This is a genomic window from Nonomuraea sp. SYSU D8015, from assembly GCF_008065375.1.
Taxonomy (GTDB): domain Bacteria; phylum Actinomycetota; class Actinomycetes; order Streptosporangiales; family Streptosporangiaceae; genus Nonomuraea.
Genome location: NZ_VJYI01000016.1, coordinates 1 through 57671, shown reverse-complemented (window position 1 = coordinate 57671; position 57671 = coordinate 1). Strand labels below are relative to the sequence as shown.

General features: G+C 71.7%; 48 protein-coding genes and 1 pseudogene (1 of these 49 running past the window's edge). 26 read left to right on the top strand and 23 right to left on the bottom strand.

Features of this window, described 5'->3' with window-relative positions; translation table 11 throughout:
- The 4 genes in view from hisB to hisD are tightly spaced (each overlapping or abutting the next) and all read right to left on the bottom strand, a layout consistent with a single transcriptional unit that may run on beyond the window.
- Window positions 1–292 carry the beginning of an imidazoleglycerol-phosphate dehydratase HisB gene (gene hisB / locus ID574_RS43730; protein ID WP_188194951.1) on the bottom strand. 302 nt of this gene lie to the left of the window's left edge, so 292 of the gene's 594 nt are visible here — the first part of the coding sequence; its start codon is at window positions 290–292; the stop codon falls past the left edge of the window.
- On the bottom strand, window positions 289–417 hold the full coding sequence (locus ID574_RS62015) for a hypothetical protein (protein WP_262496121.1): 129 nt from the start codon (window positions 415–417) through the stop codon (window positions 289–291). The genes hisB and ID574_RS62015 overlap by 4 nt, the downstream gene beginning before the upstream one ends.
- Window positions 414–1484: a histidinol-phosphate transaminase gene (locus tag ID574_RS43725; protein ID WP_188194950.1), complete on the bottom strand. Its 1071-nt coding sequence runs from the start codon at window positions 1482–1484 to the stop codon at window positions 414–416. The genes ID574_RS62015 and ID574_RS43725 overlap by 4 nt, the downstream gene beginning before the upstream one ends.
- Window positions 1481–2797 carry a histidinol dehydrogenase gene (gene hisD, locus ID574_RS43720; RefSeq protein ID WP_188194949.1) on the bottom strand — a complete coding sequence of 439 codons (1317 nt, stop codon included), beginning with the start codon at window positions 2795–2797 and terminating at the stop codon, window positions 1481–1483. The genes ID574_RS43725 and hisD overlap by 4 nt, the downstream gene beginning before the upstream one ends.
- Before the next feature lie 374 nt (window positions 2798–3171).
- Between hisD and ID574_RS43715 the strand changes: the two genes are divergently transcribed.
- The 3 genes from ID574_RS43715 (at window position 3172) to ID574_RS43705 (ending at window position 5962) form a co-directional block, all read left to right on the top strand.
- Window positions 3172–3366, top strand: a complete 195-nt coding sequence (locus tag ID574_RS43715) for a hypothetical protein (RefSeq protein WP_188194948.1) — start codon at window positions 3172–3174, stop codon at window positions 3364–3366.
- A gap of 48 nt (window positions 3367–3414) precedes the next feature.
- Window positions 3415–4425, top strand: coding sequence for a non-homologous end-joining DNA ligase (gene ligD / locus ID574_RS43710; RefSeq protein ID WP_188194947.1), 1011 nt, complete (start codon window positions 3415–3417; stop codon window positions 4423–4425).
- Window positions 4426–4534: 109 nt separating this feature from the next.
- Window positions 4535–5962, top strand: coding sequence for a trypsin-like serine peptidase (locus ID574_RS43705; RefSeq protein WP_188194946.1), 1428 nt, complete (start codon window positions 4535–4537; stop codon window positions 5960–5962).
- Between the two features lie 535 nt (window positions 5963–6497).
- Here the strand turns inward: ID574_RS43705 and ID574_RS43700 are convergent.
- Window positions 6498–7622, bottom strand: coding sequence for an MFS transporter (locus ID574_RS43700; RefSeq protein ID WP_223167689.1), 1125 nt, complete (start codon window positions 7620–7622; stop codon window positions 6498–6500).
- Between the two features lie 53 nt (window positions 7623–7675).
- Between ID574_RS43700 and ID574_RS43695 the strand changes: the two genes are divergently transcribed.
- Both ID574_RS43695 and ybaK read left to right on the top strand, forming a co-directional pair.
- Entirely contained in the window at window positions 7676–8425 is a 750-nt protein-coding gene (locus ID574_RS43695; RefSeq protein ID WP_188194945.1) for an AraC family transcriptional regulator, read from the top strand.
- Between the two features lie 81 nt (window positions 8426–8506).
- Window positions 8507–8962, top strand: a complete 456-nt coding sequence (gene ybaK / locus ID574_RS43690) for a Cys-tRNA(Pro) deacylase (RefSeq protein ID WP_188195124.1) — start codon at window positions 8507–8509, stop codon at window positions 8960–8962.
- Window positions 8963–9048: 86 nt separating this feature from the next.
- Here the strand turns inward: ybaK and ID574_RS43685 are convergent, their stop codons facing one another.
- On the bottom strand, window positions 9049–11280 hold the full coding sequence (locus ID574_RS43685; RefSeq protein WP_188194944.1) for a transglycosylase domain-containing protein: 2232 nt from the start codon (window positions 11278–11280) through the stop codon (window positions 9049–9051).
- Between the two features lie 52 nt (window positions 11281–11332).
- Complete coding sequence (gene murA / locus ID574_RS43680) at window positions 11333–12643, bottom strand: UDP-N-acetylglucosamine 1-carboxyvinyltransferase (protein WP_223167688.1); 1311 nt, start codon at window positions 12641–12643, stop codon at window positions 11333–11335.
- 63 nt (window positions 12644–12706) lie between these two features.
- Here murA and ID574_RS43675 point away from each other — a divergent pair, with 63 nt between their 5' ends.
- Window positions 12707–13219, top strand: coding sequence for a hypothetical protein (locus ID574_RS43675; RefSeq protein WP_223167687.1), 513 nt, complete (start codon window positions 12707–12709; stop codon window positions 13217–13219).
- Here the strand turns inward: ID574_RS43675 and ID574_RS43670 are convergent.
- Window positions 13216–14586, bottom strand: coding sequence for an amidase (locus ID574_RS43670; RefSeq protein WP_188194942.1), 1371 nt, complete (start codon window positions 14584–14586; stop codon window positions 13216–13218). The two genes, ID574_RS43675 and ID574_RS43670, sit on opposite strands and share 4 nt — an antisense overlap.
- A gap of 84 nt (window positions 14587–14670) precedes the next feature.
- Complete coding sequence (gene dnaE, locus ID574_RS43665; protein ID WP_188194941.1) at window positions 14671–18198, bottom strand: DNA polymerase III subunit alpha; 3528 nt, start codon at window positions 18196–18198, stop codon at window positions 14671–14673.
- Window positions 18199–18366: 168 nt separating this feature from the next.
- On the opposite strand from dnaE, the gene ID574_RS43660 reads away from it, so the two are divergent.
- Both ID574_RS43660 and ID574_RS43655 read left to right on the top strand, forming a co-directional pair.
- Window positions 18367–19728: an amino acid permease gene (locus tag ID574_RS43660; RefSeq protein ID WP_188194940.1), complete on the top strand. Its 1362-nt coding sequence runs from the start codon at window positions 18367–18369 to the stop codon at window positions 19726–19728.
- Between the two features lie 5 nt (window positions 19729–19733).
- Window positions 19734–20852 (top strand): SGNH/GDSL hydrolase family protein, encoded by a 1119-nt coding sequence (locus tag ID574_RS43655; protein WP_188194939.1) that lies wholly within the window; start codon window positions 19734–19736, stop codon window positions 20850–20852.
- A 276-nt stretch (window positions 20853–21128) separates the two neighbouring features.
- On the opposite strand, the gene ID574_RS62510 is transcribed toward ID574_RS43655, so the two are convergent.
- Window positions 21129–21980 carry a chorismate mutase gene (locus ID574_RS62510; RefSeq protein WP_188194938.1) on the bottom strand — a complete coding sequence of 284 codons (852 nt, stop codon included), beginning with the start codon at window positions 21978–21980 and terminating at the stop codon, window positions 21129–21131.
- A gap of 285 nt (window positions 21981–22265) precedes the next feature.
- On the opposite strand from ID574_RS62510, the gene ID574_RS43645 reads away from it, so the two are divergent.
- The 6 genes from ID574_RS43645 to ID574_RS43620 are packed head-to-tail and all read left to right on the top strand — an operon-like array spanning window position 22266 to window position 29040.
- Window positions 22266–24125 (top strand): serine/threonine-protein kinase, encoded by a 1860-nt coding sequence (locus tag ID574_RS43645; RefSeq protein WP_188194937.1) that lies wholly within the window; start codon window positions 22266–22268, stop codon window positions 24123–24125.
- Window positions 24126–24135: 10 nt separating this feature from the next.
- A complete protein-coding gene (locus ID574_RS43640) occupies window positions 24136–25806 on the top strand; it encodes a serine/threonine-protein kinase (protein ID WP_188194936.1) in 1671 nt (556 codons plus the stop codon).
- Window positions 25803–26657 (top strand): AraC family transcriptional regulator, encoded by an 855-nt coding sequence (locus tag ID574_RS43635; protein WP_223167686.1) that lies wholly within the window; start codon window positions 25803–25805, stop codon window positions 26655–26657. The genes ID574_RS43640 and ID574_RS43635 overlap by 4 nt, the downstream gene beginning before the upstream one ends.
- An 11-nt stretch (window positions 26658–26668) precedes the next feature.
- Complete coding sequence (locus ID574_RS43630) at window positions 26669–27331, top strand: AzlC family ABC transporter permease (RefSeq protein ID WP_188194935.1); 663 nt, start codon at window positions 26669–26671, stop codon at window positions 27329–27331.
- Complete coding sequence (locus ID574_RS43625) at window positions 27328–27639, top strand: AzlD domain-containing protein (RefSeq protein WP_188194934.1); 312 nt, start codon at window positions 27328–27330, stop codon at window positions 27637–27639. The genes ID574_RS43630 and ID574_RS43625 overlap by 4 nt, the downstream gene beginning before the upstream one ends.
- A 9-nt stretch (window positions 27640–27648) precedes the next feature.
- A complete protein-coding gene (locus ID574_RS43620) occupies window positions 27649–29040 on the top strand; it encodes a serine/threonine-protein kinase (protein WP_188194933.1) in 1392 nt (463 codons plus the stop codon).
- Between the two features lie 109 nt (window positions 29041–29149).
- On the opposite strand, the gene ID574_RS43615 is transcribed toward ID574_RS43620, so the two are convergent.
- The 3 genes from ID574_RS43615 to ID574_RS43605 are packed head-to-tail and all read right to left on the bottom strand — an operon-like array spanning window position 29150 to window position 31042.
- Window positions 29150–30079, bottom strand: a complete 930-nt coding sequence (locus tag ID574_RS43615) for an RluA family pseudouridine synthase (protein WP_188194932.1) — start codon at window positions 30077–30079, stop codon at window positions 29150–29152.
- Complete coding sequence (gene lspA / locus ID574_RS43610) at window positions 30072–30605, bottom strand: signal peptidase II (protein ID WP_188194931.1); 534 nt, start codon at window positions 30603–30605, stop codon at window positions 30072–30074. The genes ID574_RS43615 and lspA overlap by 8 nt, the downstream gene beginning before the upstream one ends.
- Before the next feature lie 47 nt (window positions 30606–30652).
- Window positions 30653–31042 (bottom strand): TraR/DksA family transcriptional regulator, encoded by a 390-nt coding sequence (locus tag ID574_RS43605; RefSeq protein WP_188194930.1) that lies wholly within the window; start codon window positions 31040–31042, stop codon window positions 30653–30655.
- Between the two features lie 546 nt (window positions 31043–31588).
- Here ID574_RS43605 and ileS point away from each other — a divergent pair.
- Window positions 31589–34735, top strand: coding sequence for an isoleucine--tRNA ligase (gene ileS, locus ID574_RS43600; RefSeq protein WP_188194929.1), 3147 nt, complete (start codon window positions 31589–31591; stop codon window positions 34733–34735).
- 169 nt (window positions 34736–34904) lie between these two features.
- On the opposite strand, the gene ID574_RS43595 is transcribed toward ileS, so the two are convergent.
- From ID574_RS43595 to ID574_RS43580, 4 genes are all read right to left on the bottom strand, one after another.
- The gene (locus ID574_RS43595) at window positions 34905–35852 is read right to left on the bottom strand and encodes a sensor histidine kinase (RefSeq protein ID WP_188194928.1); all 948 of its coding nucleotides are present in this window, start codon (window positions 35850–35852) and stop codon (window positions 34905–34907) included.
- Between the two features lie 122 nt (window positions 35853–35974).
- Complete coding sequence (locus ID574_RS43590) at window positions 35975–36640, bottom strand: slipin family protein (protein WP_188194927.1); 666 nt, start codon at window positions 36638–36640, stop codon at window positions 35975–35977.
- 315 nt (window positions 36641–36955) lie between these two features.
- A complete protein-coding gene (locus ID574_RS43585) occupies window positions 36956–38503 on the bottom strand; it encodes a serine/threonine-protein kinase (protein ID WP_223167685.1) in 1548 nt (515 codons plus the stop codon).
- Window positions 38504–38523: 20 nt separating this feature from the next.
- Window positions 38524–39000: an RDD family protein gene (locus tag ID574_RS43580; protein ID WP_188194925.1), complete on the bottom strand. Its 477-nt coding sequence runs from the start codon at window positions 38998–39000 to the stop codon at window positions 38524–38526.
- Window positions 39001–39222: 222 nt separating this feature from the next.
- Between ID574_RS43580 and ID574_RS43575 the strand changes: the two genes are divergently transcribed.
- The 4 genes from ID574_RS43575 to ID574_RS43560 all read left to right on the top strand — a co-directional run bounded on the left by ID574_RS43575 (window position 39223) and on the right by ID574_RS43560 (window position 43069).
- Window positions 39223–40623 (top strand): serine/threonine-protein kinase, encoded by a 1401-nt coding sequence (locus ID574_RS43575; protein ID WP_188194924.1) that lies wholly within the window; start codon window positions 39223–39225, stop codon window positions 40621–40623.
- Window positions 40623–41837, top strand: coding sequence for a sensor histidine kinase (locus tag ID574_RS43570; protein WP_188194923.1), 1215 nt, complete (start codon window positions 40623–40625; stop codon window positions 41835–41837). The genes ID574_RS43575 and ID574_RS43570 overlap by 1 nt, the downstream gene beginning before the upstream one ends.
- A gap of 9 nt (window positions 41838–41846) precedes the next feature.
- Window positions 41847–42527: a response regulator gene (locus tag ID574_RS43565; protein ID WP_188194922.1), complete on the top strand. Its 681-nt coding sequence runs from the start codon at window positions 41847–41849 to the stop codon at window positions 42525–42527.
- A gap of 200 nt (window positions 42528–42727) precedes the next feature.
- Entirely contained in the window at window positions 42728–43069 is a 342-nt protein-coding gene (locus ID574_RS43560) for a TetR family transcriptional regulator C-terminal domain-containing protein (protein ID WP_188194921.1), read from the top strand.
- Window positions 43070–43078: 9 nt separating this feature from the next.
- On the opposite strand, the gene ID574_RS43555 is transcribed toward ID574_RS43560, so the two are convergent.
- Window positions 43079–44788 (bottom strand): RNA polymerase sigma factor, encoded by a 1710-nt coding sequence (locus tag ID574_RS43555; protein ID WP_188194920.1) that lies wholly within the window; start codon window positions 44786–44788, stop codon window positions 43079–43081.
- A gap of 138 nt (window positions 44789–44926) precedes the next feature.
- Here ID574_RS43555 and ID574_RS43550 point away from each other — a divergent pair, with 138 nt between their 5' ends.
- Window positions 44927–46147 (top strand): ROK family protein, encoded by a 1221-nt coding sequence (locus ID574_RS43550; RefSeq protein ID WP_188194919.1) that lies wholly within the window; start codon window positions 44927–44929, stop codon window positions 46145–46147.
- 186 nt (window positions 46148–46333) lie between these two features.
- Window positions 46334–48037 carry a glycoside hydrolase family 36 protein gene (locus ID574_RS43545; protein ID WP_188194918.1) on the top strand — a complete coding sequence of 568 codons (1704 nt, stop codon included), beginning with the start codon at window positions 46334–46336 and terminating at the stop codon, window positions 48035–48037.
- Here the strand turns inward: ID574_RS43545 and ID574_RS43540 are convergent.
- From ID574_RS43540 to ID574_RS43520, 5 genes are all read right to left on the bottom strand, one after another.
- Window positions 48014–48226, bottom strand: a complete 213-nt coding sequence (locus ID574_RS43540) for a hypothetical protein (protein ID WP_188194917.1) — start codon at window positions 48224–48226, stop codon at window positions 48014–48016. The two genes, ID574_RS43545 and ID574_RS43540, sit on opposite strands and share 24 nt — an antisense overlap.
- 251 nt (window positions 48227–48477) lie before the next feature.
- A complete protein-coding gene (locus ID574_RS43535; RefSeq protein ID WP_188194916.1) occupies window positions 48478–49485 on the bottom strand; it encodes a hypothetical protein in 1008 nt (335 codons plus the stop codon).
- Entirely contained in the window at window positions 49482–50687 is a 1206-nt protein-coding gene (locus tag ID574_RS43530; protein ID WP_188194915.1) for a carbohydrate-binding protein, read from the bottom strand. Before ID574_RS43530 ends, ID574_RS43535 begins: the two co-directional genes overlap by 4 nt.
- Entirely contained in the window at window positions 50684–50899 is a 216-nt protein-coding gene (locus ID574_RS43525; protein ID WP_188194914.1) for a hypothetical protein, read from the bottom strand. The genes ID574_RS43530 and ID574_RS43525 overlap by 4 nt, the downstream gene beginning before the upstream one ends.
- A 188-nt stretch (window positions 50900–51087) precedes the next feature.
- On the bottom strand, window positions 51088–52833 hold the full coding sequence (locus ID574_RS43520; RefSeq protein WP_188194913.1) for a glycoside hydrolase family 97 protein: 1746 nt from the start codon (window positions 52831–52833) through the stop codon (window positions 51088–51090).
- Window positions 52834–53000: 167 nt separating this feature from the next.
- Here ID574_RS43520 and ID574_RS43515 point away from each other — a divergent pair, with 167 nt between their 5' ends.
- The 5 genes and pseudogenes from ID574_RS43515 to ID574_RS43495 form a co-directional block, all read left to right on the top strand.
- Window positions 53001–54293 (top strand): alpha-L-fucosidase, encoded by a 1293-nt coding sequence (locus ID574_RS43515; RefSeq protein WP_188194912.1) that lies wholly within the window; start codon window positions 53001–53003, stop codon window positions 54291–54293.
- Between the two features lie 19 nt (window positions 54294–54312).
- Window positions 54313–55725: an ABC transporter substrate-binding protein gene (locus tag ID574_RS43510; RefSeq protein WP_188194911.1), complete on the top strand. Its 1413-nt coding sequence runs from the start codon at window positions 54313–54315 to the stop codon at window positions 55723–55725.
- Window positions 55722–56621, top strand: coding sequence for a carbohydrate ABC transporter permease (locus ID574_RS43505; protein ID WP_188194910.1), 900 nt, complete (start codon window positions 55722–55724; stop codon window positions 56619–56621). Before ID574_RS43510 ends, ID574_RS43505 begins: the two co-directional genes overlap by 4 nt.
- Before the next feature lie 7 nt (window positions 56622–56628).
- Window positions 56629–57543 (top strand): carbohydrate ABC transporter permease, encoded by a 915-nt coding sequence (locus tag ID574_RS43500; RefSeq protein ID WP_188194909.1) that lies wholly within the window; start codon window positions 56629–56631, stop codon window positions 57541–57543.
- 3 nt (window positions 57544–57546) lie between these two features.
- Window positions 57547–57671: pseudogene (locus ID574_RS43495) on the top strand (L-glyceraldehyde 3-phosphate reductase); the annotation flags it as partial.

The window sequence follows — 57671 nt, the reverse complement described above, 5'->3', positions numbered from 1 at the left end:
GGCACGACGCACTGCCGAACCGCCTGATGCCCGACTTGTCGCCCAGCGCCTCGCGGAAGGCCGCGCCCAGCGCGAGCGCGGTGTCCTCGATCGTGTGGTGCGAGTCGATGTGCAGGTCGCCCTCGGTCTTGACGGTCAGGTCGAACAGCCCGTGCTTGCCCAGCTGGGCCAACATGTGGTCGAAGAAGCCGACCCCGGTCGCCACCTCGACCCGGCCGGTGCCGTCGAGGCCGATCTCCACCAGGACCGACGTCTCCTTCGTCACGCGCTCAATGCGCCCGACCCGACTCACAGCTTTCCTCCGAAGGCGAAGGTGGAGTCCCAGGGCATCGTGTTCTCCTCATAGTGTCGGTCGGGCGTCGTCACCTGATCGGCGTCGGCGGAAGCTTCGGCCCGCAAGGCCGGAGTGGAGGTCAAAGCACTCCTTCCATCGCGGCGCGGAAGGCCGCCATCTCCTCGCCCGTGCCGATCGACACGCGCAACCATTCGGGCGGGCCCACCTCGCGGATGAGCACGCCGCGCTCCAGCAGCCCCTCCCACACCTTGCGCCGGTCGGGGAAGCGCCCGAACAGCACGAAGTTGGCGTCGGAGTCGGCCACGGCCAGGCCCTTGGACCGCAGCCAGGTCACCGTCGCGTCCCGCTCGCGCCGCAGCGCGTCGACCGTGCCCAGCAGCTCGGCCCGGTGCCGCAGCGCCACCCGCGCCGCCGTCTGGGTGAGGGTCGACAGATGGTACGGCAACCGCACCAGCAGCAGCGCCTCCACCACGGCCGGGTGCGCGGCGAGGTAGCCCAGCCGCGTGCCGGCCATGGCGAACGCCTTGGACATCGTCCTGGTGACGATCAGCCTCGGGTGACCGGGCAGCAGCGTGAGCGCCGACGGCGTGCCCTCGCGGGCGAACTCGGCGTAGGCCTCGTCGACCACGACCATGCCGGGCGCGGCGGCCAGGATCGCCTCGATCGTGGCCAGCGGCTGCGCGGTGCCGGTCGGGTTGTTGGGCGAGGCGATGAACACGATGTCGGGCCGGTGCTCCTCGATCGCCGCCACGGCCTTGCCGGGGTCGAGCGAGAAGTCGTCCTCGCGGCTGGCCTGGATCCACTCGGTGTTGGTGCCGCTGGTGATGATCGGGTGCATCGAGTAGGACGGCTCGAACCCGATCGCGGTGCGGCCGTGGCCGCCGAACGCCTGCAGGATCTGCTGGAGCACCTCGTTGGAGCCGTTTGCGGCCCACACCTGCTCGGTGCGCAGCCCGTGCCCGAGGTAGCCCGCCAGGTCGGCACGCAGCTCGGTGGCGTCCCTGTCGGGGTAGCGGTTGAGCTCGCCCGCCTGCGCCCGCACCGCCTCGGCCAGGTCGGCGACCAGCTCCGGGGAGGGGGGGTAGGGGTTTTCGTTGGTGTTGAGCCGGACCGGGACGTCGATCTGGGGCGCGCCGTACGGCGTCTTGCCCCTCAGGTCGTCGCGGATGGGCAGATCGTCCAGGTTCACTCGGTCTCCGTGGGCACTCGCCAGTCGAATCGGGCGCGGATCGCGGCGCCGTGGGCGGGCAGGTCTTCGGCGTCGGCCAGGACCGACACGTGGGCGGCCGCCCCCGCGAGCGCCTCGCGGGTGTAGTCGACGACGTGGATGCCGCGCAGGAACGACTGCACCGACAGGCCGCTGGAGTGGCAGGCGCAGCCGCCCGTGGGCAGGACGTGGTTGGACCCGGCGAGGTAGTCGCCGAGCGAGACGGGCGCGTATGTGCCGACGAAGATCGCCCCGGCGTTGCGGACCCGCGCGGCCACGGAGGCGGCGTCGGCGGTGTGGATCTCCAGGTGCTCGGCGGCGTAGGCGTCGACGACCTTGAGCCCGTCGTCGAGGGAGCCGACCAGCACGATGCCGGACTGGCGGCCGCTCAGGGCCTCGGCGATGCGCGCGGAGTGCTTGGTGGCCGAGACCTGCCCCGGCAGCTCCTTCTCCACGGCGTCGGCCAGCTCGGGGCTGGTGGTGACGAGCACGGCGGCGGCGATCGTGTCGTGCTCGGCCTGGCTGATCAGGTCGGCGGCGACGTGGACGGGGTCGGCGCTCTCGTCGGCGAGGATCGCGATCTCGGTCGGGCCCGCCTCGGAGTCGATGCCGATGCGGCCCTTGAGCAGCCGCTTGGCCGCCGCCACGTAGATGTTGCCGGGCCCGGTGACCATGGTGGCCGGCCGGCACTCCTCGGTGCCGTAGGCGAACATGGCCACGGCCTGCGCCCCGCCGACGTTGTAGACCTCGTCGACGCCGAGCAGGGCGCACGCGGCCAGGATGGTGGGGTGCGGCAGCCCGCCGAACTCCTTCTGCGCCGGGCTGGTCACGGCCAGCGAGGCGACGCCGGCCTCCTGGGCCGGGACGACGTTCATGACCACGCTGGAGGGGTAGACCGCGCGGCCGCCGGGGACGTAGAGGCCCACGCGGTCGACCGGCATCCACCGCTCGGTGACGGTGCCGCCGGGCACGACCTGGGTGGTGACGTCGGCGCGCCGCTGGTCGCGGTGGACCAGCCGGGCCCGCCTGATCGACTCTTCGAGTGCCGCCCTGACCTTGGGATCGAGCTCGGCGAGCGCGCGCTCGATGGCCTCGGCGGGGACGCGGGTGGTGGCGATCTCGACGCCGTCGAATCTCGCGGTGAGCTCCCGTACGGCTGCCACGCCGCGATGGCGCACGTCGTCGCAGATGGGCCGCACCTTCTCGAGGGCGGCCTCGACGTCGAGCTCGGCGCGGGGCAGCACGTCGCGCAGGTTGTCCGGCAGGGAACCGCGCATGTCGATACGGGAAATCACCCTCACAGTTTACGGAGTCCGGCTCCCGAGTCTGGTTCTGTCCAAACTGCGGGACACGCGACGGCCGCGGGGGCGGCATTCGCCTCTTGCCGCGCCCGCGGCCGTCGTCGCCCCGGACCGGGCCTACCGGGGCGGGCGCCGTGGCCGCCACGGGGGCGCGGCCACGGCCGGTGAAGGCTTTGAGCCCTTCCCTCTGCCCATGACGCGCGCCGTCTAACGCAGGAACAAAAACTACTCTAAGCAAGACAAAGTTACGTCAGGTCATCTTTGCCATCAGAGACACCTTTTCGTGGCACATGCGGCGGCCACGGCCCCATGAAGGCCCTGTTTGATGCCTCTTGTCCTTTATGTCCTTATACGTACACTTGTCGCCCATGGGACAGTGGCGAGGCCCGGACGGCATCCTGGTAGAGGCGATCATTCTGGACGACCGTCCGCTGCTGCGCGTCACCCACCGCGTCAACGGCCGGACCTACCTGCGCGGCTACTGCGCCACCGTCGCCGAACTCGGCGATCACGGCGTCGACTTGGCCGACCTCGTGGAAGACAAACGGCTTGACCATCTGTAGACCCCGATACACCACTGTCGATCAAGCGGACGGGGTACGGCCTGCTCCATGGTGCGGCTGCCGGCGTACGCGCCGATGCTCGCCCAGCTCGGCACCCTGAGTTCCGTGCAGGGCCCGGACTGGGCCGTGGAGATGAAATGGGACGGCGTGCGCGCCCTCGCCTACCTCGAGAACGGCGCCGTCCGCCTGATGTCGCGCAACGGCAAGAACATCACCCCCGCCTACCCCGAACTCCAGCTCATGGCCGGCGCCACCGGAGGCCGCCCCGCCGTCGTCGACGGGGAGATCGTGGCCTTCGACGAGGCCGGGCGGCCCAGCTTCGAGGCCCTGCAGCCCCGCATGCACCAGCGCAACCCGGCCGCCGTGGCCGCGCTGGCGCGGGCGGTGCCGGTGACGTTCATGGCGTTCGACATCCTGCACCTCGAGGAGGCCAGCTCGGTCACCCTGCCCTACGTCCAGCGCCGCGACCTGCTGGAGGGCACGTTCACGCCCGGCTACCGGTGGGAGGTGCCCGTCTGGTTCCCCGACGACGCCCGGCGTGCCCTCCGCTCCTCCCGGGAGCTCGGGCTCGAAGGGGTCGTGTGCAAGCGGATGCGGTCGCCGTACCGGCCGGGCAAGCGCACGGGCGAGTGGACCAAGGTCAAGAACGTCAGCGCCGTCGAGGTCGTCATCGGCGGCTGGAGTCCCGGCGGCGGGCGGCGCTCGGGGATGATCGGGTCGCTGCTGCTGGGCGCGTACGAGCGGCCGGGGCGGCTGCTGTTCGTCGGGCACGTCGGCACCGGGTTCACCCAGGCCATGCTGCGCGACCTGCAGGACCGGCTGGCGCCGCTGGAGCGGCCCGACCCGCCGTTCGCCGAGCCGGTGCCGCGCGAGCACGCCAGGCACGCGCACTGGGTGGAGCCGCGGATGGTCGGCGAGGTGCAGTACGCCGAGGTCACCGGTGACGGCATGCTGCGCCATCCGTCATGGCGCGGGCTGCGTCCGGATCGCGAGCCGGCCGACGTCGGCACCGCCGAGATCCTCCAGCAGCGCACCGGCGGCGACGCGGCGGCCGGCTGACCGCCCATCACCCCCGATCACGACACGAACCCCATCACTACGCTTCGCCGTTCTCAAGTGACTTAAAGTGATCATGGGTTGGCCGATCTGATCTGTTCGGGGGGACACTGTGCCGAGAACTCTGGTCACGACGCTCACCGCGCTGGCCGGCGTCGCGTTCGCGCTGCCCGCCGCGGCCGACCGGCCACCGCCCGCCACCCCGGGGCGACAGCCCGCAGGCGCCGGAGACGACCAGGTCTGGGGCGCCGAGTCCTCCCCGCTCATGCGACCCCGCCAGGCCGTGCGGTACTGGACCCGGGGCAAGCAGGCCAAGGCCGACGCCGCCGACCTGCCCGCGACCCTGCCGAGCCGGCCGCCCTCCGCCCAGCGGCGCACCGTGCCCACGGCCGAGCGGCTGACCCCGGGCGGGGACGCCAACGGATACGCCCCCGTGCGCCGCCCGTACGCGGACGCCGCGCACAGCAGGATCACCGGCCGGCTGTTCTTCGTCAACGCGGCCGGCAGCGGCGACTCCTGCAGCGCCTCCGTCGTCCGATCAGCCGCCGGGCTGCTCGTCGTCACCGCCGCCCACTGCGTCTACAGCGTCCCCCAGGGCGCCGCGAGCGGCCACTGGCACAGCAACTTCGCGTTCGTGCCCGCCTACGACGGGCAGGCCTCCGCCGAACGGCAGCGGGAGCCGTACGGGCGGTGGGGCGGGCGGCGCGCCTGGAAGCCCGACGGCTACACCGGGCTCGGCGGCGGCGACTGGAATTCGATCTACGACATCGCCCTCATCGAAGTGGGCAAGAGGAACGGCACCCTCCAGGACGCCGTCGGCGCGTTCACCCCGATGCGCAGCCACAGCGGCAGGCACACCATCGTCACCATGGGCTACCCGGGAGTGCTGGGCAGGAAGCCGTACGACGGCAAGGACCAGCTCTCGTGCGTGGCCAGGACCCAGCCGGCCCGCGTGGCCGCGACGGCCGGGGCTTGGAAGCTGGAGACGTACAACTGCCACCTGTTCAAGGGGCACAGCGGCGGCCCGTGGGTGCTCGAGGGCACCCAGGACCTCGTGGGTGTGCTGTCGGCCGGCACGGACGACGACCACTCCATCGGCTACTCCGTCGCCAACGCCCTCGACGCCGAGAGCTACGGCGCGATCGTCAGGCAGGCCGACCCGCACGGCGTGTACGACGCCCTGTCCGTCGAGGCCTCGGGGCCGGCGAAGCCCGTCAGGCGCGGCGGCGCCGCCACCGTCACCGCCACTGTCGCCATGCGAGGGCTGATGGCGGCCGCCAAGGTGCCCCTCACGCTCCGGATTCCGGACGGGGCGAGCCTGGGTGAGGTTCGCGGGGCGGCGTGCGAGCGGGCCGAGCGGGAGGCGACATGCGTGATCGGCGCCGTCCGCCCCGGCCGGCCGGAGCGGGTCTCGGCCCGCGTGCACGTCGCCCGGGGCGCCGGGCGGTCGCTCCCGGTCACCGCGCAGGTGACCTCCAGTGCGCTCGACCCGTCCCAGCAGGACAACACGTCCGTCGCCCGCGTCCTCACCCGGCGATGACTTTTCCCGGGCGCGCGGGCTGAGGTCCTTCGGGGGTTGTCGTGGCGGGCGGGGGGCGACGCGGCGCCCCCCTCGGCCCGCCCACGGCGCTCTGCCGCACGCGGCGCTCTGCCGCGACCGCCCGGGGCACAGCCATGCACGCCGCGGCTTTCGGGCGCGCAGGGGCAGAGCGGCGCCAAGGCACTCGCATGCGCGCGGCCACAGCGATCAGCCGCACTTTCGCCAGGGCCATGACCACCGTGGGCGCAGGCACGCGCCACGGCGCTCAGGCGCACCTGCCCCGGCCACAGCGCTCAGGCGCACCTGCCCGGGCCACGGCGCTCCGGCACCCCCCGGAGCATGGCGCTCGGCCGCATCCGCGCATGGATCCGTGGGGTGCGCGTCCACGGCGCACCGCGCGCTTGGTGGGCGCGGACCCCCGCCAACGCGACCGTGAGCCCGCCGCCGGCCCGGGCCGCGCTTTCGGGTGCGCGGAGGTAGGGCGGCGCCATGGCAGTCGCGCAGGCCGCGGCTTCCGTGGGTGCGAGGGCGGGGGTTACGGGGTGGGCTGGAGGGTGGGTTCCTTGATGGTGCGGGACAGGAGCCAGGCCAGGAGCGGGAACGCGATCAGGCAGGCCAGCGCCGTCCGGAGCGAGGCGGCCTCCGCGATCGCGCCCACCAGCGGGCTGGCCAGGCCGCCCACGCTCACCGCCAGCCCCAGCGTCACCCCGCCGGCCGTGCCCACCCGGCGCGGCAGGAAGTCCTGGCCCAGCGTGACGTGCAGGGAGAACGGGGCGTACAGGGCGATCGAGGAGGCGGCGACGAAGGCGTACGCGAGCGGGCCGGGCGCCAGTGCCACGCCCGCCACCGCGGGGATCGCCACCGCGTAGGCCAGACGCATCGTCCGCACCCGCCCCCAGCGGGCGGCCATCCTGCCGCCCAGCACGGTCCCGGCGGCCCCGCCGGCGAACAGCACGAACAGCGCCACCGCACCGGCCGCCCCGCCGCCCATGTACAGGGCCACGAACGCGCTCAGGCCGACGTACACGACCGAACGGAAGACGATCACCAGCGTCAGCCGGGCGAACGACGGCCAGTCGTCCCGCCCCTGCACCGGCGCCGCGGCCCTGGCCTCCTGGCCGCCCCCCGCCAGCGCGCGGATCGCCGGAAGCGTGACCACCGCCCCCAGCACGGCCGGCACCACCAGGAGCGGCGAGGCCCCCAGCCCCCACACCGCCAGCAAAGGCGTCACCAGCACGGGCGCCGAGGCGAAACCCAGCGTCCCGCCCAGCGAGAACCAGCTCATCCGGACATGGCTGCCCTCGCTGGCGATCCTCGCCAGCCGCGCCGACTCCGGGTGGTAGGCGGCCACACCGAGCCCGGACAGCGCCACGGCCAGCCAGGTCAGCGCGTACGAGTCCGTCACCCCGCCGACCGCCACCCCCGCCCCGGCCACCACCATGCTCACCGGGATCAGCCACGGCATCCGCCACCTGTCGGTCAGCACGCCGAACACCGGTTGCACGATCGACGACAGCAGCGTCGCGGCCAGCACGATGCCCGAGACGGCCACGTAGCCGTACCCGCGTTCGGCCACCAGGAACGGTACGAGCGCCGGCACCGCCCCCTGGTAGAGATCGACGGCGGCGTGACCGGCGGCGAGCATGGGGATCCTGTTCACCCTCCGATCTTTCCCGGCCGCCACCTGGCTCGCTTCCGATAAAATGCCAATTCATGCCGCAAATCCGCCACATGCCGGAGGCGCCCACCGGGCGGCGGCCGCTCGCGCCCGGCGCCGGCATCGACGCGCACCGGCACGACACCCACCAGATCGTGTACGCCTGCCGCGGCGTCCTCTCCGTCACCACGAACGCCGGCACCTGGGTGGCCCCGGCCAACCGGGCGATCTGGGTGCCCGCGGGCACCGTTCACGAGCACCGCGCCCACGGCGACACCGACCTGCGCCTGGTCGGCCTCACCGGCAACCCCCTCGCCCTCGACCGGCCCGCCGTCCTCGCCGTCGGCCCGCTGCTGCGCGAGCTGATCATCGCCTACACGGACGACACGGCCGGCGGGGCCACCCCCGACGACGGCGGCGAGCGCGCTCGGCTGCTCGCCGTGCTGCTCGACCGGCTCAGGCGCGCCCCCGAACAGCCCTTCCACCTGCCCGCCCCGGAAGATCCCAGGCTGGCGGCCGTCTGCGCGATCCTGCACCGCGACCCCGCCGACGGCAGGACCCTGGCCCGGCTGGCCGCCGCGGCCGGCACCAGCGAGCGGACGCTGGCCCGCCTCTGCCGCCGCGAGCTCGGCATGAGCTTCCCGCAGTGGCGCACGCAACTCCGCCTGCACCACGCGTTGCTGCTGCTGGCCGACGGCGTCCCGGTGACCGCGGTGGCGCACCGGTGCGGGTGGGCGTCGGCGAGCGCGTTCATCGACGTGTTCCGGCGGGCCTTCGGGTACACCCCGGGCCGGGCCTTCACCTGAGCCCTTTACATTGTAGATTCGCTACAATCGTTGGCCGTGAGCAAATCGAAAGGCAAAGCGGGCGGCGGCACCCCGGCCACGATGGCCCTGACCAAGGCCAAGGCCGAGTTCACGCTCCACCCCTACGATCACGACGCCTCCGCCCAGGCCTATGGCGAGGAGGCCGCGGACGCGCTCGGCGTCCCGTACGAGCGGATCTTCAAGACGCTGGTGGCGGAGGTCGAGAGCGGGCTCGCGGTGGCGGTCGTGCCGGTGGCGGGCAAGCTCGACCTCAAGGCGCTGGCGAGCGCGCTCGGCAGCAAGCGGGCCGCGATGGCCGACGCGGCCAAGGTGGAGCGGGTGACCGGATACGTCGTGGGCGGCATCAGCCCGCTGGGCCAGCGCAAGCAGCTCCCCACCGTGGTCGACTCCTCGGCGCTCGACTTCGAGACGATCTACTTCTCGGCCGGCAAACGCGGGCTGCAGATCGAGACCGCGCCCGACAACCTCATCACCCTGACCAGGGCCGTCACCGCCCCCATCGGCAAGGCGGGCTGAGGCCCTTCCGGCAAGCCGCGCCTCGGTGCCAGTCCGTCGTGGTACGGGCGAGAGGCGGTGCCCAGCGGTGGGGACGGGAACCGCGGCTACGGGCGCCGCCGCCGCTCGTACGGCACCGGCCACTCCAGTGGCGGCTCCATCGCGCGCTCGCCGAGCAGCCACTCGAAGATCATGCGGTGCCGCCTGGCGAAGGCCCGGTCGCCGCGCCGCTTCTTGCGCCGCTCCTCCTCGGCCAGGGCCTCCTCCAGCCCAGGTGTGTGGCCGCCGCCGAAGCGGCTCATGTCCGGCCCGTGGAACCCCTTTGGCTCGACGTCCCGCAGCGCGAGCCGCATCGACTCCACCCAGATCGGGCCGGGCAGCGACGCGCCCTGCACCGAGCCGTAGTACTGGTCCCCGATCTGGACGCCCTGCAGCGGGAAGCGGTACGAGCCGCGGATGTCGCCCACGCTGACCGCGGCCGCCAGGTTCGGGGTGTATCCGGCGAACCAGGCCGAGGTGTAGCCGTTGTTGGTGCCGGTCTTGCCCGCGGCGGGCCGGCCGAGCCCCTGGCCCTTCATGGTGCCCTTGTCGAACACGCCCTCCAGCACGTGGTTGACCGCGTCCGCGACCTCCCGCTCGATGCCCTGCACGCAGGACGGCGGCACGTGCGTGCGCCGCCCGTCCCTGCCGACGATCTCCACGATGGCCAGCGGACGGCAGTAGCGGCCCCGCGCCGCGAAGGCCGCGAACGACGCCGCCACCGTCACCGGGTCCATCTCGTTGACGCCCAGCGTGAACGTCGGCACCTCGTGCAGCGGCCTCCCGTCGGCCCTGACGACGCCGAGCGCCCTGGCGGTCTTCACCACGTTGCAGAGCCCCACCTTGCGCTCCAGCATCATGTAGAAGATGTTCACCGACTTCCAGGTGCCGGTCTCGATGCTGTGCGGGCCGCCCTCGCCCTCGCCGCTGGCGTTGAGTATGCGGGTGCCCGGGGCGTTCACCGGCCGGCCCGAGCAGTCGCGGTAGCCCTGGCCGGGCACCAGCGCCCCCGGCGTCTCGAAGCCGTCGCCGAACCTCCACCCCTGCTTCAACGCCGTGGCCAGGGTGAACACCTTGAACGTCGATCCGGCCTGGAAGCCCTGCCCGCCGCCGTGCGCCACGTCGGCGGCCAGGTTGAAGGTCGTCCTGGGGCCGTTCTTCCTGTTGCCGGGGTTGCGGCCGAACCGCTTGCTCGCCGCCATCGCCCTGATCCGGCCCGTCCCGGGCTCGACCATGGCCTCGGCGGCCACCTCGGTGTCCTCGGGGTGCACGTGGCGGCGGATGGCCTGCTCGGCGGCCTCCTGCGCGATCGGGTCGAGGCTGGTCCTGATCGTCAGCCCGCCCCTGGCCATCCTGGACTGCCGCGCGGCCGCCGTGTTGCCGAACACCGGATTGGACAGGAGCTCGCGCTGGACGTACAGACAGTAGAACGGGTAGGAACTCTGCGCGCACCCGCCCGGCTCGGGCCTGAGCCTGAGGGCGAGAGGCGCGCGCTTGGCGCTCGCCGCCTGATGCTGCGTGATCAGCTTGAGCCCGGCCATGCGGTCCAGCACGAGGTCCCGCCGCTCCTTCAGCCGCACCCGGTGCGCCTGCCCGAGCGAGGGGTCGGTCGCGTACGGTATCCGCACCGCGCCCGCCAGCGTGGCCGCCTGCGTCAGGGTCAGCCGGGCGGCAGAGGTGGAGAAGAAGCGCCGGGCCGCGGCCTCCACGCCGTACGCGCCGGCGCCGAAGTAGGCGATGTTGAGGTAGCGCTCCAGGATCTCGTCCTTGCGGTACTTGCGTTCGAGCGCCAGCGCGTACCTCAGCTCGGTGATCTTGCGGGCGAGGTTCGGCGCGCGGGCGCGGTCGCGTTCGACGTCGGTGCGGGCGCTCTCCACCAGGATGTTCTTGACGAGCTGCTGCGTCAGCGACGAGCCGCCCTGCCTGATCCCGCCCGCCTGGGTGTTGGCGAGCAGCGCCCGGAAGGTGCCCCTGACGTCGAGGCCGCCGTGCTCGTAGAAGCGGGCGTCCTCGATGGCCACGATCGCCCTGCGCATCACCGGCGCCACCGCGCCGAGCGGCACGGCCGTCCTGTTGGCCTCGTAGAACTGCGCGAACGGCCGGCCGTCCTTGTCCAGCAGCCTGGTCACCTGCGCGAGCGGCTCCTCGCGCGGGGCGGGCGGCAGGTCGACGAAGGTGTTCGCGACGTTCTTGACCGCGAGGCCGCCCCCGCTCACCACGGGCACGGCCACCGCGGCCACCAGCACTCCGCCGATCGCCCCCGCCAGCCCGAGCGCGCCGACGGATCTCAGTACGGTCACTCAGGAGGTCTGCAACCGGACGATCACCGGCAAACGCCCGCTTCCTACCTTTTTACTGGTGCCTGCGGATGTTCAGACCCAACGACGCGAACTGCTCGAACGGCTGGTGGTATCCGCGCTCGATGTGGTGCACCCCGCGCAGCGTGGACGGCCCGTCGGCCACCGCCGCCGCCAGCACGGCCGAGAACCCGGCCCTGATGTCGGGCAGCGTCACGTCGGCGCCCTTGAGCCTGGACACGCCGCGCACGACCGCCGAGTGCCGGGCGTTGGTGTCGTGGTAGCGGCAGGCGGGGCCGCCGAGGCACTGGTCGAACACCTCGATCTCGCAGCCCATCTTCTGCAGCGCGGGCACGTACACCAGACGGTTCTCGAAGACCGTCTCGTGCAGGACGGACATGCCCTGGCTCTGCGTGAACAGCACCATCAGCGGCGTCTGCCAGTCCGTCATGAACCCGGGGTGGGTGTCGGTCTGCACGGCCGCCGCGCGCAGCCCCTCGGGGGGCGCGGTGGCGCACAGGTACTCGTCGTTGATGTCGAACTGGGCGCCCATCCTGGCCAGCGTGGTGATGGCGGTGACCAGGCGGTCCTGCGGGCAGCCGTGCACCCGCACCTCTCCCCCGGTGACCAGGCCCGCCGCCAGGTACGAGAACGCCTCGATGCGGTCGCCGTTCAGCCAGGTGGAGGCGCCGCGCAGCCGGTCGACGCCCTCGATGACGATCCTGCGGTCGGGGGACAGCTCGATCCTGGCGCCCATCCGCTGCAGGAACAGCGCCAGTTCCACGACCTCGGGCTCCATCGCGGCGTTCTTCAGCACGGTCTTGCCCTCGGCCAGCACCGCCGACATCAGGATCGTCTCGGTGGCGCCCACGCTGGGGTACGGCAGCTCGATCCTGGTGCCGTGCAGGCGGCCGGCCTTGGCGAAGATGCCGGTGTCGCCCACCTCCACCTCGGCCCCCATCGCGCGCAGGGCCTCCACGTGGAAGTTCACCGGCCGCCGCCCGATGGGGTCGCCGCCGACCAGCGGGACGAACGCCTCTCCCGCCAGGTGCAGCAACGGGCCGAGCATGAGGATCGGGATGCGGTTGAGCCCGGTGAACGCGTCGGGCACCCGCGGCTCGATCTCCGGCCCGCGCTCGATCGTGATCTCCGAGCCGGAGATCCGCACGTGGATGCCGAGCGCCTCCAGCATGGCCGCCGTGATGCCGACCTCGCCCACCTCGGGCGCGTTGTGGATGCTGCTCTCGCCGTTGCCGAGCATGGCGGCCACCATGTGCTTGGAAACGCCGTTCTTGGAACCGCGTACCTGGACGTCTCCCCGGAGCGGACCGGAGGGTTCAATCAGCCAGACCTCTTCTGCAATCACGAGGCGAGCCTAACCGGGGGATACCATCGAGCTGATTCGGACGTAGATATGAGGGGGAGTGGCGTGACGAGGGAAGTACGCCCTTTTGCGGTAACTGTCCTCGCACTCGCCACTCTCGGGATCGCGGCCGGGCTGCTCTGGTCCGGGGTGTCGCCGCGTGCTCCGTACCAGGTCACGGAGCAGGGGACGGTGCTGGCCGACCCGTCGACGCAGGCGCTGATCGCGGCCGACGGCTGGTTCGCGGTGATCACGGGCGGGCTGGGGCTGGTCTGCGGCGGGGTCGCGTGGTTCGCCGGCCGGCGGTGGATGCTGGCGGTGCTGCTCGGGTTGTGCGCGGGCGGGATCGCGGGCGCGCTGCTGACGTTGTGGGTGGGCTCGACGTTCACGATCGGGGCGGTCACGGTGGAGGCCGCGGCGGCGCCCGGGGTGAAGATCGTCCCCGGGGCGCTGAAGCTGACCGCCTCCGGCGTGCTGGTGTCCTGGCCGCTGGTCGCCGTGGGCTTCTTCGGCCTGCTCGAAGGCATGCACGGCTACCGGGAGTCGCCGCTGCGGCACCCGTACGGTGAGCCGCTCTAGAGGGGCGGGCGGCGCAGGCCGTGCTGGGTCGCCTGCTCGAACGCGCGGGCCACGCGCAGGACCCTGGCGTCCTCGAAGGGCCTGCCCACGATCTGCACCCCGACCGGCAGCCCGTCCGGCGTGAACCCGGCCGGGACGGAGGCGGCCGGGGCGTGCAGCACGCTGATCCAGTAGGCCGAGCGCATCCACGCCAGATAATCCGGTAGCTCCTGCCCGTTGATCTCCTTGACGTGGGGATGCTCGACCGGGAACGGCGGCACCTGGCTCACCACCGTGATCAGCACGTCGTAGGTGTCGAAGAACGCGGCCATCCGCTGGTAGAGGCGGCTGCGGGCCTGCTCGGCCCGGGCCAGGTCGGCCCCGGTGACCTTGCGGCCCTGCTCGACGTTCCAGGCGGTGTTGGGGCCGAGGCGGTCGAGGTCGCCGAAGGACAACGCGTAGTTCCACGCCCGGTAGGTCCGGAACGCGTCCTCCGCGTCGGACAGGTCCAGCTCGACCTGCTCGACGCGCGCGCCGAGGCGCTCGAACACCGCGGGCGCGGTGGCGGTGACCGCGGCCGTCCGCGGGTCCACCGGCAGCCCGCCCAGGTCCGGGCTCCACGCCACCCGCATGCCCGCCACGCCCTCCTCGGGCTCGGGCGCGAAGACCTCCTTGATCGCGTACGGGGAGCGGCGGTCGAACCCGGCGATGACCCCGAACATCAGCGTGACGTCCTCGACCGTCCGCGCCATCGGCCCCAGGACGGACAGCGTGTACCAGGCGTTGACGTCGGACACGACCGGCACCCGGCCGGGGGTGGGGCGCAGGCCCACGACGTTGCAGAACGAGGCCGGGTTGCGCAGCGAGCCGCCCATGTCGGAGCCGTCGGCCAGCGGCACCATGCCGGTGGCCAGCGCCGCGGCCGCTCCCCCGCTGCTGCCGCCCGCCGACCTGGACAGGTCGTAGGGGTTCCTGGTGGCGCCGAACACCTCGTTGACGGTGTGGGAGCCGGTGCCGAACTCGGGCGTGTTGGTCTTGCCCACGGTGATCGCGCCCGCCGCCCGGAGCCGCCGCACGATCAGGTCGTCCTGGTCCGGGACGTTGCCGGCGAAGAGCGGCGAGCCGTAGGTGGTGCGGATGCCGGCGGTGTCCACGAGGTCCTTGTGCGCGACGGGCAGGCCGTGCAGCGGCCCGTCCGGCTCCCGCGCGTCCGCGGCCTCGGCCGCCTCCAGGGCCTGCTCGGCGACCAGCGTCACGATGGCGTTGACGCGCGGGTTGACCTCCTCGACCCTGTCGAGGTGCGCCTGGACGACCTCGACGGCGCTCACCTGCCCCGTCCTGATCAGGTGCGCCAGCTCGGTCGCGCTGAGGTAGTGCAGTTCGCTCACCCTTGCGATCCTGCCCCACGGCTCGTGGGCGGGCGACGGCGAGGGTTGCCGAGGCCGCCGCACCGCCCCTGGTGAGGGTCGCCGTCAGGCGCCCAGGCAGGCCGGGCCCAGGAGCTCCTTGAGGTCGCCCATCAGCGCCGGGGACGGGGTCACCCGGAGGCGGTCGTCCACGCGCATGACGGTCGTCTTGGGGCCGTTGTGGACCTGGAGGTGGACCTCCGAGGTGCCCGGGTGGGTGGTGAGGATCTCCTTGAGCCGGCTCACCACCGGGGGTGTGCAGCGGGTCAGCGGCAGGCTCACCAGCAGCGGGCCGCCGGCCTCCTGGGTCAGGTCGGGCGCCGTCACCTCCATGGCGATGATCTTGGCGACGTCCTCCCGCTTGTCGATCCGGCCCTTGACGAACACGATCGCGTCCTCGGCCAGGATCGTCGCGCACAACTGGTACGCCGACGGGAAGATCATCACCTCGATCGAGCCTTCGAGGTCTTCCAGCTGGGTCAGCACCCAGGTGTCGCCCTTCTTGGTGACCTTGCGCTGCACCCCGCTCAGGATGCCGCCCACGGTCACGATCTGCCCGTCGGGCCGGCTGTCGTCCTGGAGGGCGGCGATCGAGCAGTCGGCCCCGGCCGCCAGGATGTGCTCGACGCCGAACAGCGGATGGTCGGAGACGTAGAGACCCAGCATCTCCCGCTCGAACTGCAGCAGGGTCGTCTTGTCCCACTCCCCCGGAGGGACCTGCACGTCGAACGTCTGGTCCTCGCCGCCCTCGATCGCCCCGAACAGCGAGTCCTGGCCGATGGCCTCGTTCTTCTTGATGTCGATGATCGCGTCGACGGCCTGCTCGTGCACCATGACCAGGCCCTTGCGCACGTGGCCGAGCGAGTCGAAGGCGCCCGCCTTGATCAGCGACTCGATCACGCGCTTGTTGCAGACGAGCGCCGGCACCTTGCGCAGGAAGTCCTTGAAGTCGGCGAAGCGGCCCTTCTCCTTGCGGGCGGCGATGATGCCGTCGACGACGTTGGCGCCGACGTTGCGGATGGCCGACAGGCCGAAGCGGATGTCGGTGCCGCGCGGGGTGAAGTCGAAGTCGGAGTCGTTGACGTCCGGCGGGAAGACCTTGATGCCCATGCGCCGGCACTCGTTGAGGTAGAGGGCCGACTTGTCCTTGTCGTCCTTGACCGAGGACAGCAGCGCGGCCATGTAGGCGGCCGGGTGGTTGGCCTTGAGGTAGGCCGTCCAGTAGGACACCAGGCCGTAGCCGGCGGTGTGGGCCTTGTTGAAGGCGTAGTCGGAGAACGGCAGCAGGATGTCCCACAGCGCCTTGACGGCCGCGTCGGAGTAGCCGTTGTCCTTCATGCCCTGCTCGAAGGTCACGAACTGTTTGTCCAGCTCGGCCTTCTTCTTCTTGCCCATCGCGCGCCGCAGCAGGTCGGCGCCGCCCAGCGAGTAGTTGGCGACCTTCTGCGCGATGGCCATGACCTGCTCCTGATAGACGATCAGGCCGTGGGTCGTGGACAGGATCTCCTTCAGCGGCTCTTCGAGCTCGGGGTGGATCGGGGTGATCTCCTGCTGGCCGTTCTTGCGCAGCGCGTAGTTGGTGTGCGAGTTGGCGCCCATCGGGCCGGGCCGGTAGAGCGCGAGGGCGGCGGAGATGTCCTCGAAGTTGTCGGGGCGCATGAGGCGCAGCAGCGAGCGCATGCCGCCGCCGTCGAGCTGGAAGATGCCGAGCGTGTCGCCCCTGGCCAGCAGCTCGTAGGACTTGCGGTCGTCCAGCGGCAGCTTCAGCAGGTCGATCTTCTCGCCGGTGGTGGCCTCGATCATCTTGAGGCAGTCGTCGATGATCGTGAGGTTGCGCAGGCCCAGGAAGTCCATCTTCAGCAGGCCGAGCGTCTCGCAGGTCGGGTAGTCGAACTGCGTGATGATCGCGCCGTCGGAGTCGCGGCGCATGATCGGGATGTGGTCGGTCAGCACCTCGGCCGACATGATGACGCCGGCGGCGTGCACGCCGGTCTGCCTGATCAGGCCCTCCAGGCCCTTGCCGAGGTCGATCGTCGCCTTGACGTCGACGTCTTCCTCGTAGAGCTTGCGCAGCTCGCCGGCCTCGGCGTAACGCGGGTGGTCCTTGTCGAAGATGCCCGACAGCGGGATGTCCTTGCCCATGACGGCGGGCGGGAAGGCCTTGGAGACCTTGTCGCCCAGCGCGTACGGGTAGCCCAGGACGCGACCGGCGTCCTTGATGGCGGCCTTCGCCTTGATGGTGCCGAACGTGGCGATCATGGCGACCTTGTCGGCGCCCCACTTCTCGGTCACGTAGCGGATCACGTCGCCGCGCCGGCGCTCGTCGAAGTCGATGTCGACGTCGGGCATGGACACGCGCTCGGGGTTGAGGAAGCGCTCGAAGATCAGGCCGTGCGGGATGGGGTCGAGGTCGGTGATGCCCAGCGCGTACGCCACCAGTGAGCCGGCCGCCGAGCCACGGCCCGGGCCGACGCGGATGCCGTTGCTCTTGGCCCACATGATGAAGTCGGCGACCACGAGGAAGTAGCTCGGGAAGCCCATCTGGATGATGACGCCGAGCTCGTTCTCCGCCCAGGCGCGGTGCTCCTCGTCCACGCCCTCGGGGAAGCGGCGCTCGAGGCCCTTCCAGACCTCCTGCCGGAAGTATTGCTCTTCCGTCATCCCGTCGGGGATGGGGAAGGTCGGCATCAGGTTCTTGTACTCGAAGAAGCCGGCGGGATCGACCTTCTCGGCGACCAGCAGCGTGTTGCGGCAGCCCTCGGCCCACAGGTCGGAGGAGTCGACGGCGCGCATCTCGTCGGCGGTCTTGATGTAGTAGCCCGTGCCGTCGAAGCGGAACCGGTCGGGATCGGACAGCTGCTTGCCGGTCTGGATGCACAGGAGGGCGTCGTGGGAGGCGGCGTCGGACTCGTAGGTGTAGTGGGAGTCGTTGGTGACCAGCGGCGGGATGCCCAGCTCCTTGCTGATGCGGGTCAGCCCGTCGCGGACGCGGCGCTCGATGTCGAGGCCGTGGTCCATGATCTCCAGGTAGAAGTTGTCCTTGCCGAAGATCTCCTGGAATTTCGCCGCGGCCTTGAGCGCCTCGTCGTACTGGCCGAGCCGCAGCCGCGTCTGCACCTCGCCGGACGGGCAGCCGGTCGTGGCCATCAGGCCGTCGGCGTGCTCGGCCAGGATCTCGGCGTCCATGCGCGCCCACTTGCGCACGAACCCCTCGGTGTAGGCGCGTGAGCTGAGCTTCATCAGGTTGTGCAGGCCGGTCTTGTTGCGCGCCCAGATGGTCATGTGGGTGTAGTAACCACCCGCCGAGACGTCGTCCTTCTTCTGGTGCGGCTCGCCCCACAGCACCGGCTTCTTGTTGTGGCGGTTTTCCGGCGCCACGTAGGCCTCGATGCCGATGATCGGCTTGATGCCGGCGCCGGTGGCCTGCCGGTAGAAGTCGTAGGCGCCGTGCATGTTGCCGTGGTCGGTGATCGCGATCGCCGGCATGCCCAGGTCGCCGACCTGTTTGAACATCTGCTTGAGCCGGGCGGCCCCGTCGAGCATGGAGTACTCCGTATGCACATGCAGATGCACGAACGAGTCGCTGGACGACATGGAGCGGCGCCTCCCGGTCTGATGGTGAAGATGTGCTCCGACTCTAGTGCTCCCGACCGACATTCCGGGGCCGCACCGCGCGATCATCCGGACCGGCGCGCCGGGGACACTCGCGGCCAGCAGCGCCGATATCGTCGATGTCACACAAAGTAGTGAAGGGGACACTCGGTGCGCACGCAGACCGACGAAGGATACGCCCACGCGCTGGGCAACCGGCAGGTCCAGATGATCGCGATCGGCGGGGCGATCGGCGTGGGCCTGTTCCTGGGCGCCGGGGGCCGGCTGGCCGCCACGGGCCCCGCCCTGGTGCTCTCGTACGCCGCCGCCGGGCTCGCCGCGTTCTTCGTCATGCGGGCGCTCGGCGAGCTGGTGCTCTACCGGCCGGTGTCGGGGTCGTTCGTGGAGTACGCGGGCGAGTTCATCGGGCCGTGGGCGGCGTTCGCCAGCGGGTGGATGTACTGGGTCAACTGGGCGTTCACCGGCATCGCCGAGCTGACCGCGATCGCCGCGTACATCCACTACTGGGCGCCCGCGTTCCCCCAGTGGACGACGGCGCTGATCGCGCTGGGCTTCGTGCTGACCGTCAACCTGCTGTCGGTCAGGCTGTTCGGCGAGCTGGAGTTCTGGTTCGCCATGCTCAAGGTCCTCGCGATCACGGTCTTCCTGGCGGTGGGCCTGGTGCTGGTGGTCTTCTCCGTGGGCGGGGCGGGGCCGCACAACCTGGTCTCGCACGGCGGCTTCGCCCCCACCGGCCTGCCGCTGGTGCTGATGAGCCTGCAGTCGGTGGTGTTCGCGTACGCGTCGATCGAGCTGGTCGGGATCACGGCGGGCGAGACGGCGCGGCCGCACGAGGTCATGCCGAAGGCGATCAACGGGGTGGTGTGGCGCATCGCGATCTTCTACGTGGGGTCGGTGGCGCTGCTCGCCATGGTGCTGCCGTGGACCGCCTACCGCGCGGGCGTCTCCCCCTTCGTGACCGTCTTCTCCGGCCTCGGCGTCCCCTGGGCGGCCGACGCCATGAACCTCGTCGTGATCACGGCGGCGCTCTCGTCCTGCAACTCGGGCCTGTACGCCACGGGCCGCATCCTGCGCTCGATGGCCTTGAAGCACGAGGCGCCGCGCTTCGCCGGGGCACTCAGCGGCCGCCACGTCCCGGTCGGCGGCATCCTGTTCACCGCGGTCACCTTCCTGGCGGGGGTGGCGCTGTTCTACTTCCTGCCCGAGCGGGCGTTCAACATCGCCACGGCGGTCGCCTCGCTCGGTGTGATCACCACCTGGGGCGTGCTGGTCCACTGCCAGCTGCGGCTGCGGCGGTCGGGGCACCGCTCGGAGTTCCCGATGCCCGGCTCGCCGTACACGAACTGGCTCACGCTCGGCTTCCTGGCGCTGGTGGTGCTGCTGATGCCGTTCGCCGACCGCGATCAGCGGGTCGCTTTCTTCCTGGTCCCGGTCCTGGTGGCGGGCATCGCCCTGGGCTGGCTGGCGGTCAGGCGCCGCAGAGTCTCGAGCGACGCCCAGATCGCGGGTTAACCTCGATGAGGCAGGAGTCGCCGTACCGGGGGGAGGCCGCGCTGGACACGTCGAGACCGGAGACCGTCCGGCCGCCGGCGGCCCGCCCCAGGTGGCTCGTGATCGCCCGCATCGCGGCGGCCGCCGCCGTCGGCGCCTCGCTCGCCCTCGCCTGCCTGCCTCTCGGCGTCCTCCCCAAGCTGACCTGCGCCGTGTTCGACGCGGGCTGTCCCGCGCCCGAGCGGGCGCCGAGCGGGCGGTTACCCCAGCTGGTCCGCCTGACGCCGGTGCAGGTGGCGCAGAGCGGCGCGTACGTCGCGCTCGGCGACTCCTACTCCTCCGGCGAGGGCGTCTACGATCTCGATCAGCGGCCGCTCAACGACGGCGCCGACCGCTGCCACCGCTCGACCGGCTCCTACGTGCCGCTCGTCGCCCAGGCCTACCGCTTCGGCGGCGGCACCGCCTTCTACGCCTGCGCCGGCGCCACCACCGCCCAGCTCTTCTCCGGCCAATACGGCCAGCGGCCCCAGATCACCCGCGTGGGGCCGGCCACGAGCCTGGTGACGCTCAGCATCGGGGGCAACGACGCCGGCTTCACGAAGGTGCTGACCGCCTGCATCGCCAAGCTGCCGTGGTCGTCGGCGTGCGTCGACCAGGAGGCCGCCGTCACCCGCCGCATCGAGCGGTTGCGGACCGACATGCGCAAGGTGCTGCGCGAGCTGCGGGTGCGCGCGCCCGCTGCCCGCATCATCGTGCTCGGCTATCCCCGGCCGTTCCCCGAGGACCCCGTGGCGGGCGTCGACAACCTCGGCGTCGAGGACCAGCGGTGGCTCAACGGCATGACGCGGCGGCTCAACGACACGGTGGGGGCGGTGGCGGCCGAGTTCGACCGGGGGATCGCGGCGTTCGGGGGGACGGGGAGCGTCGAGTACGTGGACGCGTACGAGGCGTTCTCGGGGCATGAGGTGGGGCGGCCGGAGCCGTACCTGAACGGGTTGCACGTGGACATGGAGGAGCTCAGGGTCAACGCCCGCAGCTACCACCCGACGGGTGAGGGCTACCGCCGCTTCGCCGATCTGATCAGCAAGCAGATCGCCGCCGGCCCCGGCCGTCCCATGAACAACTTCCAACTGGCCAACCCCTGACCGGCCCCGGCGAGGCGACGAACGGCGCGTCCGGCACGCCTGGGTCCCGAAAGTGGGTCACGGCACCGAACCCGCACCGCGGGCCGGCCTCGGCGGCGACGTCGGCGTGAGGACGGCCGGGCGTGGGTGCAGGGCGGCGTGGCCCGGCACGACGCGCATCGGCGCAACCGGCACGGCGGCGCGGGCCCGGACGACCGGCACGGCGGCGCGGGGCCGGACGACCGGCACGGCGGCGCGGGGCCGTATCGCGGGCGCGGTGGGCGGCCGGGTGGGGCGTTACTGGGCGGCGCGTTCCTCCGCCAGGTGGAGGCCCGCCTCGATGACGGCGTTCATGATGGGGGCGAGCCGGGCCTCTCCCAGGGATGGCGCGCGCAGGGCCATTCTGGCGACCAGGGCGCGTTCCCGGGCCATGTCCCGCCCGGCGAAGCCGCCGACCGGCTTCAGGCGCTGCACGATGCCCGCCAGGGCGGCGCGGCGTTCGAGGAGGGTGGCCAGCGCGGCGTCCACGCGGTCGATCGCCTCCCGGCACTCCGGCAGCGTCGCGGGCGACTCGGGCCGCAGCAGCGCCCCGACGAGCGTCACGGCCTCCTCCGCCGGCCCGCGGCCCGGGCCGGTGACGATCAGGCCGTCGGCGCCGGCGGCCACGGCGGCCGCGGACAGGCCGGTGTCCTCGGAGACGTCGGCCAGGACCGGGCGGTCCGAGGTCAGGCGGGCCGTGCGCATCAGGCCGAGGTCCAGGCGGCCGCTCCGAGCTCCGTCGCAGAGGATCACCCGGCCGTCGCCCTCGGCGGCGCAGTAGTCGGCGAGCCCCAGCCACTCCTCCAGCGACGCGCCGGCGCGCCGTTCGACCACCACGGGCAGGCCGAGGCCGGCGGCCGCCCGCACCAGCGGGATGTCGCGCGTCCACGACGCCCCCACCACCACGGCGTCGGCCAGCTCGGCGATCGCCGGCAGGTCCGCCGCCGAGTGCGGCTCGGCCAGCGTGGCCCCATCCCGCAGCAGTTCGTACGCGTCCGCCCGCCCGCCGTGCGCCCGCAGGCTCACCCGGCCGCTGATCACCACGGCGGGCCCGTCGCCCACGAGCAGGTCCCCGACGGCCACCGCGTGCCGTTCCAAGGTCGATGACATTTCTCGACTCCCCATCCGGCCGGCTCCTGGAACCGGCAGAAAACCAAAAAGGCAGAGACAGGCGTCTCTGCCTTGTGCCGACTCCAGGTGGTCGCTAGCCGCCGACCGGCCCTCCCGGAGCCGGCTCGGTAAACGCGTAGCGACAAGTCATAGGTGGAACCCTACCCGAACCAACTCAGCTGCTGGACAGTCATTCTCAGATGGCGGACTGTCCTTCCGGCGAGTCGCCGTTGATCCCGGCCTATGGGAGTATTTCTTGGCCTAGAGGAGGGTTTGAGGCCGTTGATGTCGGATCGGAAGCAGGACGGACGTCGCATCGCCGGCCGCTACCAGCTGCAGGAACCCATCGGCAGGGGCGGGATGGGCATCGTCTGGCGTGCCTATGACGAGCTCCTCGACCGCACGGTCGCGGTCAAGGAGGTCAGGTACGCGGCCGCCTTGGGCGAGGAAGTGCAGCTCCTGAACCGGCGCACCATGCGCGAGGCGAGGGCGGCGGCCAGATTCGAGCATCCGAACGTGATCGTCGTGCACGACGTGATCGAGGAGGACGATCGTCCCTGGATCGTCATGCAGCTCGTGCAGTCGCGCTCGCTGGGCGCCGTCATCAAGCAGGAGGGCCCGCTGCCGCCCAAGAGGGTGGCCGAGATCGGCCTGGCCGTGCTGGACGCGCTGCACCGCGCCCACGAGGCCGGCGTGCTGCACCGCGACGTCAAGCCCGAGAACGTGCTGCTGGCCGACGACGGCAGGGTCGTGCTCACCGACTTCGGCATCGCCACGCTCGAGACCGAGACGCAGCTGACCGTGACGGGGCTGGCGGGCACGCCGGCGTTCATCGCGCCCGAGCGGCTCAAGGGCCTGCCCGCGCGGCGCGAGTCGGACCTGTGGTCGCTGGGCGCCACGCTGTACACGGCGGTGGAGGGCCGCTCGCCGCACGAGCGCGGCATGGCCCTGGCGACGATGCACGCCGTGCTGACCGACGAGCCGGACCCGGCGCGGAACGCCGGCCCGCTCACCGACGTGATCAGCGGGCTGCTGCGGAAGGAGCCGGTCCAGCGGCTGACGTACGAGGAGACCGAGCGGCTGCTGCGCCGGGCGATCGCGCAGACGAGCCCGGCGCCGACGGCGCAGTTCCCCGCGGCGCAAGAGCTCGAGGCGACGACGCCCAAGGCGCGCACCACGCCGGAGCCCCGCAAGGCGGCGCCCAAGCCGCGTAAACCGCCGTACCAGCCCACGCCGCGTCCGGTGCCGGTCGAGGACGACACGCCGACCGACCCGAACCTCGTCCCCGCCCCGGCCGTGCCGGAGACCGGCGCGCGCCTCACCCCGGCGACCGTGGACCCGCCGCCGCCGGCCGAGTCCACCATGGACGCGGGCCGGGCCGACCAGCGCCGGCCCGGCCCGGTCATCGCGGCGGCCGTGGCGGTCGTGCTGGTCGCGGGCATGGGCGGCTACCTCGGCCTGCGCTCGGCCCCCGACGACGGCACGCCGGACCCCGGCACCTCGCAGCAGGCCGCCGCCGTGCCGGAGACGCCGTCGCCGTCCCCTCCGAGCAGCCCGCCGAGCAGCTCGCCGAGCGCCTCCCCGCCACCGTCGGCCTCCCCGTCGGCGTCGCCGAGCACCAGCCCGAGCCCGACCGTGACCACCAGCCCCAGCCCGAGCCCCACGAAGGAGGCCGACCCGCTGCCGAAGGGCTGGAAGATGTACAAGGACAAGAAACTGGGCTTCTCCATCGGCCTGCCCAAGGGCTGGGACGTGTGGGAACGCGGCGGCACCTGGGTGAGGTTCAAGGGCCCGGGGGCGGCCTCGAACGCGTACGTCATGATCGACAAGGCCAAGAAGCCCGGCACGGACCCGTACAAGGACTGGAAGAAGCAGGAGCCCAGCCTCAAGCACAACTTCGGCGGCTACGAGAAGCTCGACATCAAGAAGCTCGACGACGACGAGCTCATGGGCTACATGAAGGCCGCCGCGGACTGGGACTTCACGTGGAAGACGAACACGGGCCTGACCCGCGTGCGCAACCGGGGCTTCACCACCACCGGCGGGGAGGCGTACGCGATCTACTGGCACACGCTGAACAGCCACTGGAAGGACGACTACGACTTCTTCGAGGGGTTCAACGCGACCTTCAAACCGGCCAAGTAGGCTGCTCTGCGTGGAAAGGCAGGTCAGTAACCGCTATCGCCTCATTGAGCCGCTCGGCGAGGGCGGCATGGGCGTGGTGTGGCGGGCCTATGACGAACTGCTCGACCGCACGGTGGCGATCAAGGAGGTGCGGTACACGGGCGTCGGCGACGCCAAGCGGGCCGAACTCGTCAAGAGGACCATCAGGGAGGCCAGGGCGGCGGGCCGCCTCGACCACCCCTCGGTGATCGTCGTGCACGACGTCGTCGAGGAGGACGGCCGCCCCTGGATCGTCATGCAGCTCATCCGGTCCCGCTCACTGGCCCAGGCGGTCGAGGAGCAGGGGCCGCTGCCGGTCGGGCAGGTCGCGATGATCGGCGGCATGGTGCTGGACGCGCTGCGGGCCGCGCACGCCGCCGGCGTGCTGCACCGCGACGTCAAGCCCGAGAACGTGCTGCTCGCCCACGACGGCAGGGTCGTGCTCACCGACTTCGGCATCGCCTCGATGGAGGCCGAGGCGGGGCTCACGGCGACCGGCGGGCTGGTGGGCACGCCCGCGTACATGCCGCCCGAGCGGCTCAACGGCGAGCCGGCCAGGCCGGAGTCGGACCTGTGGGCGCTGGGCGCGACGCTGTACGCGGCCGTCGAAGGGCAGCCGCCGTTCCGGCGCGACTCGTGGGCGGCGACGGTGGCGGCGGTGCTGCGCGACCGGCCCGAGCCGCCGTCGCGGGCCGGCGCGCTGACGCCGGTCATCACGGGGCTGCTGCGCCGGGACCCGGGCGCGCGGATGCCCGCCGAGGAGGCCGCCCGGCTGCTGTACGAGGTCGCGGCCGCCGCCCGGCACCCGATGCCGGCTCCTCAGCACGCCATGCCGTTCGCCCACGGCCTGGCCCCCGCGCCCGCCCCGGCGCCCGCCCCGGCGCCCGCCCCCGCGGCCCACCCGGCGGCCACCGGAGCGCGCCCCATGCATCCCACGGCGGGTGGAGCCCACCAGGCCCACCCCACAACCGATTCACCGCACGACGCGCGGCCTCCGGCCGGCCGGCCGCGTCCGACCGTGCCGGAAGGTCCGCGGCGGTCCCGCAAGGCGCTGTGGATCGGGCTGCCCGTCGCATTGGCCACGCTGGCGGTCCTGGGCACGGGCGGGATGATGCTCTACAACAGCTGGTCCGCGCAGTCCCCCACCTCCTCGCCCACCGCCTCGCCCACCGCCGGGAAGAGCTCGGCGACGACGCCCGCCCGGACGGTGCCCGCCGGCTGGCGGACGTTCACGAGCGAGGTGGGCCGGTTCTCGATCGCCGTGCCCAAGGAGTGGCAGGCCAAGAAGAACCCCAAGAGGGACAGCATCTCCATCTCCGGCCCCGGCACCCCCGGGACGCTGATCGTGGAGTGGACCGTGCCCGAGATGGTCTGGGTCGACCCGGCCAAGCAGTGGGCCGCCCTGGAACGGGAGATCCAGCAGAAGGGCGAGTTCCGCGAGTACACCAAGATCGGCATCACCTCCACGAAATACCTCGGCCGCGCGGCCGCCGACTGGGAGTTCACGAGGGTCCGCGACGGAAAGCTGATCCACGTGATCAACCGCGGCTTCCGCACCGCCGACGGCCGCCCCTACGCCCTCTACTGGGAGACCCTCGACTCCCGGTGGGCCCAGGACCGGCGCTATTTCACGACGTTCGCGAAGACCTTCAAACCGCTGTGAGACCCGAGGCGAAAGAGCAGGCGCATTTCTGGCGGCACCCGGCGGTGCCGGAGACGGACCTGCTCAGGGCCCGGTACGTCACGCACCGCTTCTCCCGGCACGTCCACGACGGCTACGCCATCGGCCTCATCGTCTCCGGCGTCGAGGAGTTCGACTACCGGGGCACCACCCACCGGGCGGCCGCGGGAGAGCTGGTGCTGGTCAACCCCGAGGCCGTGCACACCGGTCAGGCGGGCACGCCGGGCGGGTGGTCGTACCGCATGCTCTACCCGTCGATCGACGCCCTGGCGGGGATCGCGGCCGAGCTGGGCGCGCCGTTCGGGACGCCGCACTTCCCCGAGCAGGTCGTGCGCGACGATCCGGTGGCGGCGCTGCTGGCCGGCGCGCACCGGGCGGCCGAGCGGGGCGACGCGCTGGCCGCCTCGACGCTGAGCCGCACGCTGTTCGCCCGGCTGCTGGCCCGGCACGCCACGCCCCGGCCGGACACGGCACCGCCCCGGGAGGGCCGCCGGGCCGTCCGGGAGGCGCTCGACCTGCTGAACGCGAGCCTGCTGGACCCGCCGACGCTGGAGGACCTGGCGGACGCGGTGGGGGCGAGGCCGTTCCCGCTGCTGCGGGCGTTCAAGGAGGCGACGGGTCTGCCACCGCACGCGTACCTGACGTCGTTGCGGGTCGGCCGGGCGCGCCGGCTGCTCGAGTCCGGGATGCGGCCGGCGCTGGTGGCCGCCGAAGTGGGCTTCACCGACCAGGCCCACCTCACCCGGCATTTCCGCCGCATCGTGGGCGTGCCGCCCGCCGCCTACCAGCGTGCCGCAGGAACGTACAAGACCGGCGGTTCCCTCACCACCTAGCCTCTCGCCCCATGGATCAGACAACACATCGTTCCGCCGCCGTGCGGGACGGTCTCGGCATGGGCCTGGCCGTGGGGCTGTCCGGGGTCGCCTTCGGGGCCGCCGCGGTCACCGCGGGCCTGAGCGTGCCGCAGGCCTGCGTGCTGAGCCTGCTGGCGTTCACGGGGGCCTCGCAGTTCGCGCTGACGGGCGCGGTCGGCGCCGGCGGGGACCTGGTGGCCGCCACCGCGGGCGCGCTGCTGCTCGGCAGCCGCAACACGCTGTACGGCCTGCGCCTGGCCGACCTGCTGCGGGTGCGCGGCGTGCGCCGGCTGGTGGCCGCGCAGGGCGTGATCGACGAGACCACGGCCGTCTCCCTGGCCCAGCCGGACCCCGCGGCGGCCCGCGCCGGATTCGTCGCCACGTTCGCCAGCCTGTACGTCACCTGGAACCTCACCACGCTGGCGGGCGCGTTCGGCACGTCGTTCCTGGGCGACCCGGGTGTGCTGGGCCTGGACGCGGTGGGCCCGGCCGCGTTCCTGGCCATCCTGTGGCCGCGGCTGGCGTCCGGCCCGGAGCTGCGCCGGCTGGCCGCGGTCGCCGTCGCGGTCGCGCTGTGCGCCACCCCGTTCCTGCCGCCCGGCGTGCCGGTGCTGCTGTCCGCCGCTGCGGTCCTGGTGGTGATGGCGCGATGACGTTGTGGTGGGCCATCGCCGCGCTCTGCGCGGGCTGCTACGCGCTGAAGCTGGCCGGGCTGGCGGCGCCCCGGAGGGTGCTGGACCATCCGGGCGTGCGCAGGTTCGCGGAACTGGTGCCGGTGGCGCTGCTGGCGGCGCTGATCGCGGTGCAGGTGTTCACGGAGGAGGGCGGGCTGCACGTCGATCCGGCCCGCACGGCCGGGCTCGGGGCGGCGGCCGTGGCGCTGCTGCTCAGGGCGCCGTTCCTCGTCGTCCTGGCGGCCGCGGCGGTCGTCACCGCGCTTGCCCGGATACTTCTGGGGTAGCCGTCATGCATGTCCGATTCAGCGGGGATGATCGGCGGGAGATATCGCCTGCTCAAGATGATCGGCAAGGGCGGCATGGGCAAGGTGTGGCAGGCGCACGACGAGGTGCTCGGCCGCGACGTCGCCGTGAAAGAGGTGCTGCCGCCGCCTGATCTGAACGAGCCCGAGCGCGAGGTGTTCTCGGTGCGCACGTTCCGGGAGGCCAGAGCGGCCGGCCGGGTGGCGCACCCCGGCGTGGCGACCGTTTATGACGTGCTGGAGGAGCGCGGCCACCCGTGGATCGTCATGCAGCTCGTCCAGTCCCGCACGCTGGGCGACGTGATCCGCGAGGACGGCCCGATGTCCCCGGCCGAGGCCGCGAGCATCGGGCTGCAGCTGCTGGAGGCGCTGCGCGCGGCGCACGCGGCCGGGGTGCTGCACCGGGACGTCAAACCGGACAACGTGCTGCTCGCCGAGGACGGCCGGGCGGTGCTCACCGACTTCGGCATCGCCACCACCGAGGACGAGGCGCCGGTCACCAGGACGGGCATCCTGATCGGCACCCCCGCCTTCATGGCGCCCGAGCGCGCGGCGGGCGGCTCGGCCAGGCCCGCGTCGGACCTGTGGTCGCTGGGCGTGACGCTGTACATGGCCGTCGAGGGCCACTCGCCGTTCCAGCGGGACAACGCGCTGGCCACGCTCGGCGCGGTCATGCACGCCGAGCCGGAGCCGCTGGCCCGAGCCGGCGTGCTGGGCCCCGTGCTGCTGGGCCTGCTGCGCAAGAACCCGGCCGAGCGCATGACGCTGGAGGAGGCCGAGCGGCGGCTGACCGCGATCCTGGCGGGCAGCGTGCCCGAGCGGACCGGGCCGGTCCAGGTCCCGGCCACGGCGGTCCAGGGACGGCGGCGCCGGCTGCCGCTGGCCGCGATCGGCGGCGGCGCGCTGCTGGTGGCCGTGGTCACGGGCGGCGCCGCCTGGTGGTCCAGCCGTCCCTCCGGCCCGGTGCACTCCCCCAAGCCCGTGCCCGCCGTGGTCACCACGCCCTCCGTCCCGTCGCCGTCCGAGGAGCCGTCCTCGGCGCCCACGGAGAACGACACCCAGACGGCGCCCGCCGTGCCCGCGTCGCCCGAGTCCACGTACGAGCCGCCGGCGCCGCGCAGCAGCCCGCCGCCCACCAGGGGGCAGCCGAGGACCCCGTCGGACGAGCGGAAGACCCCCACCGAGGAGCCGACGCCGGAGAAGTCCAAGAAGGACAAGCAGGAGTCGCCCACCCAGAAGCCCGGCGAGGTCGACGGGTCGGACGAGGGCACCGGCGAGGGCTCCGGCGAGGGCTCGGACGACTCCGACGACTCCGGCGGCTCCGGCAACGGCCGGGCGACGGACGCGCAGAAGAAGAAGCAGAAGGGCGGCCGGGCCGGCTGACCGTGCGCCCCCGGCGGTCCCCGCCCCTGTCTCCGGGGCATGAGCGAGATCGACCTGCCGGTGGTGATCCCCGCCGGCATGCCCGCCGTGCGGGAGGCGCGGCGGGGGCTCAGGACTCGGCGCGGACGATGTCCAGGGCCTTCTGCAGGTCCTGCGGATAGTCGGTGCTGAACGACATCCACTCCCCCGTGGACGGGTGCTCGAACCCGAGCGCCACGGCGTGCAGCCACTGCCGGGTGACCCCCAGCCGGGCCGCGAGCGTGGGGTCGGCGCCGTAGAGCAGGTCGCCGACGCACGGGTGGCGCAGCGCCGCCATGTGCACGCGGATCTGGTGGGTGCGCCCGGTCTCCAGCTTGATGTCCAGCAGCGAGGCCGCGCGGAACGCCTCGACGGTGTCGTAGTGGGTGACGGAGGGCTTGCCGCCGGCCACGACCGCGAACCTGCCGTCACCCGACGGGTGCCGGTCGATGGGCGCGTCGACCGTGCCTCTGAACGGGTCGGGATGCCCCTGCACCAGCGCGTGGTAGCGCTTGTCGACCGTACGCTCCTTGAAGGCGCGCTTGAGCCGCGAGTAGGCGTGCTCGCTCTTGGCCACCACCATGGCGCCCGTGGTGTTGGCGTCCAGGCGGTGGACGATGCCCTGGCGCTCGGCGGCTCCGCTGGTGGCGATCGTGTGGCCGGCCCCGAGCAGGCCGCCGATCACGGTGGGGCCCGTCCAGCCGACGGTCGGGTGGGCGGCCACCCCGATGGGCTTGTTGACCACGACGATGTCGTCGTCCTCGTACACGACAGTCATGCCGGGCACCGGCTCGGCCACCGGCATGGGCGTGGTGACGGGCGGCGGCAGGGTCACGTCCAGCCACGCGCCCGCGTGGACGCGGTCGGACTTGGCCGGCTGGCGGCCGTCGACCAGCACCTCGCCGGCGCCGATGAGCTCGGCGGCGCGGGTGCGGGAGAAGCCGAACAGCCGCGAGAGTGCGGCGTCGAGCCGCTCACCCTCCAGCCCGTCGGGGACGGGCAGGCTCCGTTGCTCAGCCACTCTTCTCGCCCCCCTCGCCGTCCGTCTCCTTGGTCTCCTTGGTGCCGTCGATCTGCACGTTGCGCCAGGCCAGGAACACCGCCAGGATGCCGCCGCAGACGATCGCGGAGTCGGCGATGTTGAAGATGGGGAAGTAGTCGATGATCGGGAAGTGCCCCGGGAGCACCTCGATGAAGTCGACGACGTGCCCCTGCAGCTGCGTGGAGCGGCCGAACCCCGACGGGTAGCGCAGCAACCGGTCGGTGAGGTTGCCGAGCGCCCCGCCGAGGAGCAGGCCGAGCGTGACCGCCCAGGCGCGGCTGCCGAGCTTGCGCGCCGTGCGCACGATGGCCACCACGACCGCAGCCGCGATCAGCGTGAAGACGAAGGTCATGCCGGTGCCGATGCTGAAGGCGGCGCCGGAGTTGAAGATCACCCGGAACTGCAGGACCTCCGGGATCACGACCAGCGGCGCCTTGCCCTCCAGCGTCTCCAGCACCACCGTCTTGGTGATGAGGTCGGCCGCGTAGATCACGGCCGCCAGCACGACGAGGACCGCGAACAGGCGGCCGCGGGGCCTACCCGTCGGCGCTGCTACCGGCGCTCCTCCTTCTGCTTGCAGGCCACGCACAGCGTCGCCCTCGGGAACGCCTGAAGGCGTTCCTTGCCGATCGGCTTGTGGCACGATTCGCACACTCCATAGGTCCCTGCGTCGATCCTGGCGATCGCACGTTCGTTCTGCGCGACCAGATCGCGCGCATTCAGGGTAAGGGCGATCTCGCGTTCGCGCTCGTACGTCTTGGCACCTGCGTCCGCCGGATCGTCGCCGGCGCCCTGGGTGACGTCTCCAGAGGCTATCTCCGTCTCGTGGCGGAGGATGTCGGCCTCCAGCTCGTCGATCTCGGCCTGGAGCGTGCTGCGAACCTCGGCCAGCTCCTCGTCCGACCACATCGACGGGGTAGCGGTCTGCGTGACTGCCGCCATGGTGTGCCTCCATTGCTGATCAAGGCCGTTAAGGGTGCGGGCAGCTTAGGATCCTGATAACGGAACGGCAAACGACCCGCCGGACGGTTTACCTCCCCCGTACTATCCCGCCTCGCCGATTCAACTCCTCCTCAGCGACGTCCATTCCCACAACTTTGTTGCCGTTTACGCCTTCCGTACCGACGGCGTTACCGACGGCGTGGCCGGCGCGGGGCGGGAGCAGGAAAACCTGGAAGCCTCAGCCTCCACTCTGCGTTATGGTTTGAGACTGCAAGGCGTTGATGGGGCCCGACTGTGAGGGATATCACCCCGGAGCCGCCGGAAGAACGGCTCTCAGGAGCTCATTAGAACCGGCAGCAGACCAAATGAAGAGGGCCCACAAGCCCGCAGGGGTTGTGGGGGAAGAGGCCCTTCCACGCCCTTCCGGGGCGTGCGGGGGGCGGAGCCCCCGCAGGTGGGTCAAGAAGGGTGGTACCGCGGAGCCGCGTGGCTTCGTCCCTTCGCGCTTGCCCAACCGGACGATCAAGCGTGGAGGTCACGCCCGAAATGTCTTCCCCAACCTTCCGCCCTCTTCCCGCGCAGGTCGACCTGCCCGCGCTCGAGCGCGAAGTCCTCGACCGCTGGCGGGACGGGAAGATCTTCGAGCGTTCCGTGGAGCAGAACTCCGGCAATCCCGCCTGGGTCTTCTACGAGGGCCCGCCCACCGCCAACGGCCTGCCGGGCGTGCACCACGTCGAGGCGCGCGTGTTCAAGGACCTCTTCCCGCGTTACAAGTCCATGCGCGGATTCAGCGTTCCGCGCAAGGCCGGATGGGACTGCCACGGCCTGCCCGTCGAGGTGGGCGTCGAGCGCGAGCTGGGCCTGTCCGGCAAGAAGGACATCGAGACGTACGGCATCGCCGAGTTCAACGCCAAGTGCCGCGAGTCGGTGCTGCGGCACGTGGACGCGTTCGAGCAGATGACCGAGCGGATGGGTTACTGGATCGACCTGTCCCAGGCCTACCGGACCATGGACCCGTCCTACATCGAGTCGGTCTGGTGGTCCCTGAAGGTCATCTTCGACAAGGGGCTGCTGTTCCGCGACTTCCGGATCACGCCGTACTGCCCGCGCTGCGGCACCGGTCTGTCCGACCACGAGCTGGGCCAGCCCGGCGGCTACGAGAACGTCTCCAGCCCGTCGGTCTACGTCCGCATGCCGGTGACCTCCGGGCCGCTCGCCGAGCTGAACGCCGCCCTGCTGGTGTGGACGACCACGCCGTGGACGCTGGTGTCCAACACGGCGGTGGCCGTGCACCCCGACGTGACCTACGTCGCGGCCCGCACCACGGACGGCGAGGTGCTGGTCGTGGCCGAGCCGCTGCTGTCCGTGCTCGGCGAGGGCGTCACCGAGGTGGCCCGCTACACCGGCCGCGACCTGGAGCGCACGACGTACTCGCGCCCGTTCGAGCTGGTCGACATCCCCGGCGCGCACTACGTCGTGCTCGGCGAGTACGTCACCGTCGAGGACGGCACCGGCCTGGTCCACCAGGCGCCGGCCTTCGGCGCCGACGACATGGCCGTGATCAGGCGGTACGACATGCCGGTCGTCAACCCGATCGGCCCCGACGGCCGCTTCCTCGACGACGTGCCCATGGTCGGCGGGACGTTCTTCAAGGACGCCGACGAGGAGCTGACCGACGACCTGCGCGCCCGCGGCCTGCTGTTCCGCGGCGGCCACTACGAGCACGCCTACCCGCACTGCTGGCGCTGCCACACGCCCCTGCTCTACTACGCGCTCCCGTCGTGGTACATCCGCACCACCGCGGTCAAGGACCAGATGCTGGCCGAGAACGCCGGCACCAACTGGTATCCCGACAGCATCAAGTGGGGCCGGTTCGGCGACTGGCTGCGCAACAACGTGGACTGGTCGCTGTCGCGCTCGCGTTACTGGGGCACGCCGCTGCCGCTGTGGGTGTGCACGGCCGACGAGTCCCACGTGACCTGCGTCGGGTCGCTGGAGGAGCTGGGCGGCCTGGCGGGCCAGGACGTCTCGGCGCTCGACCCGCACCGCCCGTACGTCGACGACGTCACCTTCGACTGCCCGGCCTGCGGCGCTCTCGCGCGGCGCGTCCCCGACGTCATCGACGCCTGGTACGACTCGGGCTCGATGCCGTTCGCGCAGTGGGGCGAGCGCGGCAAGCCCGAGGGCGTCTACCCGGCGCAGTTCATCTGCGAGGCCACCGACCAGACCCGCGGCTGGTTCTACTCGCTCATGGCCGTCGGCACGCTGGTCTTCGGCCAGTCCTCCTACGAGAACGTGCTCTGCCTGGGCCTCATCCTGGCCGAGGACGGCCGCAAGATGAGCAAGCACCTGGGCAACGTCCTGGAGCCGATCCCCCTGATGGACCAGCACGGGGCCGACGCGCTGCGCTGGTTCATGGCCTGCTCGGGCTCACCGTGGGCGGCCCGCCGCGTGGGGCACAACGCGCTGGAGGAGATCGTCCGCAAGGTCCTGCTGACGCTGTGGAACACCTCGTCGTTCTTCACGCTCTACGCGGGCGCCGAGTCGTGGTCGCCGGCCAAGCTGGCCGAGGCCGCACCGGCGGGCGAGCGGCCGCTGCTCGACCGCTGGGCGCTGGCCGAGCTGCACCGGACGGTCGCCGAGGTGACGGCGGCGCTGGACGTGTTCGACAGCGTGCGGGCGGGCCGCCGGCTGGGCGACTTCCTCGACGACCTGTCCAACTGGTACGTCCGCCGCTCGCGCCGCCGGTTCTGGCAGGGCTCGGAGGACGCGTTCGCGACGCTGTACGAGTGCCTGGAGACGGTGCTCAGGCTGATGGCGCCCATCACGCCGTTCGTCACCGACTACCTGTGGGACATCCTGCGCTCGCCCGAGGCGCCCCCGTCGGTGCACCTGGCGTCCTGGCCGCAGGTGCGCGAGGACCTGCTCGACCCGGCGCTGTCCGACCAGATGGCCCTCGTCCGGCGCCTGGTGGAGCTGGGCCGCTCGGCCCGCGCCTCGTCGGGCGTCAAGACGCGGCAGCCGCTCAGGCGGGCCCTGGTGGGCGCGCACGGCTGGCAATCGCTGCCGGGCGAGCTGCGCGGGCTGGTGGCCGACGAGCTCAACGTCCAGACCCTGGAGGACATGTCCGGCTTCAGCGCCGATCTCGTGTCCTACACGGTCAAGCCCAACTTCCGGGCGCTGGGCAAGCGGTTCGGGCCGCAGACCAAGCTGGTGGCCGCCGCGGTGACCGCCGCCGACCCGGCCCGGGTGGCGCGCGCCATCCGCTCCGGCGGCACGGTGATGGTGGAGGCGGACGAGCTGGGCGAGATCATGCTCGGCCCGGACGACGTGATCGTCAACGAGCAGCCCCGGGCGGGCTGGGCGGTGGAGACGGGCGCGATCGGCGCCAGCTCGGCCGAGACCGTGGCCCTCGACCTGGAGCTCACCGACGAGCTGCGCCGCGCCGGGCTGCTGCGCGAGGTCATCCGCCTGGTGCAGGAGGCCCGCAAGGCGACCGGCCTGTCGATCACGGACCGGATCGCGCTGTGGTGGTCCACCTCGTCACCAGACCTGGCCGCGGCGCTGCGGTCGGAGCCGCACGTGGTGGCGGAGGAGGTTCTGGCGACGACGGTCACGGAGGGCACGGTGGCGGACCTGCCGTCCCACGCGGACGAGGACCTGTCCCTGACCTTCCAGCTCCGCCGCGCCTGACCCGGCGGCGGGCGGCCCCGTCGCCGGGTCAGCCGGTCACGTGCGTTCCGGCCGCACGCCGCCGGCCACGTGCCTTCGGCCGCCCACCGCCCGCCAGGTGCCTTCCGGCCGCCCGCGCCGCCCCTGGGCCGTGGGACGCGCTCCCGCGGCCCGGCCTTATCGGGGGGGCTCAGGTGCGGGCCAGGTGCAGCCGGATGCGGGTGCCGGCGGGGTCCGAGCGGATCTCGAGCAGCTCGCACAGCTGGCGTGCCACCCACAGGCCGTGCCCCCGCTCCGCGGTGGGCTCCGGCGGCAGGTAGCCCGGCAGGCGGGCCTCCAGCCGGCCGGGGTCGGCGACCTCGCAGACGACGAACGTGCCGTCGGCCCACATCAGGATGCGGCCGTGCCCGGCGCCGTGCTCGACGGCGTTGGCGGCGACCTCGTTGACGGCCAGCAGCAGCCGCTCGATGCGGTGGTCGGGCAGGCCGAGCCGCCGGGCCGCGGCCGAGACCAGGCGCCGCATGCCGTGCAGGTCGTCGTCGAAGCCGATCTCCGTGGCGTCCGCCGGGGGCGGCGGGAGCGGGAGGAGGTCGGAGGCGCAGGTGAAGGCGTCCGGATCGACGTAGGCGTCGCTGACTCGGGTGCCTTCGCCGGTCTGGAGCCGCGGGTGGGTGCGTCGGGCGTCGGCGACGATGCGGGCGGGCAGCGTGCGCGCGTCGTACGGGCAGAGGATCCAGGCCGGCTGGGCGGCGAACGCGGCATTGATCACCGACTCGTACCGCGTCCACTCGGCCTCCTCCAGCGCGGTGCGGCCGTGCCACACAGGCTCGCCGATGACGCGTATCCGGCCGTGCCAATTCTTGTGCGTGTCCACGTAGCGGGCGTAGGCGGCCAGGGTGCGGCCCGGCGCGTCGTACCAGTCGCCGGCCTCGACGAACTCGACGCCGGCCGCGGCGCTCCCCAGCGCCCCCGCGAGCAGGCCGATGTTGGCGGCGCCGGTCACGGCCAGGACCTTCTCGCCCGCGGCCAGCCCGTCCAGGCAGAAGGCGGTGGTGGCGGCAAGGAACTCCGCGTCGCCGCGGTAGATCAGCGCATGGTGGACCAGCCGCGGCCCGCGGCCGGCGGCGACGGTACTCATGTGCGTGCGGCCTCCTCGAGCATCACCTCGGGCCCGTCCCCAACCATATAGCTCACGTAGCCGCGTATACAGAGACGAATCCGGAGGACGGGCGAAAGTGCCGTGAGGCGGACGGCGGCCGATCAGCCGCCGCCGTCGGCGCGGGGGTCGAGCACCAGCGTGGTCTGACGCTCGGCGGCGACCTGGAGCGTACGCAGCCGCAGCAGCGCCGGGTGCTCCTCCAGCAGCCGCGCGGTGTTGGCCAGGGAGCGCAGCGCCGCCGCCTCGGCGCGGGCCTCCTCCAGCGCCGCCTTGCCCCGCTCGCGCGCGATCACCACGTCCATCGCGGCGCGCCGCAGCTCGCCCGGCAGCATGAGGTCGCGCACGCGTACGTCGGAGACCTCGATCCCGAACCCGGACGCCTCAGCCTGGACCAGGCCGGTCAGCCCTTCGGAGAGCGCGGCCCGGTCGGCGAGCGCCGCCTCCAGGGACAGGCCGGCGACCCGCTGCCGGATCGCGTCCTGGACGGTCGCGTAGAGGAACTGGTCGGGCGAGGTCGCCGCCGCGGTGTAGGCGGCGGGGTCGGTGACCTTCCACTGCGCCGTCACGGTGACCCGCACGGTCACGCCGTCCGCGGTGATGAGCTCCTGGCCGGGCACGGTGAGCAGGCGCGGCCGCAGGTCGACGGTGACCAGTTGGGTGCGGCGGGGGCGGTAGCGATGCCGCCCGGGCTCCAGGACGCGCTGCAGCCGCCCGTCCACGTACATCAGGACGCGCTGCCACTCCATCACGGTCACGTGTGCCGCCACTACTGCTCACCTCCATGAGACAGGGATGGGACGATCCCCGGGCACCGCCGACGGCGCGGCGGGGACGTCCCCGGCCGCCGCCCGGAGGCGGTGGTCCGGGAGTCCGCAGGGCCTTGCCGTCGTTGCCGAGGCACGGTGCCGGGGACCGTCCGGAAGGGATTCGAACCCCAGATCCGCTGGACCTGAACCATGTCCAAGGGGTCTCGATGCGCGGTACGCCGTCCGGCGATGCCGGTGCGCCGCTGTTCTGCGTACCCCTCAGGTCCCCCACGGTAGCCGCCGTCATCAGGGATGATCTACCGGTTTTCGGTTTGATCAGGGACGGCCGACCCTGAAGTGCTCGAAACTGGCCTCGGCGTCGACATCGCCGAAGCGCCTGACGAACATCCCGACCGAGTGCTCCCCTTTCCGCCCCGGCACCCCGTCCACCACGCGTGCGATCTCGTGGCCGTTCACCCACATGATCAGCCGGACGCGGTCGCCCTCCCACACACACTCGGACACGAGGCTCACGTCGGCGCCGCGGAAGCCCGGGACGCGGAGATCGGGGGTGAGGTTCCAGGAGTTGGTGGGGGAGGTCTTGACGATCCGGGCATGTCCGTCCCGGCGCACGCTCAGCTCGTACCAGTAGTCGGCACCATCCCCGTGATCCGTGAACGAACAATGCAGTCCGCTGCGCGTTGACGGGTCCCCCTGGAGCCGGTATCTCGTCTCCATCAGCAGCCGGTCCGGGATCACGGCGTTGATGGGTGCGTCCACGAAGCGGCTGTCGTAGAGGTCGGCGATGAGGTCGTACCGGCCCGCGTTACGGTACGACCCTTGATCGGTGGGCCAGCTCTTCTCGTCGAAGCTGTCGAAATACAGCGTGTCGCCGATGGCCGGCGGGCCGCTGGGACGCGTCCAGAGCACTCCCGCCACGGTGGCGGCCGCGAGCAGTGCGGCGGCGGACGCGACGATCAGCGACCGTCTTCTGCGCCGCGGCCGGGGCGGCGGCGTGGGGGCGGCGAGGCCGGGCAGGTCGAGCCTGATCGTGCCGGCCACGCGCTCGGTGTCTGCCTCCGCGCCGTTGCCGACCAGCTTGCCGACCAGTTCCTGCGCGGACGGCCGGGCCGCCGGGTCCTTCGCCAGCGCCGTCGCGACGCTCTCGCGCAGGGCGGGGTCCAGCCCGGTGAGGTCCGGTCGCTCGTGGACCACCCGGTAGAGCGCCTCCGGAACGGTCTTCGACGCGAACGGCGAGCGGCCGGTGGCGGCGGCGAAGACCACGCACCCCCATGCGAAGACGTCCGAGGCGGTGCTCCATGTGCCGCCGCTCACCAGCTCCGGCGCCATGTAGTCGGGCGTGCCGATCAGCCGGCCGGTGGCGGTCCTGCCGCTTTCGGTGTCGAGCGCGCGGGCGATGCCGAAGTCGATGACCCGCGGGCCCAGCGGGGACAGCAGCACGTTGGCGGGTTTGAGGTCCCGGTGGACGATCCCGGCGCCGTGGATGGCGGTCAGCGCGGTGGCCACCCCGACGGCCAGCGCCTCCAGGTTCGACCCGGTCAGCGGCCCGTGCTCACGCAGCACCCTGGCCAGGTCGGGGCCCGCGACGTACTCGGTGACCAGCCAGAGCGGCTCGACGTCGAGCTGGGCGTCCAGCACCGGGGCGGTGCAGAAGCGGCGGACCCGCCTGGCCGCGGCCACCTCGCCGCGGAACCGGGCGACGAAGTCGGGGTCGGCGGCGAGATGCGGGCTGATCACCTTGATCGCGACCGGTCCCGTCGGGCCCTCCGCCAGGTAGACGGTGCCCATCCCGCCCTGCCCGAGCCTCCCGGCGACCCGGTACGCGCCGAGCTGCCGCGGATCCGCGTCCTGCAGGGCGAGCACGGGAGACAGACCATAAGGAGTCATAGCCGCCGCCGGATCACCACGGTGTCGACGATCTTGTCATGGAGGCACTGCCGGTACGGCCTGTCCCACAAGGGCATGGCGGAGTTGATCAGGCCGACGAGCGGGATCATGTACAGCACCACATGGGACAGGTGCCGCGCCAGTGCACGTCCGTAGCCGAGCTCGCGCCCGTCGCGAATGGTGACCACGCGGAGCCCGCAGAGCAGCTTTCCCGGGGTGCCGCCCCAGCGGCTGGTGGTCCCCGGCGAATAGGCCGCGACGAAGAGCGCCAGCAACACCAGCTGGAACCCTTGGGGCGTCGCCATTTGTTCCGGCACGAGCAGCGTGCCCAGGATTGTCAGGAGCACAAAGAATCCTATGAGGGCCACGAAGTCCAGCACATAGGCGGCGAGCCGTAAACCCAGAGGTGCGAGGGGAAACGGAGTGCGTTGCGGCAGGTCCTTCCCATAATTGCCGGCGGCTTCGCTGGACAAAAACGCTCCAGAGCTCGATGGGACATGGCATGAACGGCCCGCACAGAAAGGTAACCGCGCTTTCCCGCCGCCGCGTCAACGCCTGGGTTGAACGCGGGGGTCGACTTCTGCGGTATGTCTACAACCAGAGGTTGACCCGTCCTGCCTGCGCATCGACCTCGGGTTGACGCTGCGGGACGCAACCGGCCGGGCCGCTGTCCACGGCCCCGGCGATGGCGCACAATGCATGGCGTGGATGATCGAAGCGGCCGGATCGGCCGGTACCGTCTCATACGGAAGCTGGGCGAAGGAAGAATGGGCATCGTCTATCTCGCACACGACGCCGATTCCGCAGCGGTCGCCTTGAAAGTGCTCCGCCCCGAACTCGCGGGACAACCGGATTTCCAGCGCCGTTTCGCCAGGGAGGCGGAGGCGGCGCGCAAGGTGGCCCGTTTCTGCACCGCTCCGATACTCGACCCGGGCATCGAAGAGGACGTCGCCTATATCGTCACCGAATATGTGGACGGCCCCGACCTCTCGTCGGTCGTCGAGGCCCAGGGCCCGATGGCGGGCGCCGGCCTCGAAGCGCTCGCCGTGGGGGTGGCCACGGCGCCCACCGCGATCCACGAGGCCGGCGTCGTGCATCTGGATCTGAAGCCGTCCAACATCCTTCTGAGCGCCGTCGGCCCGCGGGTCATCGACTTCGGCATCGCCCGGCTGACCGTGGCCGAAGCCACCCAGTCGGCGGTGGTGTCGGGCACGCCCGCGTACATGGCGCCCGAGCAGGCGAACGGGCTGCCGCTCACGCCCGCCTGCGACGTCTTCGCCTGGGGCGGCGTGGTGGCGTACGCGGGCACCGGCAGTCCGCCGTTCGGCACCGGCGCGGTGCCCGAGGTGCTCTATCGCGTCGTCCGCCACGTCCCGAAACTCGACGGCCTGGATGAGCGGTTATGGCCGCTGGTCGAGCAGGCCCTGCACAAGGACCCGTCCCGGCGGCCCACGGCACAGCAGCTCCTGGATCGTCTGATGGGGCGCGAGCGGGTGAACGTGGCCTCGGCCACGCAGGCGGTGAGCGACTCCTGGACCCCGGTGCTGCCTGACGCGCCCGAGCCCGCGCCCCGGCCGCGCCGCAACCTGACGGCCCCGCTGACGGCCCCGCTGACGGCCCCGCTGACGGCCTCCGCCCTGGCCGTCCTCATCACGGCAGGCGTGCTGCTGGCGCTCTGGCGCCCGTGGACCGGCACGACCGCCGCCCCTTTCCCCAAGACGGTGACGTCGACGGTCGTCTCCACCGTCACCCACGAGGTGACCGCCAAGACCGGCTCCACGCCGTCGTCCCCTCCCAGGACGACCGTCGCGACCGGAACCCTCAAGCCGGGCACCGAGAAGGCGGCATCGACCGACACGGCCACGAACCTCCAGAACATCCAGCTCTTCGTGCCGGGAGCACCATTCCCCCTCAAGCCGCTCCAGGTGGACGGCAAGTGCGCGTGCACAAGCTGGGAACAAGGCTCGCTCCTGCGTGGAGGCGAGTCCATGCACCTGTACGCGTCCTTCCGTGGCGTGCCGAAGGACGTCGAGGCGGTCGACATCGACCTGCCGAAGCTGGGCACCTTCAGGAACGTCCTGATCGGCGAGCGGTGATGCAGAGAAGGGTGCTCTCGTGGGCCCAGGGTCTCTGGGCGAAGCACCCCATGCTGGTCGACGGCGCCCTGGCGGTGGCGCAGACCGTCGGCGCCGTGATGTGGGCGATCTACGAGCCGCAGCGAGCCACCCGTCCGGCGGATGCGGTCGCCGTGGCGCTGACCGCGGTCACGAACCTGCCGCTGGCCTGGCGGCGGCGGGCGGCGTTCACCGTGCTGGTGGTGTCGTGCACGGCCGCGATCGTCTTCCACGCGCTGGGCTACAACTACTGGACCAACAACCTGGGCCCGCTGCTGGCGCTCTACACGGTAACCGTCCACCGCCCGTGGCCGCTGGCGGTCGCCGGCGGGATCTTCATGCTGGCCGAGTGGGCGCACGCCGCGTATCTCCACCCCGACGTCGAGATCTGGTCCGCCGTCGGCCAGGCCGTGATCGTGACGGGGGTGGCGTGGGGCATGGGCGCGAGCGTACGGCTGCTGGCGCGCCGCAACCTCCAGCTCGCCGACCTGGCCGCCCAGTTGCGGCGCGAGCAGGACGCCGCCGCCCGGCGCGCGGTCACCCACGAACGGCTGCGCATCGCCAGGGAGCTGCACGACGTCGTCGCCCATCACATGTCGGTGATCTCCGTACAGGCCGGGCTGGGCGGCTACGTCATCGACACCGACCCCGCCGCCGCGCGGGCGGCCCTGGACACCGTCGCCGACACCAGCCGCGAGGCCATCTTCGAGCTGCGGCGCGTGCTGTCGATCCTGCGCATCGAGATCGACGACGCCGACGAGGAGCGCTACGCTCCCGCCCCGCAGCTGGAGCGCCTGGACCCGCTCGTGGCCCGGATGCGCGCCGCCGGCCTGGACGTCGAGGTGTCCGTCACCGGCCGGCCGCATCCGGTGCCGCAGGGGCTGAACCTGTGCGCGTACCGGATCGTCCAGGAGGCCCTCACCAACGTGCTCAAGCACGCGCCCGGCGCGCGGGCGCGGGTCGCGGTGTCGTACGGCGAGACCGCCCTGACCGTGTCCGTGACCGACGACGGGGGCGGGCGGGCGTCGTCCGCGGCGCCGGTCGGGTCCGGGGGGCACGGCCTGATCGGCATGAGCGAGCGCGTCAAGCTGTACCGGGGGACGCTCGTGACGGGTCCGGCGCGGCCGGGCGGGTTCGAGGTGGTCGCCACCTTCCCGCGCCCGTACGACGACGAGCCCCCCGGCGGCGCCGATTAAGATCGGCACATGCTCAGGGTCCTCGTCGTGGACGATCAGGTGCTGATCCGGGCGGGCCTGGCCGCGCTGATCCGCGCGGCTCCCGATCTCGACGTCGTCGGCGAGGCGGCAAGCGGCGAGGAGGCCGTGGAGCTGGCCTCCAGGACGCGCCCCGACGTGATCCTGATGGACATCCGCATGCCGGGCATGGACGGCATCGCGGCCACCGAGCGCATTCTCGCCGCAGCCGGTCCGAATAAGCCGAAGGTGCTGATCCTCACCACGTTCGACCTCGACGAGTACGTCTACAAGGCCCTGCGGGTGGGGGCCTCCGGCTTCCTGCTCAAGGAGACCACGCCCCAGCGGCTGCTCTCGGCGATCCACACCGTGGCCGGCGGCGACACCCTGCTGGCGCCCGCGGCGACGCGGCATCTGGTCGAGGCGTTCTGTCACACCCGCGAGCCCGTGCCTGGCCGCGACGGCCCGGCGCAGGTGCCCGATTCGCTCACCGGCCGGGAGGCCGAGGTGCTCGTGCTGGTGGGCCGGGCCATGTCCAACAAGGAGATCGCGGATCACCTGACGGTCAGCGAGTCGACGGTGAAGACCCATCTCAACCGCGCGATGGCCAAGCTGGGGCTCTCCAGCCGCGCGCAGGCGGTGGCGTTCGCGTACGAGCACGGTCTGATCACCCCCGGCGAGGCGGCCGGCTGACCCGGGCGGCGGGCAGCATGAGGCCGAGGAGCAGGGCCAGGGCGGTGAAGACCAGGGCCCAGGAGAAGGCCCCGCCTTAGGCCCCCGCCTGCCCGGCGGCGGTGGCGGGGTGGGTGGCCAGCCGGTGTTGCGGGATGCCGGCGAGCACACCGGTGCCGGCTGCCGACAGCAAGAGACGCAACGTCTCTAATGGAGGATGGATGTCCGAGCAGGCCGGCGAAGGCCCGAGCACGCGGCGCAGGCTCGTCGTGGCCGCCGTCCGCCACGCCACCGGCTCCATCGCCGAGCAGCCACCCGACACCGGCGAGCTGCGCGGCGACGTCGTGGCCGTGCTGCGGCGGATGGCCCGGCGCTTCCGCGACCTCGGCCCGGACGCCGTCCACGGCCTCATGCCGCCGCACCCGCGGGTCGTCTCGCTGCCGGTCGACCTCCTCCGCCACGAGCTGCTGCTGACCCGGCAACCCGTCTCCGACGAGACGATCTCCGAGATCGTGGACGAGGTGTTCCTTCCCCTCGTCCGCCGGCCGGCCGGGCGGGCGTGAGACGCGCCCTCAGCTGCCCCAGACCCGGCTGCGCTGCGGGACGCGGGCGGGGTCCGCGGGCCGGGCCCTGGTGAGATACTGCGGGACGGGCGCGCGGTCGTCGCCGGTGTCACGGGTCAGGCCGTAGCGCAAGATGCCCTTGGCGGGGTCGGGCCTGGCCGAGATGTCGGCCCAGACCTCACGCCAGGTCTTGGGCGCGACGGTCAGGTCAATGTCCGTGCCGGCTTCGTTGTTGTGGAGGGTGACGCTGCCGTCGAGGTAGTAGAACTCGTTCTGCCACATTTGCTGGTGGCCGCGGGGCAGCCGGACGAACCCGGTCTCCGGTGAGCCCATCCAGGTGACGCCCGGCGCATTCTCGTCGTCCATGCGCCGGCCGCCGCCCGAGGCGACGTGGAAGAGCTTGCCCTTGAGGCCGGTCCAGGTGGCGGGCTGGAAGTGGCCGACGCGGTTGTGGTAGAGGATGCCCCAGCGGACCTGGACATAGCCCCTGCCGGTGATGGTGAGCCGCTCACCGCGGTGGGTCATCGTGGGGGCGCCGTAGCGGGCGTGCCCGTAGGTGCCGCTGATGGTCACCGTTCCCGCCGGGCGGCGGGGCAGCGGGGCGGGGGGACGGTTCCTGGGCGGGGCCTGGTCCACCGTGTCGACGGTGCGCCCGTACGGCTTGACCGGGCGGCGCTTGCGCGTCGGCGAGGGGCTGGACGAGGGGCTGGGCGAGCGCGGCGCGGAGGCGGGCTCCGACGTGGCGATCGCCGGCGCGGCCCGCGGGGGCGCGGGCTCCGGCCGGATGGTCTGGACGACGACCGCTCCCCCGGCGATCAGCGTCGCCCCGGCGGCCGTGACCGCGACGGGCTTGGCGGTCAGCAGCGAGCCGGCCGCCGCCTTGCCCTTGGCAAGCAGTCCGCCCTTCACCACCGGCACGGCGGCCGTACGGGCGGCCTCCAGCAGCCCCGCCGCCAGCCCGGCGGGCACGGCCACCAGGCCGAGACCGGCCAGCAGCCGCTCGGCCGGCACAAGGTCGGACGCCTGTTCGGAGCACGCCTGGCACTCGCGCACGTGCCGGAACAGCCGCTTGCGCCACAGGTCGGACGGCATGCCGTCCCAGGTCGCGGCCGCGGCCGCCAGCCCCGGGCAGCGGGCCGGGGCCGAGAGCGCGCGCACCACCGCCCGCGCCGACTCCAGCCGCCGCTTGGTGCGCTGGACGCGGACGGCCGCGTGCCGCTCGTTCGTGTCGAGGGCGGCCGCCAGGTCGGCCCTGGTCAGCTCGCCCGCGACCTCCAGCCACCACAGCGCGATCACCTCGCGGTCGTCGGCGTCGAGCCAGCGGGCGGCCTCGGCGGTCTCCTTGCGCTGCCCGGACAGGCCGAGCATGGTGACGGTGACGGCGGCGAAGTCGGCGCCCGCGTCGGGCAGGCACAGCGCCTCGTCGAGGGCGGCGGGGGTGGCGGCCGTGGCCTGGCGCCACTCCCGGACCTGGTTGAGCGCGATGGCGACCAGCCAGGATCGGAAGCTCTCCGGGTCGCGCAGCCCGGAGACGCCGGTCACGACCCTGGCCATCGTCTCCTGGACCACGTCGTCGACGTCCGGATGGCCGTTCATGGCCCGGCCGGCGATGTTGTACACCAGCGGCAGGTGGCTCGTGACCAGCTCGTCGATCGCCCCGCGATCGCCTGCCCGGGCCGCGAGGACCGTCTCGACCTCGTACGTCGGCCGCGCGTACATCCATCACCTCCTGATCGGAGCCTCCGATGCTCCGAACAGGAGACTGGAGAATCACCCTTCCGATAACACAAACCTCACCGGTTTCATTCGTTGCCAATTCAATTCTTGACGAAGTTAATTACTGATACGATGACCGCCATGCACCCTCGGCTCACCACCACCACCCGCGCTGAGGCCACCGTCTTCACCATGGTGCTCACCCAGGGCCCGGTCTCCCGGGTGGAGATCGCCAGGCGCAGCGGTCTGTCCTCGGCCGCCGTCACCAAGGCGGCCCGGCCCTTCATCGAGGCAGGCTACCTGGCGGAGCTGGAGGCCACCGAGCGGACCGGGCCAGGGGCGGGACGCCCGGCCAGCCCGTTGACGATCAGGCCGGACCGGGAGTTCTTCACCGGCGTGAAGATCACCGACGACGAGCTCATCGGCGTGATCACCGACCTGCGCGCCCAGCCGCTGGCCTCGGCGCACCGCAGGCTGGAGACGAGCGGGGTCGAGGGCGTGGTCGCGCAGCTGGCCGAGTTGGTCGCCGAGTTGCTGGCCGCCGATCCCGCCTACCGTGAGCGCTGCCACTCGCTGGGCCTGGCCGTGTCGGGCGACGTCGACAAGGCGCACGGCATGGTCCGCTACTCCCCCTTCCTGAGCTGGCGGCAGGTGCCGCTGGCGCGGCTGGCCGCCGCGGCGACCGGCCTCACCGTCACGGTGGAAAACGACGTCAAGTCGCTCACCGTGGCCGAGCAGTGGTTCGGCGACGGCGTGGGGGCGTCGTCGTTCGCGCTGGTCACCGTGGGGATGGGGATCGGCTGCGGGCTGGTGGTGAACGACCGGGTGGTGGCCGGCTCGCACGGCGTGGCCGGGGAGATCGGCCACATCCCCGTCGGCGGCGACGAGCCCCCGTGCCACTGCGGCGGGCGCGGCTGCGTCGAGGCCATCGCCGGGACGGCGCCCATCGTCGCAGGCGTGCGCGCGGCCCTCGGCGACCCGACGCTGTCGGTGAACGCGGCCATCGACGCCGCGCACGCCGGGAACCCCGCGGCGCGGGAGGTGTTCGCCCGGGCCGGGCACGCCATCGGGCTGGGCATGGCCGCGATGGCCAACCTCTTCGGCCCCGAACGGATCATCGTGACCGGCGACGTGCCGGGGCTGGCGGCCTACGACCTGTTCGAGGAGCAGATCAACCGGTCGTTCGCGGCCCAGGCGTTCGGCGCGGCGGCCGACTGCCGCCTGCTGCTGCGCCCGCGGACCTTCGAGCAGTGGGCGCGCGGGGCGGCCGCGGTCTCCATCCAGACCCTCTTCTCCCGCGAGGAGGCACCGGTGGTGACCTCCGCCGGCGACCGGGCACGGCCCCACGGCATGCGGGCATGACCGCGAGGGAGTGCCGTCGCCTGGAGGAGCGGCGGGAGCGCAGCGACCAGAGCGGGGGAAGGCGGCGGCATGTGGCGACCGAGCCGCCGCGCGGAGTGCGGCCATGAGCCGCGAGGGAGTCAAATGTTCAGAAGGGAACGATGAGTGACCGCCACCCCCGGAATCTGGCAGCCACATGATCAGGCGGTGACGCGCGCCCAGCGGATCGAGGTGGCGGGGCTCGCGTTCGAGTGCACGTCGCAGGCCGGGCTGACCTGGACAGCTCACGAGGACGGGGGCGTCGTCGAGCTGCGTGTCACACCTGACCGGACGGCCGTCGTGCGGGTCGGCTGGCGGGTGCCGTGCGTGGGAGCGACCGCCTTCTGGGCGGCCGACGGCGGCGAGCACCGCGGGCTGCCGCCCTTCTGGCGCCGCCCCCGCACGGCCGCGCTCGAGAAGAACGCGCCCGTCGGCTGCCTGGTCGGCACGCGCGACCAGGCCCTGTGCACGTTCGCGGCCGGCGAGGTCGTCAGGCCCGTGCGCACCCGCACCGGCGTGGTGGAGGAGACCGGCGAGTTCGGGTTCTGGGTGGAGCACGAGGCCGACCCGGACGGCGGGCTCCTGCTGCGGCTCGACCTCACCCGCCGGCACTTCGCGACCACGCTGGCGGGCGTGGCGGACTGGTGGCGGGCGCTGCACGGCCCGGACCACGACGTCCCGCGGGCGGCCCGGATGCCCGCCTACTCCACCTGGTACGCCATGCAGCAGCACGTCGACGCCGAGGGCGTGGAGCGGCAGGCGTCCCCCGCGGCCGAGCTGGGCTGCGAGGCGATCATCGTGGACGACGGCTGGCACAGCGACGACCGGGGCCGCGGCTACGGCTACGTGGGCGAGTGGGAGCCGTCCCCCACCTCATTTCCCGACATGTCGCAGCACGTGGCGAAGGTCCGCGGCGAAGGGCTCGCCTACCTGCTCTGGTACGCCCTGCCGTTCGTCGGCCGCCACACCGCCCTCTGGGACCGCGTGCGGCCGTACACGCTGGCGTACAAGGAGCACATGAACGCGGCCATCGTCGACCCGCGTTACCCCGCCGTCCGCGACCTGCTCGCCGGGCACCTCGCCAGGGCGGTCACGGAGTGGGGCGCCGACGGCCTGAAGATCGACTTCATCGACCAGTTCGCGGTCGAGGACCCGCCGGAGCCGGGGCCGGAGGCCGACTGCGCCACGGTCAACGAGGGCGTGCGCAGGCTGCTGGCCCAGTTGCCCCGCGACTGCCTGGTGGAGCTGCGCCAGCCGTACGTGAGCCCGGGCCTGTGGCCGTACGCCACGATGATCCGCGCCTCGGACTGCCCGCTCAGCCCCGCGCACAACCGGCAGCGCACCGTGGACCTGAGGCTCATCGCCGGGCCCCTGGCGGTCCACGCCGACATGCTGATGTGGCACCCGGACGAGCGCCCGCAGCGGATCGCGACCCAGCTGATCAGCGTGCTGTTCGCGGTGCCGCAGATCTCGGTCGACCTGACGGCGCTCGACCCGGCGCAGGAGGAGGCCCTGCGGTTCTGGCTGGCGTTCTTCCGCGAGCACGCCGAGGTGCTGCAGCGCGCCGACTTCGAGCCGGCCCGCCCGGATCTGGCCTACCCGCAGGTCACGGCCCGCTCGGGCGGCACGGTGATCACCGCCAGGTACGCGCCGATGCCCGTCGAGGCGCCCGCGACCGGCACGCTGTGGCTGGCCAACGGCGACGACTCCACCGGCGTGCTGCTCCAGGTCGCCCGCCCCGGCAGGGCCCGGTCGACCGTGTTCGACTGCCGGGGCCGCGTCGAGGGCGACGAAGTCGTGACCCTGACCCCGGGGACGGTGGAGGTCACCGTCCCCGAGGGCGGGCTGCTACGACTGGAGACCACCGCGTAGCCGGTCCAGGAGCTGGGCCTGGTAGAGCGAGTGCGGGAAGAGACCGGGCCGGTTCGCGCCCTCGATGTGGCCGGCCGGCTGCTGGAACGGCCCGTCGCCGGTCACCGTGCCGTGGCAGCCGATCGCGTAGTTCTGCGCGGTCGGCGGCTTCTGGACGATGAGCGTCTTCAGCTCTCTGTGTTCGGACATCAGCGTAGCCTCGTCGCATGCCGACCGAGGCCGGGAAGCGATCCGGTGGAAGCCGAAGCCGCGTCCGCCCGGCGCGCCGGGCGGACCGTCGGTGAGAGCCGCGTCGTCGGGGCCTGACTTCTCATTCCTGGATGGAGTGCGACTCTTGGGCCACCGCCCCGCCGGACGCTGTCCCGTTGATGCGGACACCAACGGGGGCGGGGACCGAACGCCAGTCAGGCGCCCGGCTGTGACTTAACATTACCGTCTGATTACCCACAGTCGCAACCGTGCCTGGCCTTGTAGGCGTGGCAGTCGCGGAAGAGCACCTGCTGGGAGTAGACGTAGGTGTTGAAGTTGTAGCGCCTGCTGCCGGTCACGATGCTGACCGGGTCGATGGCCCGGCAGTTCTCGACCGTGGCCCGGGGCGTCTCCTGGGTGCTGACGCCGGCCTGGGTGAAGTGCAGCATGGTGCAGTCCCTGACCCACGAGTCCTCGGTACGCAGCAGCACGATCGCGTTGTAGGCGTGGTCCTCGTCCTGCTCCGGGTCGCCGTGGTACTCGATGTCCACGCGCAGCCGCTCCACGCCGACGTTGGTGACGAGCCCGGCCCGGTCCCACTTGTAGAGGAACGAGGTGGCGTGGGCGCGGTTGAGGTGGTTGAAGACCGGCACATCGATCTTCACGACATTTCCTGAAATGTCTCGTATGTAGCGGTTGTAGATGATCGGGTGCTCACCGGCCTTCCACGGCGGGCCCACGTCGTGCCCGCCGTAGTCGATGGCCTTGAGCCACTCCTCGGTGCAGGGGTGGGTGATGACGATGTTGTCGCCGGGGCGCAGGTCCCCCGGGTTCGCCACCTCGAACTCCCGCGAGCCCACCTGCACGAACCCGGTGGTGATCTCGGTACGGGTGCCGGGCACCTCGCCCGTCCAGCCGCCGCCGGCCACGATCACGTTGCGTTCCTTGGGATTGTTCCCGGTCGCCTTGATGATCGAGTTGCTCGACGGGTCGTCGCCGACGCCGCGCAGGACGGTCGCGCTCGCCCGCACGTACAGCGTGCCCGCCACCGGGTACACGCCGGGCAACAGGAGCAGCGCGCCCCGCCGTCCGGCGATCGAGTTCGAGCGCTGCCTGGATGTGGGCGGTGGTGTCGCCCTCGACGGGCGGATGGCCTTGACGACCGGCACGTGCCGGATGGGTCGCGCGCCCGCCACCGCGGTCAGCGCCAGCGCGCCGCCGGCGGCCAGCACGGCGCGTCTGCTGAGGTCGTTTCTCATGGGGCGATGACAATCTTGTCGAGCTCGGGAGAGCGGGCGGTGTGGCTGTAGAAGCGGATCGAGTTGACCCCGGCCACCAGGTTCACCGGCACGGTCGCGGTCGTGACCTCGTCCTTGGTCCCGGTCATGGGCAGCTGGATCGCGTCGGCGCCGTTGACGCTGACCGCGAACGTCTGCGAGCCGTCCACGAGCGCGTGCACGGTCATCTGCCTGGTCCCGGTGGTCTCCGACAGCACGCCTCTGACCACGGCGTAGTCGTAGATGTTGCCGCCGATGAGGATCACCTTCCGCCCGCCGGAGCAGACGGCGCAGTACGCGGGTTCGGCCGCGCCCTCCCAGACGTTGCCGGCCCGCTCGGCCTCGTACGCGCCGGGGCCGCGGTCCGGCGGCGGCAGCTTGACCGGCGGCGTCGCCGGGCCCAGCTGCTCCGCCTTGAGATCTCTGATCAGCAGGTACGTCTCCTGCAGCCCGGCGCTCCGGATGCTGCGGTAGATGCCCCACTTGGGACGGTTGTACTGCTCCGGCGTCCACCACAGGTCGATGCCCTCGGCCGTCTGGTCGACGATCGTCCGCCGCCCGTCACGCAGGACCCAGCGCATGTAGCCGTCATCCGCGGACTTGAGCTCGATGGTGACGCTCACCCACCTGTTCTGGATCGGCTCCAGGTCCGCCTGGGCGAAGTCATGGGCCCTGTTGTCCTCCAGCGTCCAGTAGCGCGCCGAGATCTTCTGCACGCCGTTCACGACCGGCAGCGAGATCTGCGCCACCGGGGTGCCGATGTCGGAGGTCTTGAGCTGCCAGATGTGAGAGAAGCTGGTGGTCGCGTCAAGGGTGTCCGGGATGTACATCTGGTAGGTGATGCGCCAGGTCTCGTCCTTGCGCATCTCCAGCGCCCGGCCGTCGGCGGCCCGCATGCCGCGTACCTCGTTCCGCATGCGGTCGGACCCGTCGCGATCCTCCAGGTGCGCGTCGAAACGCCAGGCGTTGCCCTGGACGTAGATGTGCGGCTGCCCCTCGGGGTGGGAGCCGCGCCGGTCGTCCTCCAGCGCCTCGAACGCGTTCACCCCGTCCCGCCACGGGCTCGGGTTCCACCGCGTCTCCCAGCGGGGCGCCCCGGCGGCGACGGGTTCGGCGGCGTGGGCCGCGGGCGTCGCGGGCAGGATCAGCGCCAGAGCCGCCAGGGCGCCCGCGAAGCGCCTCATGAGAGCGTCACCCCGTCGAGGTCGGGCGCGCTCGCGCCGTCGTTCACGCTGACCTGGAAGCCGCGGGTGCCGCTGAAGGAGCCCTGCTCGGCCTCGTACGACGACGAGGGCGGCTCCTCGCCGCCGCCGGTGAGCTGGTGGGCCCGCAGGTTCCTGATCAGCAGGCAGGTGTCCTGCAGCCCGGAGCGGCAGGCCGCTCTGGGCGCAGTCAACCGCCCATACGCTACGGTCGTCCCGCATCCAGCCGGACGTCTTGAGAGCAAGCCCCCTCCCTCCAGGTGGGTGAATGTGCCGGCGGCCCCGGCGACAGGCCGGGGCTCCAGCGCAAGGTCCGGACGACTGCCGAGGCCGGCAGGGGCGGTGGCCGTGGGAGTCGCTAAGGCGCCGGGCACTTTGCTTGTCATGGGGTCTGTCTCCTGAGGTGAAGCGTGAACCCGCCGTTGGAGGGCACGGCGAGGTCGAGCTCTCCGCCGCCCGAGACCGTGACCGTCTCGGCGGCGATCGCGTCGCCCGGGGCGTCGCGGTAGATCTCGGCCGCCCACTCCCCCTGGCCGAGGAAGCCGAGCGGTACGGTGAGCGTGCGGGCCTCGCCGGAGACGCCGGCGGCGATGTACCAGTCGGCGCCGCTCCTCCTGGCCAGCAGGATGTGGTCGGCGGGGTCGCCGGACAGCAGCCGCGTGTCGTCCCACGCGGTGGGGACGGCGGACAGCAGCCGCAGCGCCTCCGGCCTGGCCTGGTATGCCTCGATGGAGTCGGCGAAGTGCTGGATCCCGGACTCGAAGATCACCGACAGGGCGAGCTCGAATCCGGCCGAGATCGCGCGGACCCCGGTGAACGTGCATGGCGTGAAGTCCATCGGCCCCTGCACGTTGCGGGTGAACGCGAGCGACAGGTAGTGGGTGGCCGGGTAGAGCGGCTCCTTGCCGGGTTTCGGCTTCAGCCACTCGGCGCCCTTGACGGCCTCGGCGGTCATGAACTGCGGCCAGGTGCGCTCGGTGCCGCGCGGGATCGTGCCGCCGTGGAAGACGACCATGAGCTTCAGCCGGGCGGTGGCGGCCAGGATGGCGTCGAACCAGCGCATCCGGTCCTGGCCGTCGGACTCGGTGAAGTCGATCTTCACGCCGGCCGCGCCCCACTCCTTCCAGAGCGCGAGTTTCTCGCGGTGCTCCAGTTCGGTGTCGACGTGCTGCCAGTGCGACCAGAGCCAGACGCCGACGCCCCGGTCGCGGGCGTAGGCGATGAGCTCGGGCATCCACTCCTTGTTCCAGCCGGCGTCGGCCAGCACGTACGGCCAGCCGTGCTCGGCGGCGAAGTCGACCCAGTGCTTCTGGGCGTCCAGGTCGCGGGTGGAAGGCCCGTCGGACCACCACGACCAGGCGGCCGCCCCGGGCTTGATCCACGAGGTGTCCTCGACCCTGGAGGGCGGGGCGAGGCTCGTGACCAGGTCGCTCTCCACGATCGCGGCCAGGTCGCCGACGATCGCGGTGCGCCATGGGGTGACCAGCGGGCTGGCCGCGGTGACGTACGGGTCGGGCAGGTCGAGCCGGAAGGCGCGGCCGTCGAAGCGGAGGCGGGAGCCGGCGTAGCCGCTGTCGAGGTCGGACTCGGTGATCAGCAGCCAGGCGGCGCCGGTCTGGAAGAGCGACGGGTAGCCGTACAGGATGGGCTCGGCGGCGCCGACCGTGGTGTGCCGGTGGATCTCCTCGTAGTCGCAGCGCCCGTTCTCGTACGGCAGGAGCACGGCGCGGGCGTCGCCCGGCACGACATATTCCGAAATTTCGTCGATTACGGTGACCGGCCCGCTCCATGGCACCACATACCGGTATGCCACACCGCCCCCGCCGACGCGGACCAGCAGATCGAGCCGGTCCCCGCCCCGGGCGAACGACAACGTCCACTCCCCGGCTTCGTACCGGTGCTCACGCCGCTTCCCGATCACCGTCCGGTAGGACTCCTCGACCCGCCGCTCCGACAGCCCCAGGAACTCCAGCCCGGTGGTGAGATCCGCGTGGGCGGTCCGGAGTCCGAGCCTCGAGGGCTCTACCACGGTCTTCCCCGCGTGCCGCAGTTCCAGCGTCAACTCCCCCTCCGGGGAGAGGTCGAGCGCAGCTTCCAGATCCCCGTCGCTGAGCGTCCAGTTCGGCACGTGCCCTCCACGAGTCAAGAGATAGGAGGAGTCGATCACGGCTCGCCCTTAGCGGCGCTCGGGCCCACGGGGGCCGTCCAGTCTCCTCACAGTGGGCAAGAGCCTAGGTTGCGACGGGTTTCAATTCAATTCTTGACGAAGTTAATTACCGGGTCTACGGTACGGCCATGTCTCACGGACTGTCACAGGACAACCGCACACATCCGACCTCTGCCCGGCTGACCGAGTTCCGTGAGCAACGGTTCGGGTTGTTCGTGCACTGGGGGCTGTATGCGCTCGCGGCCCGCCATGAGTGGGTGAAGCAGCGCGAGCGCCTCACGGACGAGGAGTACCAGCGGTATTTCGACCACTTCGATCCGGACCTGTTCGACCCGGACGCCTGGGCGGAGGCGGCCGCGGGGGCGGGCATGCGATACCTGGTGCTGACCACCAAGCACCACGACGGGTTCTGCCTGTGGGACTCGGCCCAGACCGACTACTCGGTGGCGAACACCCCGTACGGCAAGGACCTGGTCGGCCCGATCGTCGAGGCGTTCCGTGCCCGCGGGCTCGGGGTGGGCTTCTACCACTCGCTGATCGATTGGCACCACCCGCACTTCCCGATCGACGGCCTGCACCCGGCGTACACCGAGGGCGTCACCAACGACGACCGAAATATCGAGATTTACCAGTCCTATTTGCACAGCCAGGTCGAAGAGCTGCTTACCCGCTACGGCCGCATCGACACGATGTGGTTTGACTTCTCCTACTCCAAGCGGGTCAGGGACGGCCGGCTCACGCCCGGCGGCAAGGGCGCGGCGGACTGGCGCTCCGAGGAGCTGGCGGCGCTGGTGCGCCGGCTCCAGCCGGACTGCCTGATCAACGACCGGCTGGAGATCCCCGGCGACTTCACCACCCCCGAGCAGTTCCAGCCGCCGGCCCCGCCCGGCCGGGTCTGGGAGGCGTGCCAGACCCTCAACGGCAGCTGGGGCTACGACCGCGACAACCTCGACTACAAGCCCGTCGACCTGCTCGTGCGCATGCTGGTCGACACCGTCTCCAAGGACGGCAACCTCCTGCTCAACGTCGGCCCCGACGGGCGGGGCGCGTTCGATCCGCGGGCGCTGGAGACGCTGCGCGGCATCGGGCGGTGGACCCGGCTGCACGGCCGCTCCATCTACGGCGCCGGGCCGAGCACGTACGAGGCCCCGCCGGAGTGCCGCTACACCCAGCGCGGCGACCGGCTGTACGTGCACCTGTTCGCCTGGCCCTTCAAGCACCTGCACCTGCCCGGCCTGGCCGGCAAGGTGCGTTACGCGCAACTGCTCAACGACGCCTCGGAGATCCGCACGCTGGTGCCCGACCCGGCGGTGGACAGCGGGCACACCAAGCTGGGCTCCCTGCCGTCCGGCACCCTGACCCTGCAGCTCCCGGTGCAGCGCCCCGACGTGGCGGTGCCGGTGATCGAGCTCTTCCTGTGAAAGGCCCACCCCCATGGAGATGAACCGTCGCCAGATGCTGGCCCTGGCAGTGGCGGCCGCCACGTTGTCCGCCTGCGGCGACAGCCGCCAGCAGAAGCAGGCCGCCGCCCCGGTCAAGTCCGGCGCCCAGGTGATCGACCCCAACCGTCCCAGCAGCGACGACTGGCCCTTCGAGGAGGCCGAGCAGCTCAACAACTCGCTGACCTGGCCGAAGACGAACGTGCCCGACCCGGCGTCCAAGGTGACGATCACGCTGGCGTTCACCACGGACGCCGTCACCGAGGTACGCAACGCCCAGTTCGACTTCTTCTTCAAGAAGCGCCACCCGAACATCGAGATCAAGCGCGAGTCGGCGCCGTTCGACCAGTTCCTCACCAAGTACATGGCCCAGGCGGCCGGCGGCTCGCTGCCCGACGTGCTCTACAACCACTACTCCTGGACGCAGAACCTCATCGCCAACAAGGTCCTGCAGCCGCTGGACGACTTCATCGCCAAGACGCCCGAGTTCGACATGGACGACATCCCGCAGCGCGGGCTCGGCTACTTCAAGCGCGACGGAGCGTTGTACGGGCTGCCCACCGACATGGCTCCCAAGCTGCTCTTCTACAACAAGGACCTGTTCGACAAGGCCGGGCTGGAGTACCCGGACGAGACCTGGACGTGGGACAAGGTCTTCGAGACGGCCAGGAAGATGACCAGCGGGTCGGGCGTGGAGAAGATCTACGGCATCTCGCCGATGCCGAAGCCGTCCCCCGACCTGAGCTCGGTGTACCTGATGCCGTTCGGCGGCCGGTTCCTGGACGCGGCCGAGTCCAAGGTGATGATCGCCGAGCCGGCCGCCAGGGACGTCATGGCCCGCTGGCTGGACCTGCTGCAGAAGGACAAGGCGGTGCCGAGCCTGGCCGAGCTTCAGCTCCTGGAGAAGGTCGACCCGTTCAAGTCCGGGCACGCGGCCCTGTTCGTCAACGGCGCGTGGGTCATGCTGGAGCTGTCCAAGCAGAAGGCGTTCAAGTGGGGCTCCACGCAGGTGCCCAAGGGGCCGGAGGGACGCACCACCCCGGCCGTCGGCAGCGCGCTGGTGATGGCGGCCTCGTCGAAGAACAAGGACGCCGCCTGGATCTACATGCACGAGTACCTGTCGGCCTCGGGCTACAAGTTCCGCCGGATCGCCGCACCGGCCCGCCAGTCCGCGTGGGAGGACAACGCCAAGGCACTGGGCGTCCCGGCGGAGGAGGCGGAGCTGGTCAAGAAGATCATGGCCGACTACGCCTCCGATGACGGCGTGCTGCGGCTGCCGGCCAACAAGAAGGTCGTGGACACCGCCGTACCGATCTGGGAGCGGGCGCAGCTCGGCAAGATCAGTGTGGACGACGCGCTGAAGGAGATGGTCGACAAGGTCACGCCGGTCCTGAGCGAGAACAAGATCGCATGACCGCCGTCAGCGTCCGCAGCACTCTGGCCCGCCGGGAGGCGCGACGCTTCCACCTGTTCGTCTCGCCGTGGCTGGTGGGGTTCGTGCTCTTCAGCGCCGGGCCGATCGTCGCCGCGGTGGTGCTCAGCTTCATGGAGTGGAACCTGCTCCAGTCGCCGCGCTGGGTCGGCTTCGCCAACTACGTGCGCATGGTCAACGACCCCGAGTTCTGGGAGTCGATCGAGAACACCGTGCAGTTCGGCGTGGGCGCGGTGGCGCTCGGCGTGACGTTCACGTTCGCGCTGGCGCTGCTGCTCAACCAGCCGCTGCGCTTCCAGGGCCTGTTCCGCACGGTGATGTACCTGCCGTCGGTGGTGTCCGGGCTGGCCACGGCCCTGCTGTGGCTGAACATCCTGCACCCCGACTACGGGCTCATCAACAAGATGCTGGCCTCGGTCGGCATCCAGGGCCCCGGCTGGCTGGCCTCGCAGGAGTGGGCCATCCCCGGGCTGGTGCTGATGAGCGTGTGGGGCGCGGGCAACACGATCGTCATCTACCTGGCCGGCCTGCAGGGCATCCCGAAGACGCTGTACGAGGCCGCCGAGATCGACGGCGCCGGGTGGTGGCGCAGGTTCTGGAGCGTGACCGTGCCGATGATGTCGCCGGTCATCTTCTTCAACGTGGTCACCGGGTTCATCGCCGCGCTGCAGAGCTACGTGCTCATCCTCGTCATGACCGAGGGCGGCCCCGGCAACGCCACGATGGTGCTGGGGCTCTACATCTACCGGCACGCGTTCGTCTACTTCGACATGGGGTACGCGGCCACGCTCTCGTGGGCGATGTTCGTGCTCGTCATCGTCGTGACCGCGATCCAGTTCAGCCTGGCCAGGCGCTGGGTGCACTACGAGTTCAAGTGAGGTCGTCATGCTCCTCGAGACCGCGGCGCGTGACAAGGCGCCCGCGCGACCCCGGCACCCGCGCAAACCCCTGACCTCGGAGCAGGCCGAGCGCATCAGGAAGATCCGGCGCAGCGGCGCCTACATCCTGCTGATCATCAGCTCGGCGGTGTTCCTGCTGCCGTTCCTGTGGATGCTGACCACGTCGCTCAAGTCCGACGAGGCGAACCTGGCCTTCCCGCCCCAGTGGCTGCCCGACTCCTGGCACTTCGAGAACTACGTCAAAGGCTGGACGGGGTCGCTGCCGTTCACCAGGTTCCTGATGAACACGATCCTGATCACCGCGCTGTCCATGGCGGGGAACCTCATCTCGTGCATCCTGCCCGCCTACGCCTTCGCGCGGCTGCGGGCGCGGGCGGCGGGATTCATGTTCGCGGCCCTGCTGGCGACCATGATGATCCCCCGGGAGATCACGCTGGTGCCGAAGTTCATCATGTTCTCGAAGCTCGGCTGGGTGGACACGTACCTGCCGCTGGTCGTGCCGGAGTTCTTCGGCGTGGCGCTGTACATCTTCCTGCTGCGGCAGTTCTTCACCACGATCCCGCAGGAGCTCATCGACGCGGCCCGCATCGACGGCGCCTCGGAGCTGCGCATCCTGTGGAGCGTCATGCTGCCGCTCGCCAAGCCGGCGATCGCGGCGATCTGCCTGTTCTCGTTCGTGGGGAACTGGAACCAGTATCTGGAGAACTCGATCTACCTGCGGTCGATGGAGAAGATCACGCTGGCGCAGGGTCTGGGCATGTTCAGCGGCCAGTACGTCACCCAGTACAACCAGATGATGGCCGTCGCGCTGCTGTCGATGCTGCCCATCCTCGTCATCTTCTTCCTGGCCCAGAAAACGTTCATCCGGGGCGTCACGCTCACCGGCATCGCGGGAAGGTAAGCCTTGGACTACGCACGTCAGCCGTACCGCAGGTGCGGCCGCAGCGGTCTGCTGCTCCCCGCCGTCTCCCTCGGCCTGTGGCACAACTTCGGCGAAGGCAAACCCCTCGACAGCCAGCGCGCCATCCT

Excerpts from the sequence above, each read along its gene's own strand:
- ID574_RS43515 (WP_188194912.1), top strand. The coding sequence starts at position 53,001 with ATGTCTCACGGACTGTCACAGGACAACCGCACACATCCGACCTCTGCC.
- ID574_RS43535 (WP_188194916.1), bottom strand. The coding sequence starts at position 49,485 with ATGAGAAACGACCTCAGCAGACGCGCCGTGCTGGCCGCCGGCGGCGCG.
- ID574_RS43540 (WP_188194917.1), bottom strand. The coding sequence starts at position 48,226 with ATGTCCGAACACAGAGAGCTGAAGACGCTCATCGTCCAGAAGCCGCCG.
- ID574_RS62510 (WP_188194938.1), bottom strand. The coding sequence starts at position 21,980 with ATGTCATCGACCTTGGAACGGCACGCGGTGGCCGTCGGGGACCTGCTC.
- ID574_RS43550 (WP_188194919.1), top strand. The coding sequence starts at position 44,927 with ATGCACCCTCGGCTCACCACCACCACCCGCGCTGAGGCCACCGTCTTC.
- ileS (WP_188194929.1), top strand. The coding sequence starts at position 31,589 with ATGTCTTCCCCAACCTTCCGCCCTCTTCCCGCGCAGGTCGACCTGCCC.
- ligD (WP_188194947.1), top strand. The coding sequence starts at position 3,415 with ATGGTGCGGCTGCCGGCGTACGCGCCGATGCTCGCCCAGCTCGGCACC.
- ID574_RS43510 (WP_188194911.1), top strand. The coding sequence starts at position 54,313 with ATGAACCGTCGCCAGATGCTGGCCCTGGCAGTGGCGGCCGCCACGTTG.
- dnaE (WP_188194941.1), bottom strand. The coding sequence starts at position 18,198 with ATGTCGTCCAGCGACTCGTTCGTGCATCTGCATGTGCATACGGAGTAC.
- ID574_RS43575 (WP_188194924.1), top strand. The coding sequence starts at position 39,223 with ATGCATGGCGTGGATGATCGAAGCGGCCGGATCGGCCGGTACCGTCTC.
- ID574_RS43500 (WP_188194909.1), top strand. The coding sequence starts at position 56,629 with ATGCTCCTCGAGACCGCGGCGCGTGACAAGGCGCCCGCGCGACCCCGG.
- ID574_RS43645 (WP_188194937.1), top strand. The coding sequence starts at position 22,266 with ATGTCGGATCGGAAGCAGGACGGACGTCGCATCGCCGGCCGCTACCAG.
- ID574_RS43555 (WP_188194920.1), bottom strand. The coding sequence starts at position 44,788 with ATGTACGCGCGGCCGACGTACGAGGTCGAGACGGTCCTCGCGGCCCGG.
- ID574_RS43570 (WP_188194923.1), top strand. The coding sequence starts at position 40,623 with ATGCAGAGAAGGGTGCTCTCGTGGGCCCAGGGTCTCTGGGCGAAGCAC.
- ID574_RS43530 (WP_188194915.1), bottom strand. The coding sequence starts at position 50,687 with ATGAGGCGCTTCGCGGGCGCCCTGGCGGCTCTGGCGCTGATCCTGCCC.
- ID574_RS43560 (WP_188194921.1), top strand. The coding sequence starts at position 42,728 with ATGTCCGAGCAGGCCGGCGAAGGCCCGAGCACGCGGCGCAGGCTCGTC.
- ID574_RS43595 (WP_188194928.1), bottom strand. The coding sequence starts at position 35,852 with ATGAGTACCGTCGCCGCCGGCCGCGGGCCGCGGCTGGTCCACCATGCG.
- ID574_RS43605 (WP_188194930.1), bottom strand. The coding sequence starts at position 31,042 with ATGGCGGCAGTCACGCAGACCGCTACCCCGTCGATGTGGTCGGACGAG.
- ID574_RS43620 (WP_188194933.1), top strand. The coding sequence starts at position 27,649 with ATGTCCGATTCAGCGGGGATGATCGGCGGGAGATATCGCCTGCTCAAG.
- ID574_RS43655 (WP_188194939.1), top strand. The coding sequence starts at position 19,734 with ATGAGGCAGGAGTCGCCGTACCGGGGGGAGGCCGCGCTGGACACGTCG.
- ID574_RS43625 (WP_188194934.1), top strand. The coding sequence starts at position 27,328 with ATGACGTTGTGGTGGGCCATCGCCGCGCTCTGCGCGGGCTGCTACGCG.
- ID574_RS43505 (WP_188194910.1), top strand. The coding sequence starts at position 55,722 with ATGACCGCCGTCAGCGTCCGCAGCACTCTGGCCCGCCGGGAGGCGCGA.
- ybaK (WP_188195124.1), top strand. The coding sequence starts at position 8,507 with ATGGCCCTGACCAAGGCCAAGGCCGAGTTCACGCTCCACCCCTACGAT.
- ID574_RS43630 (WP_188194935.1), top strand. The coding sequence starts at position 26,669 with ATGGATCAGACAACACATCGTTCCGCCGCCGTGCGGGACGGTCTCGGC.
- ID574_RS43715 (WP_188194948.1), top strand. The coding sequence starts at position 3,172 with ATGGGACAGTGGCGAGGCCCGGACGGCATCCTGGTAGAGGCGATCATT.
- ID574_RS43695 (WP_188194945.1), top strand. The coding sequence starts at position 7,676 with ATGCCGCAAATCCGCCACATGCCGGAGGCGCCCACCGGGCGGCGGCCG.
- ID574_RS43565 (WP_188194922.1), top strand. The coding sequence starts at position 41,847 with ATGCTCAGGGTCCTCGTCGTGGACGATCAGGTGCTGATCCGGGCGGGC.